Here is a 56,640-nt window from a genome sequence, read left to right as displayed (position 1 = left end):
GAGGCGGAAGCCACCGGGGGCGCTCGACCCAACGGGGAGGCCGGTTCCGAGGGGCGCGCGGCGGGTGCGGCACGCACCGGGATCGGCAGCGGCCCCGGAAAGCTGCTGGTCACGCTGTACGGGATCTTCACCGTCGGCGCCGCCTCCCGCTCCCTGGTCCAGCTGACGACGCGGTTCGACGAGGCCCCGCTGGCGTACGTGCTCTCCGCGATCGCGGCGCTGGTCTACGCGTTCATCACGCTCGCGCTGGTGCGCGGTGGCGAGGGCGCCCGCCGGGCCGCCCTCGCCTGCTGCTGCGTGGAGTTGCTCGGTGTGCTGGCGGTCGGCACCTGGACGCTGCTCGACCCCTCCGCCTTCCCGGACGCCACCGTCTGGTCCGACTACGGCATGGGATACCTGTTCATCCCGGTGCTGCTTCCGGTCACCGGGCTGCTCTGGCTGCGCGGGGGGCGCCGGGCGGCCTGAGCGTCCCGGCACGGGCGGACCCCACTGGCTCACCGCCGCCCTGCGACGGCACCGGGTGCCAGGCCGGGAGGCGGGACCGGGCGGCGCCCCGCCCGCGCCCCGATCCTCGCGAACCCCCGCGCTACCCGATCGAGCCGTTCCGCCCGAGCCGAGCCGTCCGCTCGGTCCGGTCCGCCTACGCCGCCGGTCAGGCGCTGGCGGCGTAGGGCGTGCCCAGCTCCTTCGCCATCGCGATCAGCGTCACCCGGCGGTCCTGGTCGGTGCCGACGGGGGTGTATCCCCGGCTGCGGTAGAGGCGCAGGTTGCCCGCGCTGCGCTCCCCGGTGAACAGCTGGACGCGGGTGACGGCGCGCTCCACGGCCAGCGTCTCCTCGATCCCGGTCAGCAACCGGCCGCCCAGGCCGTGTCCCTGGAGGCGGGGGTGGACGCAGAGCTTGCTGAGCACCGCCGTGCCCGTCGCGTCCACGGCGGCCCGTACGGAGCCGACGACCTCGGAGCCCAGGCGGGCCACCAGCACACAGCCACCGTCCAGTTCGTCGAGCAGCTCCCTGAGGGTCTGGGTCAGTGGCGCGATCGCGTAGTCGCCGTAGATCTCCGCCTCGCTCTGGAAGCAGAGGTACTGGAGCTTCAGGATCTGTTCGGCATCGTGCTCGGTCGCCGCAGAGATGGTCACGCTCATGCCCATGTGCGCATGCCTCCCCTATGTGTTCGTCCGGGCGCCCGGGTGGATGAGGGTGGGAGCGCGCGGACAGCCTGCCCTGGTGGGACCGGTCGCGTAGGCACCCTTCCCCGTGCACTGGGTGCCGCAACCCTGTCCCCCGCATTGTGCGCGGGCGGTTCGCGGGAGGGGAGGTGCCGAGGGGGGCCACCGCTGTGAGATTGCCAACGCGGCCCGTCCCGGCGGGGGTTCGGGCGGGCGTCAGCGGGACCGGCACCGGGGGGAGGTACGGCGCGGAGGGCGCCGTACCTCCCCGGGACGCTGGCGTCCCCTGAGCCCCACCCGCCCCACGGGCACCCACACCCCGGCGTCCGGAGGCGCGCGTGCCACTGACGTGCCGGGGTGCCGGGGTCTTCCGGGGCGCGGCCGGGGACGGGAGCGCGGAGTGCCGGGCGCTCAGCCCCGGGCGCGGAAGTCCGCGGCGGCGAGCAGCGCGGTGTCCGGCTGGTCGGCGAAGATGCCGTCGATCCCGGTCTCGAAGAACGCCTTGAGGACGCCGAACGCGTCGCCGTAGTCGCCGGGTTCGGTGCCGCGGCGGTAGTCCGTCGGCAGGAAGGTGTTCTCGTTCCGCATCGTGTACGGGTGGAGCACCAGGTCCTTCGCGTGCGCGTCGCGCACCAGGCTGGTCGGCTCCCCGAGGCGGCCGTCCGCGTCCCGCGGGATGACCAGGTCGAGCAGCGGGCCGATGCCCCGCGCGTAGCGGGCGATCTCCGCCAGGCCCTCGGGCGTGACCAGGTCCCGGACGGTGCGCGGGTCCCCGGAGTCGACGAAGTCCCAGGGGCGGCTGTCCAGCGCGCCGAGCAGCACCACACCGGGGCACTTCACCAGCCCGCTCAGCTTCTCGATGCTGCTGGGCTCGAAGGACTGGACGAAGTTGGGCGACTTCTTCTGGTGCCTGCCGAACTTCTTCAACGCGGCGGCCAGCGGCTTCTCCAGCTCCAGCCCCAACTTACGGAAGTAGGTGGGGTGTTTGGTCTCGATGTGCAGCCACACCGGGCGGCCCCGCGCCTCCCCCCGCTCCTCGGCCCACTCCAGGACCTCCTGGAAGGTCGGCACGCTCCAGCGGCCGTCGTAGAGGGTGTTGTGCTGGCGCTCCTCGGGGATGCGCTCCTTCGCCCGGAGCCCCCGCAGCTCCTCCAGGGTGAAGTCCTCGGTGAACCAGCCGGTCAGCTCGGTTCCGTCGATGCTCTTGGTGGTTTTCCGGTCCGCGAACTCCGTGTGGTCGGCGACGTCCGTGGTGGCGGTGATGTCGTTCTCGTGCCGGCAGACCAGGTGCCCGTCCTTGGTGGGGACCAGGTCCTGCTCGATGACGTCCGCGCCCATGTCCAGCGCGAGCTGGTACGCGCCCAGCGTGTGTTCCGGACGGTGGCCGCTGGCGCCACGGTGGGCCACCACGCACGGGACCGGGAGGGCCGCGTCCTTCCCCCCGGCCCGCCGCGCCGCCGGCTCCGCGGCCCGCGCCGATCCGGACACCGCGAGCCCTCCCGCGCTCGCGGCGCCCAGTACCGCCGCCGCGGAGAGCACCGCTCTCCGGCCCGGCTGCCGCTCCTGTCCCATGGGGCCTCCTCCGACTCGTCACGCTCCGACTCGTGCCACGCGCCCAACAGCGCCCGGCACACGACGCGTTGATCGTATGTGCGATTCGGGGGCCACCGGGAGACCCGGGAGGGGAGGTCCGTGGAACACCGCGTGTACCCGGGCCGAACGGCGCCCTCACGCGGGCTGACTCGCGCGTCGCGGTGTCGCTGTACCCGGAACCCGGAATAGGACCGGCGCACGGCGGCGAGTATCGTCCAGAACCGCGCGGTTCGCGCACGACCGACCGTCATCGACCGGAGGACCCGTTGTCCCGTTTCCTGCTGATCAAGGCACTGCTCGGCCCGCTTCTGCGTGTGCTGTTCCGTCCGCAGGTGGAGGGGGCGGAGCGGGTTCCCGGCACGGGGCCCGTCATCCTCGCGGGCAACCACCTCACCTTCATCGACTCGATGGTGCTGATGCTGGTCGCCCGCCGCCAGGTGTTCTTCATCGGCAAGGACGAGTACGTGACCGGCAAGAGCCTCAAGGGCCGCCTGATGGCGTGGTTCTTCACCGGCGTCGGCATGATCCCGGTGGACCGGGACGGCGGGCGCGGCGGGGTCGCGGCGCTGATGACCGGCCGCCGGGTGCTGGAGAACGGCGGAGCGTTCGGCATCTACCCGGAGGGCACCCGCTCCCCCGACGGGCGGCTGTACCGGGGCCGTACCGGCATCGCCCGGCTGACCCTGATGACCGGCGCCCCGGTGGTGCCCGTCGCGATGATCGGCACCGACGAGATCCAGCCGAACGGCAAGGGGATGGTCCGCCCCGCCCCCGGGCGGCGGATCACCGTGCGCTTCGGGGAGCCGCTGGACTTCTCCCGCTACGAGGGCATGGACCGCGACCGGTACGTGCTGCGCGCGGTGACCGACGAGGTGATGAGCGAGGTCATGCGGCTCTCCGGCCAGGAGTACGTGGACATGTACGCCACCAAGGCGAAGGCCGCCTGACCCCGGGGGCGAGCCGGTGGCCGCCCCCGGCTCACCCCTCCGGGACCTCGCCCAGCCGCTGGCCACGCAGCAGCCGCCAGGCCACCACCGCGGCGGTGAGCAGGACCACCGACCCGGCACCGGCCCCGGCCCGCAGCCCGGCGGTGAAGCTCTCCCGCGCGGCGCCCAGCAGCGCCTCCCCCTGTTCCGGCGGCAGGTGCCGCGCGGTCTCCACCGCCTCGCCGAGCGAGGCGCGGGCGCCCTCCGCCACCTCGGCCGGTACGCCGGGCGGGGTGGTGAACGAGCGGTAGAACCCGGTGACGACCGAGCCGAGCAGGGCGATCCCGAGCGCCGAACCCAGCTCGTAGGCCGTCTCGGAGACCGCCGACGCCGCTCCGGCCTGCTCCTTCGGGACGGTCGAGAGGATCACGTCGGCGGTGACGGTGAAGGCCAGCCCCGCACCGGCACCGAGCAGCAGCAGCAGCACGCTACCCAACAGCCAGTACTCGGTGGTCCCTTCGAGCCAGTAGCAGGTGCCGAGCGCCAGCCCGACGGCGCCGAGCCCGCCGGAGACGGCGGCCCGCACCGAGGTGCGGCGCGCGACGTACCCCGCGCAGAGCCCCGCGAACACCGCTCCGATGGCGGCCGGGATCTCCGCGACCCCGGCCTGGAAGGGGGCCCGCCCCTGCACCATCTGGAGGAACTGGGAGAGGAAGAAGATCAGCGCGGAGAGGCCGAGGATGGTCAGCAGGTCGGCGAGGACCGCCCCGGTGAACCCCCTGTTCCGGAAGAGCCGGATGTCGAGCAGCGGCGAGGAGAGCCGCGCCTGGCGCCGCACGAAGGCCGCCAGGGCGAGCAGTCCGGCCCCGCCGAGCAGTAGCGCGTCCCAGCGCGGGCCGTGGACGGCCGTCTCCTTGACCGCGTAGATGACCCCGATGACGCCGAGCATGGACAGCAGCACGCTGGGCACGTCCCACGGGCCGGGCGACGGGTTCCGCGACTCGGGCACCAGCCTGGCGCCGACGAGCACCAGCGCCGCCATCACCGGCAGGTTGATCAGGAAGACCGAGCCCCACCAGAAGTGCTCCAGCAGGAAGCCGCCGACCACCGGGCCGACGGCGGCGCCCGCCGAGGTCATCGCCCCCCAGACGCCGACCGCGAGGCTGCGCTCCCGGGGGTCGGGGAAGATGTTGCGGATCAGCGCCAGCGTGGAGGGCATCAGGGTCGCCCCGGCCGCGCCGAGCAGCGCCCGCCACAGGACCATCGCCTCCGCGCTGTGCGCGTACGCCGTCAGCGCGGAGACCACGCCGAACGCCGTCGCCCCGCAGAGCAGCAGCTTCTTGCGGCCGACGCGGTCGCCCAGGCTGCCCATGGAGACCAGCAGCCCGGCGAGGACGAAGGAGTAGACGTCCCCGATCCACAGCAGTTCGGTACTGGAGGGCCGTAGCTCCTCGCTGAGGAACGGCGTCGCCAGCCCCAGCACGGTGGCGTCCACCCCGACCAGCAGCACCGCCAGGACCAGCACCGCCAGCGCCAGCCAGCGGGACCGGGCTCCCGGCGCGGCCACCCGGCCGGGAGGTCGCGCGGACCGCGGCGTGCTCACCCGGTGGTCCGCCGGGCGCCGCCGAGCAACAGCTCCACGGTCATCCGCCGCGAGTCCCGGGCCGCGACGAGTCCGTCCTGCACCGCCCAGGCCGCCGCCGTGACCAGCGCGTACAGCGCCTCGGTCAGCCAGGCGGCGGTGAGGTCCACCCGGAAGACGCCCTCCTCCTGACCGCGCCGGAACAGAGCGTGCACCCGGGCGTCGATCCGGCGCCAGCCCTCGTTCAGCTCGCCGGGGGTGAAGAGCTGGTTCTCGGTGAGGAGGAACGCGAGGAACCCGGCGAGCGGTTCGGCCTCCGCGACCACCCGGCGCACGGCCTCCTCCGCGTCTCCCTCGTCGATCCGCGCCGCGTCGAGCGCGGCGTCCAGCTGCCGGATGGCGATCTCCTCCAGGGCCCGCACCAGGGCGTCCCGGCCCGCGAACTGGCGGTGCAGGGTGGCCCGGCTGATCCCGGCCGCCCGCGCGATCTCGTCCATCGACGACGCGGGCCTGCGGGTCAGCAGTTCGGCGGCACGGGCGAGCAGCCGCTCACGGTCCACGGTCATGAGACGAGGCTACCTCAGCTGAGACAGCACTGTTTCACCGTGGGAGGAAAACCCGAAAAGACTGGAATAACCCCAAAGGCCCGAATGATCAGCGGACTCGGAGGCCGGAGGACCGAACCCGGAGGCGTCCGGGACGATCCGGGGGGGACCAACTCGCCCGTGGGGGGGAAGCGGTTCGGCGGACCGGACGGGACGGACCGGCTGACGGGCCCGGCTCAGCTCCAGGGCATCCGCGAGCGGTGCTCCCAGTACGCCTCGGGTTCCTCCGCCAACTCCCCGAGCCGGGCGAGCTGTTCCGCGCCCAGCTCGACAACGGCCGCGTGGAGGTTGGAGTCGAGCTGCGCGGTGGTGGCCGCGCCGGAGAGGACCACGCCGGCCCACGGCTGCTGGAGCGCGTAGGCGAGCGCCACCGCGTCGCAGGGGGCGTCGAGTTCGCGGGCGATCTCCCGGAGCACGGCGGGCGCCCGGTCCTCCGCGAGCCGCCCGTTGGCCATGCCCTCCTTGACGATGACGGTGCGGCCCGCCGCGTGGGCCTCGGCGAACGCCCCGGCGGCGGAGGGCTCCAGCGGGTTGAACGTCCCCTGCACGGTGCGGAACAGCGGGACACCGTCCACGGTGATCTCCAACGCGGCCCGCACCGCGTCGGCCTGGCGCGGTCCGCTGGTGGAGAAGCCGAGAGTGACGCCCTCCGCGGCCAGCCGGGCCAGCCGCTCGTGCAGGGCGGTGTCGGTCAATACCGGGGCACCGGCGGTGACGGAGTGGATCTGGTACAGGTCCAGCGCGTCCCCGAGCAGTTCCGCGGTCTCGGCGCGCTGCCGTTCGAAGGTGCCGAGCGCGTGGTCCTTCACCTCGTGCACCTCGGCGTCGGGGCGCCACTCGGCGGTGTAGGTGTACCCCCACTTGCTGCCGACGACGAGGTCGTCCACCTCGGGGTGAGCGCGCAGCCAGGAGGCGAGGAACTCCTCGGCCCGGCCGTAGGAGCGGGCCGCGTCGACGTAGCGCACGCCCTGCGCGTAGGCCGCGTCGAGCAGTTCGTGGGTGCGCTGGCGCAACGCCTCCGGGGTGCGGTCGGCGGGCAGGTCCCGCGCCCGGCCGAGGGTGAGGTAGCCGGGGCGGCCGACCGCGGCGAGGCCCAGACCGAGGTGGGCGGTCGGGGTGGTGGCGGTGGCCAGGCGGTCGAACGGCATCGGTCTCCCCATACGGTCGGCTCCGGGACGCGGGCCGCACCACCGTAACCGGCCGGTTCCGGCCGCCGGACTCCGGCGTGCGGGCTGGTCACCGGCGGGCGCGCGCCCGGGGAGGCCGGGGGACGGACTCCCCGGGCGCCGGGCCCGGTGGGGTGGGTCAGCGGCGGGCGGCGGCCCAGGCGCGCTGCGTGGTGAGGTCGGCGGCGAACTCCGCGAGCTGGGTGGCGACGGCGGAGGGGGCGGTGCCACCCCGCCCGTCCCGGGCGGCCAGCGCGCCGGGCACGTTCAGCACGCTCCGCACCTCGGGGGTGAGGTGCGGGGAGATCTCCGCGAACCGGGCGTCGCTCAGCTCGTCCAGCTCGATGCCCTCCTGTTCGCAGACCCGCACACAGGCACCGGCGATCTCGTGTGCCTCACGGAACGGAACGCCCTGCTTGACCAGCCACTCGGCGACGTCGGTGGCCAGCGAGAAGCCGGCGGGCGCGAGGGTGGCCATCCGGTCCCCCCGGACCGTGAGCGTGGCCATCATCCCGGTGAACGCCGGGAGCAGCAGCTCCAGTTGGTCGATGGAGTCGAAGACCGGCTCCTTGTCCTCCTGGAGGTCGCGGTTGTAGGCCAGCGGCAGCGCCTTGAGGGTGGCCAGCAGCCCGGTGAGGTTCCCGATCAGCCGTCCGGACTTGCCGCGCGCCAGCTCCGCGATGTCCGGGTTCTTCTTCTGCGGCATGATCGAGGAGCCGGTGGAGAACGCGTCGTGCAGCGTGACGAAGGAGAACTCCCTGGTGTTCCAGAGGATCACCTCCTCGGCGATCCGCGAGAGGTCCACCCCGATCATCGCGGTGACGAACGCGAACTCGGCGACGAAGTCCCGGGAGGCCGTGCCGTCGATCGAGTTGGCGGCGCTGCCGCCCTCGAAGCCGAGGTCCTCGGCGACGGCGCGCGGATCGAGCCCGAGCGAGGAGCCCGCGAGCGCGCCCGAGCCGTAGGGCGAGACGGCGGTCCGCTCGTCCCACTGCCGCAGCCGTTCGGCGTTCCGGGACAGCGCCTGCGCGTGGGCGAGGACGTGGTGGGCGAAGAGCACCGGCTGGGCGTGCTGGAGGTGGGTGCGGCCGGGCATCGCCACATCGGGGTGCGCCTCGGCCAGCCCGACGAGCGCCTCCTGGAGGTCGAGCAGGAGCCCGCCCAGGGTCCGGGCGTGGTCGCGCAGGTACATCCGGAAGAGCGTGGCCACCTGGTCGTTCCGGGAGCGCCCGGCGCGCAGTTTGCCGCCCAGCTCGGCGCCGAGCCGCTCCAGCAGGCCCCGCTCCAGCGCGGTGTGCACGTCCTCGTCGGCCACCGTGCCGACGAACCGCCCGGCGGCGACGTCGGCCTCCAACTGGTCGAGTCCGGCGATCATCCGGGACAGCTCGTCCTCGGTGAGCAGCCCCGCCCGCCGCAGCGCCCGGGCGTGCGCGCGCGATCCGGCGATGTCGTACGGGGCGAGCCGCCAGTCGAAGTGGACCGAGGCGGACAGCCGTTCCAGGGCCTCGGCCGGGCCGTCCGCGAAGCGCCCGCCCCAGAGCCGGACTCCGGTGTCCTGGTCCGCGGGCTGTCCGGTCGGCTGGGCGCCGTTGCTCACTGGTGCTCCTCGTGAAGATCGCGTTACGGGTGACGGGAGGGGTGCGGAGGGACGGGAGTGGCGGGGCGGCGGTCGCGGGACCGCCGGGAGGACCGGGCCGAGGGGTCCACCCGGAGCGTGGGGCCGCGGGGACCGCCCGGAACGCCGGGGCCGCTACGGGAAGTTGCCCACGGGTCCGCCGGACAGCGTGGCGGGCGACGCCGTTCTCAGCGGCCGGACGCGGAGACTACCGTCCGGGCGGACGGGGCGGCGCACCGGCGGCCGGTACCGCGCGGGGCGCACCGGGGTGGACCGGGTGCTCAGCGGCGTGCGGGCGAGGGAGGCGGGGAGCGGCGGGGCACTGACGGGGTGGCGGCCCGGCGCCGTCCGGCGGACGCCGGACGGGCCGCTCGCGCCGGGCCGCTCGCGCCGGGCCGCTCGCGCCGGGCCGCGGGCGGTCAGCCCTGCTGGTCCCGCTTGGCCGCGATCTTCGCGGACATTCCGAAGATCTCGATGAAGCCCTTGGACATGGACTGGTCGAAGGTGTCACCGGTGTCGTAGGTGGCGAGGTGGAAGTCGTACAGCGACTTCTCGGACCGACGGCCCGTGACGACCGCCCGGCCGCCGTGCAGCGTCATCCGGATGTCGCCCGTGACGTGCTCGTTCGCCTCCTCCACGAAGCCGTCCAGCGCGCGCTTGAGCGGGGAGAACCAGAGGCCGTCGTAGACCAGTTCCGTCCAGCGCTGCTCGACCTGCCGCTTGTAGCGCGCGAGTTCCCGCTCGACGGTGACGTTCTCCAGCTCCTGGTGGGCGGTGATCAGCGCGATGCCGCCGGGCGACTCGTACACCTCGCGGGACTTGATGCCGACCAGCCGGTCCTCGACCATGTCGATCCGGCCGACGCCCTGCGCCCCGGCCCGCTCGTTCAGCTGCTGGATGGCCTGGAGGACGGTCACCGGGCGGCCGTCGATCGCCACCGGGACGCCCTTCTCGAAGGTGAGGACGACCTCGTCCGCCTCGCGGGAGACGGCCGGGTTCTGGGTGTACTCGTAGACGTCCTCGATGGGGCCGTTCCAGATGTCCTCCAGGAAGCCGGTCTCCACCGCCCGCCCGAAGACGTTCTGGTCGATGGAGTACGGCGACTTCTTGGTGGTCGCGATCGGGAGGCCCTTCTCCTCACAGAAGGCGATGGCCTTGTCCCGCGTCATCGCGTAGTCCCGGACGGGGGCGATGCACCGGAGGTCCGGGGCGAGGGAGGCGATCCCGGCCTCGAACCGTACCTGGTCGTTGCCCTTGCCGGTGCAGCCGTGCGCGACGGTGCCCGCGCCGTGCTTCCTGGCCGCCGCCGTCAGGTGCTTGACGATGGTGGGCCGGGAGAGCGCGGAGACCAGCGGATAGCGGTCCATGTACAGCGCGTTCGCCTTGATCGCGGGGAGGCAGTACTCCTCGGCGAACTCGTCCTTCGCGTCCACGACCTCGGCCTCGACCGCACCACAGGCGAGCGCGCGCTTACGGATGACGTCCAGGTCCTCTCCGCCCTGGCCGACATCGACGGCGACGGCGACGACCTCGGCCCCGGTCTCCTCGGCGATCCAGCCGATGCAGACGGAGGTGTCCAGGCCGCCGGAGTAGGCGAGTACGACGCGCTCGGTCACGGGGTTCTCCTTAGGATGCACGCGCTGACGGGTATAAGTATGCACTCCACCGTATGTTTCGTCAACGCGCTTCCGTGACCCCGAAACCGCCCCACACCCCCTGGCCGCCAGCCGAGCGCGACGGCCGCCCAGGGCCAGCTGGGCCGTGGGCCCCGGCCGCTCCCCCGCTCCCGCCTCAGCGACGCCGTCAACCGCCGACCACCCGGCGATCGCCGCCAACGGCGACCCCCCGACGACCGCCGCGACCGCGGCCCCCCGACGACCGCCGCGACCGCGGCTGTCATTCGCTGCCGCTAGCCGCGCAGTTCCTCCGCCAGCACACCGGTGTGCGCGTGCGCCAGGTCCTTCGTCGCGGTCAGCAGCGTCAGCGGCCCGCGACCGGCCTGTTCGCGCAGCTGCTCCAGCGCCTCCCGGCCCTCCGGCTCGGCCAGCTCCGCGCGGTAGCGGCGGGCGAACTCCTCGTAGCGGTCCGGGTCGTGGCCGTACCACTTACGCAGCTCGGTGGAGGGCGCGACCCGCTTGTCCCAGTCGTCCAGCTCGGCGTCGGCCTTCGCCAGTCCGCGCGGCCACACCCGGTCGACCAGCACCCTGGTGCCGTCCTCGGAGGGGTCGGCGGCCTCGTAGACCCGGCGCACCCGCACCGCGGGGGCCTTCCCCGAGGTGTGGCCACGACGGGCCCCCGCCGCTCCCCCGGTCTTCTTCGTCCTCGCGGTGTCACTCATACGTCCAGGGTGCGCGGCACGGCGCGGCTCCGCACCCGCGGACGCCGTACGTCACCCGGACCCGCCGAGACCAGCCGAGACCGGGGGCCGGGCCACCGGCGAACGGTGGCCCGGCCCCCGGCGGGACGGTGGGGTGCCTCAGCGCTCCTTCTGGGCGAGGCCGAGCAGATGGTCCGCGAGGGCCTGCCCGCCCTCCGGGTTCCGGCTGATGAGCAGCAGGGTGTCGTCCCCCGCGATGGTGCCGATGATCGCGTGCAGCTCCGCCGCGTCGATCGCGGAGGCCAGGAACTGCGCGGCGCCGGGCGGGGTGCGCAGCACGACGAGGTTGGCCGAGGCCTCGGCGGAGATCAGCAGCTCCCCGGCGAGCCGGGCCATCCGGCCCTCGCTCGCCGACTCACCGAGCGGCGCCTTGGGGGTACGGTCCCCACCCTCACTCGGCACGGCGTAGATCAACTCCCCTCCGGTGTTGCGGATCTTGACGGCACCCAGCTCGTCCAGATCGCGGGAGAGGGTGGCCTGGGTGACGGTGAGTCCGTCGTCGGCGAGGAGTTTGGCGAGCTGGCTCTGGGAGCGCACCGGTGCCCTGCCCAGGATGTCCACGATGCGCCGATGCCGGGCCGTCCGCGTCTGCGGGACGGCCTGGCCCCCCTGCTGCTCCTCGCTCATCTGCCCCGCTCTCCTCCGGCTCGGCGGCCCGCTTCCACTGCGTCGAGGATCGCGGGCAGCGCCTGGACGAGGGCGTCCACCTCATCCGGGCCGATGACCAGCGGCGGCGCCAGCCGCACCACGTCCGGCGCGACCGCGTTCACCAGGAACCCCGCGTCCTGAGCCGTGTCCCGCACCTGCGGTGCGACGGGCTCGGTGAGCACGATACCCAGCAGCAGCCCCGCCCCGCGCACCTGTGCGATCAACGGATGGCCGAGCGTCGCCACCGCGTCCCGCAGCCGCTCCCCGACCCGCCGGACGCGGTCGAGCGCGCCGTCCGCGGCGAGGGTGTCCAGTACCGCGAGTCCCGCGGCGCAGGACACCGGGTTACCGCCGAAGGTGGAGCCGTGCTGGCCGGGCTGGAACAGCTCGGCCGCCGGGCCGAACGCCAGGGTGGCGCCGAGCGGCAGGCCGCCGCCGAGCCCCTTGGCCAGGGTGACGATATCCGGCTCGATTCCGGCGGCCCGGCTGGCGAACCAGTGGCCGGTCCGGCCGATCCCGGTCTGGATCTCGTCGACGGCCAGCAGCGTCCCGGTGGCGCGGGTGATCTCGCGGGCCGCCGCCAGGTACCCCTCGGGGGCCGGGATGACGCCGTTCTCCCCCTGGATCGGCTCGACGATCACCAGCGCCGTCTCCTCGGTGACGGCGGCGCGCAGCGCCTCCGGGTCACCGTAGGGGACGTGGGTCACCTCGCCGGGCAGCGGGCGGAAGGGGTCCTGTTTGGCGGGCTGCCCGGTCAGCGCCAGCGCGCCCATGGTGCGGCCGTGGAAGCCGCCCTCGGTGGCCACCATGTGGCCCCGCCCGGTGAGCCGTCCCAGCTTCACCGCCGCCTCGACGGCCTCGGCGCCCGAGTTGCAGAAGTAGACGCGGCCGGGGCGCCCGTCCAGCTCCAGCAGCCGCTCGGCGAGGGCCACGGCGGGCTCGGAGACGAACAGGTTGGAGACGTGACCGAGGGTGGCGATCTGCTCGGATACCGCCCGGACCACCGCCGGATGGGCGGTGCCCAGCGCGTTGACCGCGATACCGCCGACGAAGTCCAGGTAGCGGCGGCCCTCCGCGTCCCACAGCGCGCAGCCCGCGCCGTGGGTCAGTGGCAGTCGGGGGGTGCCGTAGTTGTCCGCCAGCGCGGCCCGCCAGCGCGCGGTCAGCGCCGCGTTCGACGTGCTGGACGCACCGGCCGGGCCGGACACCCGCTGGCCGTGCCGGTCGTCCTGGCTGTGCTGGTTGGCGGGAGTCATGCCGTTCCCTCCGGGATGCGGGTCTCCCCCGGGGCCTGGTGGTCCGGGAGGACCATCGTGCCGATGCCCTCGTCCGTGAAGATCTCCAGCAGGATGGAGTGCGGCACCCGGCCGTCCAGTACGCGCGCCGTGCGCACCCCGTTCCGTACCGCGTGCAGACAGCCCTCCATCTTGGGCACCATCCCGCTGGCCAGCCCGGGCAGCATCGCCTCCAGCTGGCTCGCGGTCAGCTCACTGACGACCTCGTCGCTCCGCGGCCAGTCCGCGTACAGCCCCTCCACGTCGGTCAGCACCATCAGCGTCTCGGCGCCGAGGGCGGCGGCCAGCGCGGCGGCCGCGGTGTCGGCGTTGACGTTGTAGACGTGGTCGCCGGGTTCGTCCTCGTCCGCGCTGCGGGCGATGGAGGAGATCACGGGGATACGGCCGTCGTCCAGCAGCGCCCGGACCGCGCCGACGTCCATCCCGTCGACCTCGCCGACCCGGCCCAGGTCGAGCTGTTCGCCGTCGACCTCGGTGTACCGCTTGACGGCCGACATAGTGTGCGCGTCCTCGCCGGTCATACCGACCGCGAGCGGCCCGTGCTGGTTGAGCAGGTTGACCAGCTGCCGCTGCACCTGCCCGGCCAGCACCATCCGCACGACCTCCATCACCTCCGGCGTGGTGACCCGCAGCCCGCCCCGGAACTCCGACTCCAGGCCCAGCCGCTCCAGTTGGGCGCTGATCTGCGGTCCCCCGCCGTGCACGACGACGGGGCGCAGCCCGGCGTGCCGGAGGAAGACGACGTCCTGCGCGAAGGCCGCCTGGAGCTCCTCGTCCACCATGGCGTTGCCACCGAACTTGATGACCACCGTCCGGCCGTGGTGCCGGGTCAGCCAGGGAAGCGCCTCGATCAGCGTCCGGGCCTTGGGCAGCGCGGTGTGTTTCCGGGCGCTCATGAGCTGTACGCGCTGTTCTCGTGGACGTAATCGGCGGTGAGGTCGTTGGTCCACACGATCGCCGACTCGGCGCCCGCCGCGAGGTCCGCGGTGATCCGCACCTCCCGGTAGCGCATGTCGACCAGGTCCCGGTCCGCGCCCACGGAGCCGTTCTCGCAGACCCAGACGCCGTTGATCGCGACGTTCAGCCGGTCGGGCTCGAACCGCGCCGAGGTGGTGCCGATCGCGGACAGCACCCGCCCCCAGTTCGGATCCTCCCCGTGCACGGCACACTTGAGCAGGTTGTTGCGGGCGATGGAGCGTCCGACCTCGACCGCCTCGTCCTCGCTGGCGGCGCCCACCACCTCGATCCGGATGTCCTTGGAGGCGCCCTCGGCGTCCCGGATCAGCTGCTGGGCGAGGTCGTCGCAGACCGTCCGCACGGCCTCCAGGAACTCCTCCTCCCCGGGGGTGACACCGGAGGCGCCGGAGGCGAGCAGCAGCACCGTGTCGTTGGTGGACATGCAGCCGTCCGAGTCGATCCGGTCGAAGGTCGTACGGGTCGCGCCGCGCAGCGCCCGGTCCAGGGCGGGGCTGTCCAGGTCGGCGTCGGTGGTGAGCACCACGAGCATGGTGGCCAGGCCGGGCGCGAGCATGCCCGCGCCCTTGGCCATCCCGCCGACGGTCCACCCCGCGCCCTCCGCCACGGCGGTCTTGTGGACGGTGTCGGTGGTCTTGATGGCGATGGCCGCCCGCTCCCCGCCGTGCGGGGAGAGCGCCGCCGCGGCCTTGCCGATGCCGGGCAGCAGCCGGTCCATCGGCAGCCGGAGGCCGATCAGCCCGGTGGAGGCGACCGCGACCTCGGCGGCGTCCACCCCGAGGACCGAGGCCGTCTCCTCCGCGCTGGCGTGCGTGTCCTGGAAGCCGGGCGGTCCCGTACAGGCGTTGGCGCCACCGGAGTTGAGCAGGACGGCGGAGACCGTGCCGCCCTGGAGGACCTGCTCGGACCAGACGACCGGCGCGGCCTTGACCCGGTTGGCGGTGAAGACGCCCGCGGCGCTGCGCCGGGGCCCGGTGTTGACGACGAGGGCGAGGTCGAGTCCGCCGCCCTGCTCCGCTCCGGGGGACTTGATCCCGGCGGCTACCCCCGCCGCGGTGAATCCCCTGGCCGCTGTGGTGCTCACTGCGCCTCCTGTGTGGCCCCGCCGGTCGCCCGGCCCGAATCCCGGCACCGCCGGGAGCTGGTGTCGCTCATCGCACCGCTCACGGGGCGATCCCGACGGCCGACAGGCCGCTTCCCTCCGGGAGACCCAGCGCGATGTTCATGCTCTGCACCGCGCCGCCCGCGGTGCCCTTGGTCAGGTTGTCCACGGCGCTGACCACGATCAGCCGGCCGGCCGCGTCGTCCACCGCGAGCTGGAGCTGGACGCTGTTCGAGCCGTACACCGCGCCCGTCGAGGGCCACCGGCCCTCGGGGAGCAGGGTGACGAACCGCTCGTCCGCGTAGGCCCGTTCGTAGGCCGCGCGGAGGTGCTCCGGCGCGGCGTCCGGACGGACCCGGGCGCTGCACGTGGCGAGGATGCCCCGGGGCATCGGCGCGAGGGTGGGCGTGAAGGAGACGCTGACCGGCTCGCCCGCGGCGAGCGAGAGGTTCTGCGTCATCTCCGGGGTGTGCCGGTGCACGCCGCCCACGCCGTACGGGCTCATCGAGCCCATCACCTCGCTGCCCAGCAGGTGGGGCTTGGCCGCCTTCCCGGCGCCCGAGCTGCCGGACGCGGCGACGATCACCGCCTCCGGCTCCACCAGGCCCGCCGCGTAGGCGGGGACGAGGGCCAGCGACACGGCCGTGGGGTAGCAGCCGGGTACCGCGATCCGCCGCGCTCCGCGCAACTCGGCTCGCGCGCCCGGGAGTTCGGGCAGGCCGTAGGGCCAGGTGCCGGCGTGTGGGCTCCCGTAGAAGGCCGTCCAGTCGTCCGCGCTGGTCAGCCGGAAGTCGGCTCCGCAGTCGACCGCCAGCACCTCGTCCCCCAGCTCCGCGGCCACGGCGCCGGAGCGGCCGTGCGGCAGCGCGAGGAACACCACGTCGTGTCCGGCCAGCGCCTCGGGTGTCGTCTCCCGCAGGACGCGGTCGGCGAACGGCACCAGGTGCGGCTGGAGTTCGCCGAGAGGGCGCCCCGCGTTGGAGTCCCCGGTGAGGGCTCCGACCTCGACGTTCGGATGCGCGGCCAGCAGCCGCAGGATCTCGCCCCCGGCGTATCCGCTCGCTCCGGCCACCGCCACGCGCACTGCCATGGATGTCCTCCCTCGTGATGGCATGACTATACGTGCAGCAGTACACATATGCAATGCTGAGGTGAGCGAGGTACGGCGGGTGCCCGGGGGTGGGGCGGAGGGCCGCGCCGGGCCGTGGGCGCGGCGGGGCCCCAGCGTCACCGTTCAGGGGTGGTCATCCCATGGCGTCGAGCGCCGCCAGGACCCGGCGGGCGTCGGCGGCCTGCTCCGGCGCCGGGTCGTCGCGCAGGACCGCCGCGACCCGCGCGCGGGCCTCGTCCGCGCGCCCACGGTCGTGGTGGGCCCAGGCCGCGAGCAGCAGGTGGCGGTGTCGCCGGGCGGGGAGCGGGGCGGTGGCGGCGAGCGCCGCTTCCTCCTCGGCCACCTCCCGTGGCGACCACGCCCGGGACGCCGCTCCCGGAACCCGGCGCCGCAGCTCCACCGGGTCGAACAGCGCCCAGCCGTCGACCTCCACCGGACCGGGGCCGTCGGGTCGCCACCCCCGTGCCACGGCCGCGCGGAGCAGGGCGTGAACGGTGCCCGGCTCGTGCAGGTTCAGCGTCCTGTCCACGCCGGTCCCCACGGCACCGGACGGCATGTACCCGTCGGGGACGAGCCGGCCGGGGCCCTCGCGGAAGACGACGCGCAGCAGCCCTCGCACGCCGGACCGCCGAATGTCCAGACACTCGCGGCAGTCCTCGTAGCGGCCGTTCCCCAGATCGCGGTGGCGGTGGCCGACGGACCAGAGGAACGTCTCCCCCTCGACCACCAGCCGCCGGGCCTTCCTCGCACTCCGCGCCATCCCCCGATGCTAGGGGCGCCGCGCACCCCGGGACGTGGCCGCCCGTCCGGGCCGCCAGACCGGCGAGCGCGTGGGCCCGGCGGCACGGCGCCCCGGGCGGAGCCGGGCGCGGCACCCCGGGCCGGGCGCGGCACCCCGGGGTGACCCACCCGGTGGGACCCTCTCCGGCGACGGTCAACCGGTGGGCGGGCGGAGGCCGTTCAGCCCTCCAGCGTGAGGCTCCACTCCCCGGCCCGGCCGAGCAGCGTGACCACGCTGAGCGGCTGCGCGTCGATGTGCCAGTACGACTGGGGCGGCGCCTTCAGCGCGTAACACAGCGCCGCCCGGACGACCCCGGGCTCGGCGACCGCCACCACCCACTCCGGCTCCGGCCGGGTCTCCAGCCAGCCGCCGACCCGCCGGATGAAGTCGAGCAGCGACTCTCCGCCGTGCGGCGCCGCGCGGGGGTCGGCCAGCCAGGCGTCCACCCCGCGTGGCTCCCGCGCCGTCACCTCCGCCAGCGTCCGGCCGCGCCACCGTCCCATATCGCAGTCGCGCAGGGCGGGTTGGGGCAGCGGGGCCAGCCCGAGCGCCTCGGCCGTCTCCCGACAGCGGACGGACGGGGAGCAGTAGCGCAGCTCGGCGGCGGCGAGACCGGCGTAGGCGGCCTGGACCCTGCCCGCCTCCTGCCATCCCGCCATGTCCAGCGACCGGTCGTCATCGAACCGCACGTCGAGCAGCGAGGAGCTCCGGGCCGCCGCGACCAGCGTGAGGCGTAGATGCATTGGCCGATGGTAGGGCCGAAGGGCTCTCCTGTTCGATACCCCGGAACGAGCCGGGGCACTCCGCCACCGCGCGCGGCTCAGTCGCGGCCCCGGGCGTCCGGCGCGGGTGAGGCCCACTCCGGACGGTGCTCCATCCACCGCTCCGGGTCGGGCAGCAGGCGGAACCCGCGTCGCGCGTACACCTCGTGCGCGTCGTTGGTCGCCAGCGTCAGGCGGCGGACGCCCCACGGCTCCAGCAGCTCCTGGACCACGCCGACCAGCGCCGTGCCCACCCCCCGGCCCCGGGCCGGGCGGTCCACGTAGACGTCGCAGAGCCAGGCGAAGGTGGACCGGTCGGTCACCACCCGCGCGTACGCCACCTGCCGTCCCGAAGCCCGCGTGTACACCCCGATGTTGAGCGAGTGCTCGATGGCGCGCAGCTGGGCCTCCCGGGAGCGGCCGAGCGCCCAGTAGGCGTCGGTCGACAGCCAGTGGTGCACCCGGTCCACGTCCAGCCGCGCGGGGTCGGTCGAGCATTCGAGGTCCGGCGCGAGCGCCCCACCGGGGTCGCTGACGCCGTCGGCCGGGTCTGGGATCAGCGGGGTCATGGCCCGAGCCTGGCACAGCGGCCCGCCTCCCGGAACCGATCCGGGGAACCCGGCGAAACACCAGGTCGTACGGGGTTCTCCCGGGCCGGGAAGCCGGGCGGGAGGGCTCGGCCGACCGCCGCGCGGAGGACGCCCGGCGGGGTGTCGCCGTAGACTCGGACGCGGAACGGAGCCGCGAAGTGCTGACGGGAGGAGACTCCTGATGCGAGCGAAGAGGGGCGACCGGCTGGTGACACACGGCCGGGTCGTCGGCCAGGAAGACAGTTCCGCGGAGATCGTCGAGGTGCTCGGCGCCCAGGGTGAGCCGCCGTACCGGGTCCGCTATCAGGACGGCCACGAGGCCGTGACGTCCCCCGGCCCCGACTCCTACGTGCGGGGCGGGAAGCGGCGCCCCCGCCGGTGACCGGCGGCCCCGCCAGCCGCCGGCGGCGGGGCCGGACGGCGGGCGGGGCGGCGGGTCAGCGCGTGTAGTGGTCGCGGATGACGCGCGCCATCGCGCCCGTGGGGTCGGACGCCACCTCCTTCGCGGAGAAGAAGGCGTGCCCTCGCACCTCCGGCAGGCGCCGCGCGTGCCGGAGGTGGCGCGACAGTTCCGCCGGGTCCTGCCAGGGCTCGGGTTGCGCCGGGTCGATCGCCTTGTACAGCGCCTCTCCCAGGAAAAGCCGGGCGCGGGTCGGGCGTACCGCCTCGGCCCACCAGTCGGCGAGCACCGCGTAGTCCGCGTCGGCGAATCCGATGTGCCAGTACAGCTGCGGGAGGACGTAGTCGATCCAGCCGTTCCGCACCCAGCTCCGGGTGTCGGCGTAGAGGTCGTCGTAGGTCTGCACCCCGGCGCGGGTGCGCGAGCCGCGGGGGTCGGCGGCCTGGTTCCGCCACACCCCGAAGGGGCTCACGCCGAACCGGACCCAGGGTTTCACCGCGCGGACCCGGGCCGCCGTCTCCCGCACCAGGCTGTCGATGTTGTGCCGCCGCCAGGTGGCCAGGTCCTTGAAGCCGCCGCCGTACCGCCGGTAGGTGGCGTCGTCGTCGAAGATCTCGCCCAGCGCCGGGTACGGGTAGAAGTAGTCGTCCCAGTGGACGCCGTCGATGTCGTACCGGACCAGCGCGTCGAGCATCGCGTCCTGCACGAAGCGCCGGACCTCGGGCAGCCCCGGGTCGTAGTAGAGCGAACCGCCGTACGCCACGGCCCAGTCCGGGTTCCGCCGCACGGGGTGGTCGGGGTGCAGCTTCCCCGGGTCGTCGTGCTGCGCCACCCGGTACGGGTTGAACCAGGCCTCCACCTGAAGCCCCCGCCGGTGCGCCTCGCGGACCACGTACCCCAGCGGGTCCCAGCCGGGGTCGCGCCCCTGCTCGCCCGTCAGGCAGGCCGACCACGGCTCATGAGGCGAGGGCCACAGCGCGTCCGCCGTCGGACGGGCCTGGAAGTAGACGGTGTTGAGCCGCGACCGCTCCGCCGAGTCCAGCAGACCGCGCAGCTCCGCCCGCTGCCGTTCCGCGCTCAGTCCCGGCTCGCTCGGCCAGTCCCGGTTGGCGACGGTGGCGATCCACATGCCCCTCAGCTCGTCGGGCGACCGGCGCCAGACCCCGCTCTCCGTGGCGGGCGCGGTCCGCTCCCGCTCACCGCCGCCCGCGCTGGCCGCCAGCGCGGTGTCCCCGGCGGCCAGCGCGCCGACCGTCCCGGCCGCCACCGTGGTGAAGCCCCGCCTCGTCAGTTCTCGCATCCCCGCTCCTCGCCGCGCCGTTCTGCGTGTCCGCGTCATGTTCGACAGTGTCCGGTGTTCCGTGCCCACCTCGCGGCCCGATACTCCCCCACGGGCACGGCGGCCCGCGGTCACGGCACGAGACGCCCCGGCGGACCTCCCCGGACGGCGGGCGGGGCGGAGCGCCGCACGCCGGCGGAAGGCGGGCGTGCGGGGAGAGCACGGTCCGGCACGGGTGGCTGAGAACGCCGATACACCGGCGAATCCGCGGCCCGCGTCCGCTCCGCGGCGGGCCCGGCCGACCCGCCCGACGGGAACGCGCGGCCCGCGGGTAACGTCGGGCGGCGAAGCGGCTCGGTATCCGGCCCACCCCTCGACGAGGGCCACCGGCCCGGCGCCGTCCGCCGGACCCCACGGAACAGCGAAAGGCACGATGTGACCGACATCGAACGCGTCGGAGTGGTGGGCTGCGGCCAGATGGGCGCGGGGATCGCCGAGGTGTGCGCCCGCGCCGGACTGGACGTCCTGGTCGCGGAGACCAGCGGCGAGGCCCTGGAGCTGGGCCGCACCCGCCTGGTGAACTCCCTGGGCAAGGCCGCCGAACGGGGCAAGATCACCGAGTCGGAGCGGGACGCCACCCTGGAGCGGCTCGCCTTCACCACCGACCTGGGCGACCTGGCCGACCGGGACCTCGTCATCGAGGCGGTGATCGAGAGCGAGCAGGTCAAGACGGAGATCTTCCAGGTGCTGGACCAGGTCGTGACCCGGCCCGACGCGATCCTCGCCTCCAACACCTCCTCCATCCCGCTGGTGAAGCTGGCCGTCGCCACCTCCCGACCGGACCGGGTGATGGGCATCCACTTCTTCAACCCGGCCCCCGTCCAGCGGCTCGTCGAGCTGATCCCCGCGCTGACCACCTCCGAGGACACCGTGCGGCGCGCCGAGGCCGCCGTCAGCGGGACGCTGGGCAAGCACACCATCCGCGCCCAGGACCGCTCGGGCTTCGTCGTGAACGCGCTGCTCATCCCGTATCTGCTCTCCGCGGTGCGGATGTTCGAGTCGGGCATGGCGAACCGCGAGGACATCGACAACGGCATGGAGATGGGCTGCGCCCACCCGATGGGCCCGCTCCGGCTGGCGGACCTGATCGGCCTGGACACCGTCGCCTCGATCGCCGACTCGATGTACGACGAGTTCAAGGAGCCGCTGTACGCCGCTCCGGCGCTGCTCCAGCGCATGGTCGACGCCGGCCGGCTGGGCCGCAAGGCGGGCGCCGGCTTCTACTCGTACGGCTGACTTCCACTCCCGCGGCTGACTCCGGCCACGCCGCCACGTGGCGCCGTTCCAGGGCGAGTTCGCCCGGAACAGCGCCACGGCGGCGCCCGCCCGGCGGCCTGGGACGGGGCGGACCGGGACTCACGCGTCGTGCGGGGCCTGGTGGCGTTCGAGCAGCATCGGGAAGGTGCCCACGGCGTCCAGGGCCATGGAGAGTTCGGCGACGATCCGCGGGTTGTCCAGGGAACCCCGCAGGAACTCCTCCAGGCGGTGCATGCGGTAGCGGACCGTGTTCTGGTGGCAGTACAGGGCGCGGCCCGCCTCGGCTGCCGAGCCGTGGGCCTCCAGCCAGGCCCGGGCCGTCGCGAGCAGCGTGGTGCGGTCCTCCTCGGGCAGCGCGAGCACCCCGCCGAGGATGCGGTGCACGGCCCGCTGGGTGGTCTCCAGGTTGTTCATGACCAGTTCCGTCAGCGGCGCGTCGTCGAGCTGACGTACGTCGGCGGCGTCCGGGGGCAGTGACTCGGCGGCCACCCGCGCGTACCGCAGCGCGCGGCCGGTCTGGTCGAGCCGGTCGTACAGGGGGCTCACGCCCACCCGGCTCCGCGTGACCGCGCGTACCGCCTCCAGGACCCTGTCCACCGGCTGGCGTTGGGGGCAGGAGAGCACTCCCGTCTCGGACCCCCGCTGGGCGCGCCACGCCGAGGCCACGTCCAGGGCGCGGAGCCGCGCGTCCAGACCGGGCAGGGGCGGTTCGTCGGAGGTGAGTCCCACGGCCGTCACCACGAGGAAGGATCCCCGGAACGGGAAGTCGAGCATCCGCGCGAGTTCCCAGACGGTGTCGCTGCCGGAGGACGGTCCGTCGATCAGCTCGCCGACCAGGGCCGAGCGGCGCCGGTCCAGCTCCACCATCCGCTCCGCGCAGGTCCGGCGGTAGGAGTCGGTGAGCGCCGAGGAGTAGACGTCCGCGAGTTCCCAGATGTGCGAGGCCTCGTCCAGGAGGGCGGTGGGCGCCTCCCCGCCGTCCTTCCGTGCCTCGTCGAGGAGCCGCTCCCAGAAGTAGCGGAAGCACAGCCGGTAGGAGCGCAGGACCTCCGGCAACGGGGCGTCCTGCTGGGCGCGCAGTCGGCCGGTCTCGGTGGGACTGTCGAGGCTGATCGCGGGCGAGTCCGGGTCGGCCAGGTGGTTGATCGTGCCCAGGACGTTGCGGCACAGCGAGGCGTGCAGGTCCGCGGGGGTGACGACCATGGTCCGGTAGAACTCGATCTTCCCGTAGGTCAGTTCGACCATGCCGTCGGCGATCTCGTCGATCCGGTCCCGGAGCCTTCCGGCGAGTTCGGCCACCACGAGCCGGGAAGCTGTCGCATGCACGGGAGCGACCCTAGAACAGCTTCGGCCCCCATCCCACCGCGTTGGCCGAAGCCCCCGGAATCCGCCCCAACGACCGTGTCCCACAAGGTCGTTGTCGGCCAGGACAGAGGTTCCTGTCGCTGCCGACATGGCCCGCGGCCCGGCCACGCGACGAGGATCGTCACGTCGAGACCGATCCCGCGCTGTGTGAAGGTGGACTGACGTGAGCAACCTGGCCACTGTCCTGGTGGAAGCGGCCGAGCGGTACCCGCTGCGGCCCGCGGTACGGGCCGGCGGCACGGTACTGACGTACGCCGAACTCGACGAGCTGAGTGGCCGGGTGGCGGGTGGGCTGCTCGCGCACGGCGTGCGCGCCGGTGACCTGGTGGGGCTACGGCTGCCCGGGGGACCGGTCTTCCCCGTCGTCTGCTTCGGGATACTGCGCGTCGGCGCGATCGTCCTTCCCGCGCGGCCCCCGCGCCAGCCGTCCTCCCCCACGGCGGAGCGTCCGCCTACCGCCGTGGGGGGCGCCGCGCGTCTCGTCTTCGCCTCGCCCCAGGTAGGCCGGGACGGGCCTGGCCCCTCGGACGGTCCCCTGGTAGTCCCGGTCGGTCCCGACTTCCTCGACCAGGTCGCCCTCTGGCCCCGGCACTCACCGGTGGCGGACCGCGCTGACGACGACCCGGCGGTCCTGCTCGGCACAGCGGAGGCCCCGGACACCGCCGCGGCCACCGTCGTGGAGATGAGCACGGGCAGACCGGCCCCGGCCCCGGGGCACTCCGCCCTCACCCACGGCCGGCTCTGTGGAGACCCGGAGTTGACCGCCCGCGCCCTGGGAACCACGAGGTTCGAGCCCGGCCCCCCGCACGGGGTGAGCCTCTGGCGACAGGTACTCGCCGCCCTCAACGACGACTCCCCCGACGACGGCGAGCGGGCCGCGACCCTGGCGTTCGGCGCCGCCCACCTCGCCGCCCGGCGCAAGCCCGAGGGCCGTCCCCCCACACCGGATGACGTCATGGCCGTGGCGTTCGAGGAGTTCTCGCTGCTCATCGACGCCGACCAGGCCCGCGCCGCGCTCCGCTCCCTCACACCGCCGAACCGATGACGGCCCCGGGGCCCGGGACCCCGGGGTGACGCACCCGGCCTGTCGACCGGTGCCACGGTGATCGCGGAGTTCAGGGAGCCGCGGTACGCCGCTCCGGCGCCGCCCCGGCGCACGGTCGACGCCGGTCGGCGGGACCGCAGGGCGGGCGCCGGTTCCCAGCCGTACAGCTGGCCTTTCCGCATTCCCGCCCCGGCTCGCCGGGCGGCCCGTGGCCGCGCTCCCGGCGGACGGCGAACAGCGCGACGTCGTCGCTGAGTCGGCCGCCGGAGTGCCGCAGCAGCGCCGCGCGCACCCGGTGCACCACCTCGGCGGGGTGCGCGGGGTCCGGTGCTCGCCCCTCCCCGCTGTCGGCGGGGCCGGGCGCGAGCACCTCCCGGAGCGCACCGGCCAGGTCGAAGGCGCCACCGGCCGCGTCCCGCGCGTCCTCCGCGCCGTCGGTGTGCAGGAGGAGCACGTCGCCCGGCGGCAGCGGCAGGACAGACGGACGGGGCAGGGGCACCGGCAGCGGGAAGAGGCCGAGCGGGGGCAGCGGCTCGGCCTCCGCGACCGGACCGGCCCGCGCCGCCGCCGGAGCCAGGTGGTACGGCCAGGGGTGACCGCAGTTGAGGGCGGCGAAGGAACCGTCGGCGCGGGCCTCCAGCAGCAGCACCGTGACGAACTCCTCGGCCAGCGGCTCCACTCCGGCGTCCCGGCAGCCGGTGCCGCTCAGGTGCCGCTCCAGTCCGCGCTCCAGTCGGCGCAGCACCCCGGCGAGGTCCGGCTCGTCGTGCGCGGCCTCCCGGAAGGTGCCGAGCAGCGCGGCCACCGTGGCGACGGCGGGCAGACCGTGGCCCCGCACGTCGCCGATCACCAGCCGCAGTCCGTAGGCGGTGGGTACCGCGTCGTACAGGTCGCCGCCGAGCGCGGCGTGCCGGCTCGCGGAGAGGTGCCCGGCGGCGAGCGTGAACTCCCCCGCCCGGGCCGGAGGCGGGCGCAGCAGCGCCCGCTGGGTCACCGCCGCCACCTCGCGGACCCGTACGAGTTCGTGGGTGAGGCGGGCCCGGCGCCCCGCCGCGAGGTAGCCCGCGACCACCACGCTGAGGATCGCGAGGCAGGTACCGGCGCGGCTGCCGAGGTCCTCGTAGGCGCCGACGCCGCCGAGCGGGTACAGCGCGAACAGGGCGCAGGCCCCGCCCACCACCACGCCCCGGCGGTGCCCGGTACCGGCGCAGGCGATGGCCGGGGTCGCGGCGAGCAGCTGTATCAGCTGGGTGCCGGAGGGCGCGTAGCGCTCCCAGGCCAGCACCCCCACCACCCAGAGCGCGGGCGGTGCGCAGGTCACCAGGTTCAGCCCGGGGCCGCCCGCGCGCGGGGGCCGCGTGGAGCCGAGAAGGCGCGGGCCGCGCCGGGCACTTGGAGTTCGTCCCGCCACGGTGTGACGCCCTCCGGTGTCGCGTCCCCCGCTCGCTCGCACCACGGTCCTCCAGCCCTGTGAGCCGACCGCGAACGCTCCCCCCGCCGGGGCCCCTCGGTCAGGACGATGGTGCGCGATGCCCGGGGGCCCGGGGACGGGACTCCGGTGGAGGCTCACTCCAACGAGTGAGCCAACGCCGGTGGGGGTGTGCGCGCCTGTGCGAGCACACCCCCACGGGTCATACGCGGGCTAGGCGCGCAGCACCGCCCCGGTCCGCTCGACCGCCGAGGCGACCGCCGCGTCCCGCGCCCCGGAGGCCTCCTCCGCGGTCAGGGTGCGGTCGGTGGCCCGGAAGCGCAGCGCGTACGCCAGCGACTTCCGTCCGGCGCCGAGCTGTTCGCCGGTGAAGACGTCGAACAGCCGCAGCGACTCCAGGAGTTCACCCGCTCCGGCCCGCAGCGCGGCTTCCACCTCGGCTGCCGGTACGCCGCCGTCGACCACCAGCGCCACGTCCTGGGTGGCGACCGGGAAGGTGGACAGGTGCGGGGCCCGCACCGGTCCGGCGCCCGCGGCGCCCACCGCGTCCAGGTCCAGTTCCAGCGCGCTGGACCGGGCGGGCAGCCCGAAGCTCTGGACCACGCGCGGGTGCAGTTCGCCCGCGTACCCCACCGGCCGGGGGCCGTCCGGGGTGACGACCGAGAGCGCGGCGCACCGCCCGGGGTGCCACGGCGCCGACTCGGCGTTCTCCACGAGCAGTTCGGCACCGGCCTCGCGGGCGACGAGGCGGGCCGCCGCCACCGCGTCGGCCCAGCTCGCGGGGCGCCCGGCGCCCCACCAGCCCGCTGGCTCCCGCGATCCGGCGAGGACCGCGCCGAGGTGGCGCGGCTGGTCGGGCAACGCGGCGTCCAGCGCCGCGAGTTCCTGCCCGGTCGGGCGGGCGTTCACCCCGGGGCGCGGGGCGGCGCGTTCCGCGCCGGTGGGCAGGAAGACCAGTCCGGTCTCGAAGAGGGCCAGCCCCTCCTGCCCGTCCTGGCTGCCACGGCCCAGGTTGCGGCGGAGGGTGGCGAGCAGCCCGGGGAGCAGCGTGGTGCGCAGCGCGGGTTCCTCGTCGGAGAGCGGGTTGACGAGCCGGACCAGGCGCCGCCTCGGGTCATCCGCGGCGAGGCCGAGCTGGTCGAGGGCGGCGCTTCCGACGAACGGGTAGCTGAGAGCCTCGACGTAGCCCGCTCCGGCCAGCGCCCGGCCCACCCGGCGGTGCAGCCGCTGCCGCTCGGTGAGGCCACGGCCGGCGGGCGGCCTGGCCAGCGTCACCGGGAGGTTCTCGTACCCCTCCAGGCGGATGACCTCCTCCGCGAGGTCGTTCGGGTCGTGCAGGTCGGGCCGCCAGGACGGCACGGTCACGGTGAGCCGGTCCTGCCCGTACACGTCGCAGCCGACCTGCTGGAGGCGGCGGACGACGGTCTCCCGGCCGTAGCTGACCCCCGCGACACGGTCCGGGTGGTCCGCGTCGATCATCACGGTGCGCGGGCCGGAGGGGGCGGCGAACCGCGTGACCCCGGGGTCGGCGGTGCCGCCCGCGAGCAGCGCGAGCAGGTCGACGGTGCGCTGGGCGGCGGCCGCTCCCGCCTCCGGGTCGACGCCGCGCTCGAAGCGGCGGGACGCCTCGGAGGAGAGCCGGTGGCGGCGGGCGGCCCGGGCGATCGCGACCGCGTCGAAGTGCGCGGCCTCCACGATGACGTCGCGGGTTCCGCCGACCTCGCCGGTGGCCGGGTCGATCTCGGCCGCGGCGATCTCCGTCTCGGCCCCGCCCATCACCCCGGCGAGGCCGATCGGCCCGCGGTTGTCGGTGATGACCAGGTCCTCCGGGTCCAGCACACGGTCGGTGCCGTCCAGCGTGGTCAGCTTCTCCCCCGGCCGCGCGCGGCGGACGCCGATGGTGCCGTCCACCCGGGAGGCGTCGTAGGCGTGCAGCGGCTGGCCCAGCTCCAGCATGACGTAGTTGGTGATGTCCACCGCCAGCGAGACAGGACGCATCCCGGCCTTCTGGAGGCGGCGGCGCAGCCACACCGGGGAGGCGGCCTCCGGGCGGACGCCGGTGACCCGGCGCGCGGTGAAGCGGCCGCAGCCGCGCGGGTCCGCGACCTCGACGGCGGGGCCCTCCGCGTTCGGCGGGGGGACGTCCAGCAGGGCCGGGTCGCGCAGCGGCAGGCCGTAGGCGGTGGCCGTCTCGCGGGCGACGCCGCGCAGCGAGAGGCAGTAGCCGCGGTCCGGCGTGACGGCGATGTCCAGCACCTCGTCGACCAGTTCGAGCAGCTCGATGGCGTCGGTGCCCGCCTCGTGCTCGGGCGGCAGCACGATGATGCCGTCGTGGTCGTCGCCCATCTCCAGCTCGCGCTCCGAGCAGATCATGCCCTCGGAGACCCGACCGTAGGTGGTGCGCGCGGAGATGGCGAAGCCGCCGGGCAGCTCCGCGCCAGGCAGCGCGACGACGACCTTGTCGCCCACCCGGAAGTTCCGCGCCCCGCAGATGATGTTCTGCGGCTCGCCGGTGGGTTCGGCGCCGGGGCTGGTGCGCCCCCCGACGTCCACCTGGCAGTACCGGATCGGCTTCTTGAACTCCGTCAGCTCCTCGATGGCCAGGACCTTCCCCACCACGAGGGGGCCGGTCAGGTCGGTGCCGAGTCGTTCGACGGTCTCGACCTCAAGCCCGGCCGAGATCAGTTTGGTGGCGACGTCCCTGCCGGTGGCACCGGCCGGCAGGTCGACGTACTCCCGCAGCCAGGAAAGCGGCGCCCGCATCAGATCTCCATCCCGAAGGGCCGGGTGAACCGCGCGTCACCCTCGACCATGTCTCGCATGTCCTCGACGCTGTGCCGGAACATCAGCATCCGCTCGATCCCGAACCCGAAGGCGAAGCCGCTGTACCGCTCCGGGTCGACGCCGCAGGCGCGCAGCACCCGGGGGTTGACCATGCCGCAGCCGCCCAGCTCGATCCAGCCCTCGCTGGAGCAGGTGCGGCAGGGCCGCTCGGGGTTGTGGACGGAGTCGCCCCGGCAGACGAAGCAGACCATGTCCAGTTCGGCGGACGGCTCGGTGAAGGGGAAGTAGGAGGGCCGCAGCCGGGTGGCCAGCCCCTCCCCGAAGAGCGTCCGGACCATGTGGTCCAGCGTGCCGCGCAGGTCGGCCATGGTCAGACCCTCGTCGACGGCGAGGAGTTCCACCTGGCTGAAGACCGGGGTGTGGGTGGCGTCCAGCTCGTCCGTCCGGTAGACGCGGCCTGGGCAGATCACGTACACCGGCAGTTCGCGCTCCAGCAGGGAGCGGATCTGCACCGGGGAGGTGTGGGTGCGCAGCACCACGCCGCTCCCCGACTCCGGGTCCGCGCCGCCCTGTTCACCCGCCGGGCTCTCGACGAAGAAGGTGTCCTGCATGGTGCGGGCGGGGTGGTCCGGGCCGAGGTTGAGGGCGTCGAAGTTGAACCACTCCGCCTCCACCTCGGGTCCCTCGGCGACCTCGTACCCCATCGCCGTGAAGACGTCCTCGATGCGCTCGGAGAGCGTCGTCAGCGGGTGGCGGGCGCCCGCCGGGGTGCGGTCGTAGGGCAGCGTGACGTCCACGGCCTCCTCGACCAGCACCCGCTCGTCCCGCTCCCGCTCCAGCTCCTCCTGGCGGATCTTGAGCGCCTTGCCGACCGCGCCACGGGCCTGGCCGACGCGCTTGCCCGCCTCGGCCTTGGCGTGCGGCGGCAGCGCGCCGATCTCCCGGTTGGCCAGCGCCAGCGGGGACCGGTCCCCGGCGTGCGCCGACTTCACCTCGCGCAGCTCGTCGAGGTCCCCGGCGGCGGCTACGGCGGCGAGCGCCTGCTCCCGCGCGCGGTCGATCTCTTCCGGTTTCAGTGCCTCGACCTCGACAGGGTCGTACGACTTGTTCGGTGCCGACATCTCTTCCCGTGCTTCCGATTGGCTGGCTGCGCTGGCCCCGCGGCTCCCCCGGCGGTGCGTGCCGGGGACCGAGTCTACGGGGGGCGGCGCACTGGGACGTGCGCGGAGTGGCCCGCGCCCCTGGGGCGGCCCGTGAGCGGTACGGCGGTCTCAGACGAGGACGGCCGGGGTGCCCACGGGCAGGATAAATCGGAAACGGGCGCCACCCGCCGCCGAGCGGTCCACGGTGATCACGCCGCCGTGCGCCTCGACGATGCCCTTGACGATGTACAGGCCGAGCCCGGTGCCGCCGCGCTTGCTGCCGCGCCAGAAGCGCGTGAAGACGCGGGTCATCGACTCCTCGGGGATGCCGGGGCCCTCGTCGCTCACGGTGATCGCGGTTCCTTCGGTACGGGTACGGGTCGGCGCTGGCGCCACCTCGATGGTGACGGTTCCGGCGCCGTGCCGCACCGCGTTTTCCAGCAGGTTGCCCAGCACCTGGTCGATCTTGTCCGGGTCGGCCCAGAGCGGCGGCAGCGGACCGGCGACCCGGGTGACGAAGCGGCCGGGCCGCTCCCCGGCCGTGGTGTGCGCCTCGACGTGCCGCTCGACGGCCGCCACCACGTCGACCGGCTGGCGCCGCACCTCCAGCCGCCCGGAGTCGATCCGGGAGATGTCGAGCAGCTCCGCGATGAGCCGGGTGACGCGGTTGGCGTCCGCGTCGACCGTCTCCAGCATCAGCCGCTTCTGGTCGTCGGTGAACCGCTCCCACTTGCGCAGCAGGGTGGCGGTGAAGCCCTTGACCGAGGTCAGCGGCGAGCGCAGCTCGTGCGCGACGGTGGCGATCAGCTCGGCGTGGCTGCGCTCGGTGCGGCGGCGCGCCTCGGTGCCGCGCAGGGTGACCACCACACGGTGCACCGGCCCCCGGCGCACCGGGCGCACGTAGCGGGCGTGCACCAGCACCTCGCGTCCGCCGGGAAGCAGCAGGTTCCGCTCGGGCTGTCCGGTGCGGGTGGCGAGGCCGCCGTACGGGTCGGTCAGCCGCCACCAGCGGCGTCCCTCGACGTCCTCCAGTGGGAGCGCCCGCTCCAGGGGCAGGCCGAGCTGTTCCTCGGCGGGGCGCCCGGTGATGCGGGCCGCGGCGGCGTTGAAGCAGACGACCCGGCCGCCGCCGTCCGCGACGACGAGGCCGTCGGGGAGGTCGTCCGGGTGGAGTCCGGCCACGTCAGGTACGGCGGGAGGCGGCTTCGGGCAGGCGGGGGGCCGTTCCTCGGCTCCGGACGGCGCCGTGTCGGAAGCACTCTCCCGCACCCGTCCGCTCCCCGGCCTCCGCACGTCCATGCCCCTCGCATCCCCCTTGTCAGGCCGCGAGCCCTGGGCAGGTCACCCTACTAGTTCGCGGTACCGGACCGGCACCCTCCCGTGGCCCGCTGCGCACGCGCGGACGCGTACAGACAGACGGCCGCCGCCGTCGCGAGGTTGAGACTCTCCGCCCGGCCGTGCAGCGGGACGCGGACGACGGTGTCCGCGCGGTCGCGGGTCGCCTCCGGCAGGCCCCACGCCTCGTTGCCGAACACCCAGGCGGTCGGGCCGGCCATCCGCCCGGCGTTCAGCTCCTCGTCGAGGTCGGTGGCGCCCTGGCCGTCGGCGGCGACGACCCGGGCCCCGGCCGCGCGCAGGCCCGCGACCGCCCGCTCCACCGGTACGCCGACCACGACCGGCAGATGGAAGTGCGAACCGGCGGAGGCCCGGACGCACTTGGGGTTGTACAGGTCGACGGAGGCGTCGGTCAGCACGACCGCGTCGGCGCCCGCGGCGTCGGCGCAGCGCAGCACGGTTCCGGCGTTGCCCGGGTCGCGGACGTGCGCGAGCACCGCGACCAGCCGGGGCCCGGACGCCAGCACCTCGTCCAGGGGGACGTCGAGGAACCGGCAGAGCCCGACCACGCCGCTGGGGGTGACCGTGTCGGCCAGGTCCGCGATGATCTCGTCGGTCACGGTGAGCACTTGGGCGCCCGCGGCCCGCGCGGCGTGGTCGACGTCCGGGTGCCGCCGCACGGCCTCCGGCGTCATGTAGACCTCGACCAGGTGCTCCGCCGCCTCCCGGACGGCCTGCGGTCCCTCGGCGAGGAAGCGCCGCTCCCTGGCCCGGTGGGCGCGCCTGGCCAGTCGCCGGGCCGCGACGACGCGCGGTGACCGGAGTGAGGTCAGTTCGGGAACGGACATGGGATGGCTGCTCGCTTCCTGGGGGCGCGCGGGCCGCCTCGGGACGGCGGTGGGCGGCGTACGGCGGGCGGGGCCCGGGACGGCCGGGGCGGGATAACCGAAACGGCCGGAACGGGGCGGGAACGGGGCGGACCCGCAGACGCGAGCGCCTGCGGGTCCGGTGATCCGCGTGCACCGCCGCGGGCCCGCGCGGTGCGCGGCGCCCGCCCAACACGGTGACCGGGGTGAACCGGGGTGACCGGGGTGCGGTCAGGCGGCCTTCGGGGCGTTCACGTCACCGGGAAGCGCCTTCTGGGCGGCCTCGACCAGCGCCGTGAAGGCGGCGGAGTCGTTGACCGCCAGCTCGGCCAGCATCTTGCGGTCCACCTCGATCTCAGCGGCCTTGAGGCCCTGGATGAAGCGGTTGTAGGTCATGCCGTTGGCGCGGGCGGCGGCGTTGATCCGCTGGATCCACAGCTGCCGGAAGTCGCCCTTGCGCCGCTTACGGTCGTTGTAGTTGTAGACGTAGGAATGGGTGACCTGTTCCTTCGCCTTGCGGTACAGGCGCGAGCGCTGGCCGCGGTAGCCGCTGGCCTGCTCCAGGATCGCCCGGCGCTTCTTCTGCGCGTTCACTGCCCGCTTGACGCGTGCCACTTGTCAACTCCTTGTTGGCGAGGCTGGGTCGGGGTGCGCCCCAGCCCGGATCGAATGGGTCCCGGTCGAGCGGGGTGTTACTTGCCGAGAAGCTTCTTGACCTTCTTGGCGTCCGCCGGGGCCGTCTCGGTCTTGCCAGCAAGGCGGCGCGTCAGGGTGGACGGCTTGTGTTCGAGGTAGTGGCGGCGACCGGCGCGCTGGCGCATCACCTTGCCGGAGCCCGTGATCTTGAAGCGCTTGCGGGCACCACTGTGCGTCTTGTTCTTCGGCATGTCGCCGTTCTCTCCTCGTCGATGACGCCTCGGGCACCGCCGGTCAGGCGGTGTGCCGGAGCGCCAGCTTGGTTCGGTGGCAATGTCCGGGGCGGGCACCCCGGAGGGTTCACGCCTCAGCCGGTTCCTCGGTGGTCTCCTCGGCGGAGCTCTCCTCGGCGGAGCCAGGCTGGCGTCCGGCCTTGCGTGCGGCCTGCGCCTCGCGGGCTTCGGCCATCGCCTCGGTCTTCTTCTTGTGCGGACCGAGAACCATGATCATGTTCCGGCCGTCCTGCTTCGGGTTGGACTCCACGAAGCCCAGGTCGGCCACGTCGTCGGCGAGCCGCTGGAGGAGCCGGAAGCCCAGCTCGGGGCGCGACTGCTCACGGCCGCGGAACATGATCGTGATCTTGACCTTGTCCCCCTGCTTGAGGAACCGGACGACATGACCCTTCTTGGTGTCGTAGTCGTGCGGGTCGATCTTCGGCCGGAGCTTCATCTCCTTGATGACCGTGTGCGCCTGGTTCTTGCGCGCCTCACGGGCCTTCATGGCCGACTCGTACTTGAACTTTCCGTAGTCCATGAGCTTGCACACGGGCGGGCGGGCGTTCGCCGCCACCTCGACGAGGTCGAGGTCGTACTCCTGCGCAAGCTCCAGGGCCTTGGCAAGCGGCACGATGCCGACCTGCTCGCCACTGGGACCGACGAGTCGCACCTCGGGGACGCGAATCCGGTCGTTGATGCGGGGCTCGGCGCTGATGGGGCCTCCTCGGGTACACCGCACGGCGGTCTGGCGAACAGCCGTACTCTGGGTCTCTGTTGGGTGTGACATCCGTCCGAAGACGCAAAAACGCCCCGGACGGGACACAGGCGGGGCTCCTCACAGACCGGGAGCACCGCCGCGGTACACCGCGGGGCGCAGCCTGACCGATGACCCGCGGCCCGGAGGACCGCCAGGTGGGAGATCGGAGCCTCCACTTGTGGGCTGAAGCCTGTCCGCTCCGGTCCCGAAGGCGTGCCCGGAAGGCACGGCACCCGAGGGCGCGGGAGGACGGACGTCAGCCGGTCGACGACCAAGCATACCAGGACATGAGCTGCCGGGAGACGCCTCTCCCCGCCGTCCCGGGCCCGCGCGCGGGGCATAGGCTGGGGCGTATGAGCGATGGCACACCCCCCGGCGCCGCCGACCCGGACGACTCCGCGGCCACCCCGGGCTTCACCGACATGACCAGGGACATCGCGGATGTGCCCGCCGTCGAGGTGATCACCACGGTCGCGGTCCACCTGATGAGTTCCGCCGCCGTCAAGTGCGGCCTCGCGGAGGAGGGTGAGGAGGCCCGCGATCTGGACGAGGCGCGGAAACTGATCCACGCGCTCGCCGGGCTGGTCACCGCGAGCGCCACCGAGATCGGCACCTACCACGCCGCGCCGCTGCGGGACGGGCTCAAGTCGCTCCAGCTGGCCTTCCGGGAGGTCTCGGCCGTGCCGGACGAACCCGGCCAGGGTCCCGGCGAGAAGTTCACCGGCCCGGTCCTGCGCTGACCCCCGCCCGTCCGCGCCGGGCCACCTACCGCCACTGACCGGGGAGGGCCCGCTGGCCCACGGTCCCCCGGCCCGCTCCGGTGCCGCCGCGTCGCTGGTCACGCCGTGTCCGTGCTGGTCAGCGGAGTTCGGGCTCGCCCTGGACGCCGCCGCGCCGCTGGGGATGGGTGACGCGGTGGACGACGGCGGCGAGGGCGCCACCCAGCAGCGGCGCGACGATGAACAGCCAGAGCTGGGTCAGCGCGGCGCCGCCCGCGAACAGGGCCGGGGCGATCGATCGGGCCGGGTTGACGGACGTGCCGGTCAGCGGGATGCCGACGAGGTGGACGACGGCAAGGGCCATGCCGATGGGGAGCCCGTCGAACCCGTAGACGGCCACCTTGTGGGTCACCGACAGCACCACGTAGACGAACACCATGGTCAGCAGGATCTCGGCGACGAAGGCACCGCCCAGGTTGATCTGCACGGCCGAGCGGTTGCCGTAGCCGTTGCTCCCGAACGCCTCGCTGGTGACGATGCCGGGCACCTGTTTGGTCACCAGGAACAGCAGCGCGGCGCCGACGATGCCGCCGACGACCTGCGCGATCCAGTACCGCACCGCCGTCGGGAGGTCGAGGCGACCGGCGCAGTACATGCCCAGCGTCACCGCCGGGTTGATGTGGCTGCCGGAGAGCGGCCCGAGGGCGTACGCGAGCGCCAGCATGACGAACCCGAACGCGAGCGCGATGCCGAGGGTGCCGATGTACTCGCTGGAGAGCACCGCGGTGCCGACCGCGATGAACACCAGCAGCAGGGTGCCCAGGAACTCGGCGGCGAGCGGCTGGGGTTCGGCTTCGACGGTCTTCGCCGTCTCCACCGTCTTGGCCGGCATGAGGTCCTTGGCCGACATGGGCGTCCTCCCGGATCGGGTCAGGAATGACCTGTGTGTCCCGAGCCTCCTCGGGCCGGGAGGGGAGCGCACGCCGGGGCGCCGCAACCGGGTGAGCCGGGGGTGTCAGCCGGAGAGGGGACGCCGGTGGAGGGCGTCCGGCGGGAGGACGGTGCCGGGAGGCAGGACGGCGAGGTTCAGCCCGCGCACCAGCCGGGCGCGCAGCGTCTCGTCGGCGGCGAGGGCCCCGGCGATCCGCCGCGCCAGCTCCCCCACCGCCACCTCGGCGGTGGGCAGCAGCGCGAGGGTGCCGTCGCTGTCGGCGTCACCGGGCGTCAGCGTGGCGCCGAGCAGCGCCGGTTCGGTGGCCAGCACGGCGCGCAGCGCCTCGGCCACCTCCGGGTCGCCCAGCGGGTCGGCGGAGGTGCGGCCCTCCGCCAGCGCGCGCAGCGCCGGACCGGTGACCTCGTACGGCACCGGGCCCGCGAGGTCGAGGACGAGGGTGTCCGCCTCCTCCTGCGCGAGGGCGAGCAGCGCCTGCCGCAGCGGGACGGCGACGGGCCGGGCGTCCGCGCGCCAGCGGGCCAGCGTCGCGGTCGCGCTGAAGACGGGCAGGGCGCGGCGGCCACCGGGGGCGTTGAGCGTGGGCACGGCCATATCGCTGGACTTGTCCCGGCGGAGGCCGTCCTCGCCGGTGGTGGACTCCCCGAGCATCGCGACGACGGGCACCAGCAGCCGGGCCGTGGCGAGCGCGCCGAGCACCGCCGCGTCCGCGCCGGGCCGGGCCGGGTCGGCTCGCCACTCGGCGAGTGCCCGGGTGAGGGCCGGGTCGGCTGACCCGTCGTCGTCGGCGAAGGCGGGGGCCGGGATGTTCTTGAGCGCCACGGGTAGGAGCCTAGACCGTCGGGGTGGGGCGCCCTCCGGCAGGGCGGCGGGCCGTCCGGCCGGTGCGCCGGGCGGCCGGAGGCCCGTTCCCCGGGCACTTCCGGGAGGGACCGGGGAAGGGAGGGGCGGGGTGGACGAGGGGCGGTTGCGGGCGGCGGTGACGCCGGTACTCGGCGCGGGGCGGCTGTCGGTCGCCGTCTGGGCGCCGGGACGGGCCGCGCCGACGGGGTTCGGTGGCGGCGCGTTCGCGGCGGCGAGCGTCGTCAAGACCGGGATCCTGGCGGCGCTGCTGCTGTCCGCGCAGGACGCGGGGCGTCCGCTGGCGCCGGCGCGGCGGCGCCGCGCGGCGGCCATGATCGAGCGGAGCGACAACGCCGCGGCGACCGCGCTGTGGGCCGAGGTCGGCCACGCGCGGGGCTTCGGCGCGGCGCTGCGGCGGCTCGGCCTGCGGGAGACGGTGCCGGACGCGGCGGAGCGGTGGGGGCTGACCCACACCACGGCGCTGGACCAGGCGCGGCTGCTGCGCGCGGTCTTCACGGGGGCGTCCGGCCGCCCGTACGGGGATCCGTGCGGGCCGCCGCTACTGTCCCCGAGGTCCCGCGCGGTGCTCCGGCACCGGCTGGGCCGGGTGGTTCCGGAGCAGCGCTGGGGGGTGTCGGCCGCCTCCGACCCCGGAAGCCCGGTGGCGCTCAAGAACGGCTGGCTGCCGCGCGACCCGACGGGCCGCTGGGTGGTGAACAGCGCGGGACGGGTGGTGGTGGACGGCCGGGCGCTGCTGCTGGTCGTGCTGTCCGACGGGCACGCCTCCCGGGCGGCGGGCGTCGCCGCCGTCGAGCGCGCGGCCCGGGCGGCGGCGGGCGCGTTCAGCGCCGCGGCAGACGCACCAGCCGCCGCCGCAGCGCCGGAAGGTTCCGTAGGTCGCGGACGCTGACCCCGCGCCAGAGCGCCACCGCCCCGCCGATCAGCCCGAGGCCGGTGAGCGCGGCGACCGGCGCGACCCAGCCGGGGCTGGTCGCCGGGTCCCGTGGCCCGCCGCCGAAGTACCGTGCGGTGTGCGGCGGTTGACTGGGCTGCTGGCGACGGGGGGCGACGTTGGCGCCCATCGCGATGGCGGCGGCGGGGTCGACGACGCCGGTGCCGAGGGCGTCGCTGCGGCCCCCCTCCGGGGTGTTCCGCGCGGTGTCCGCGAGCAGCTCCTTGACCTGCGCGGGGCTGAGTTCGGGGTGCGCGGCGCGGACGAGCGCGGCGGCGCCGGAGACGAAGGCGGCGGCGGCGCTCGTGCCCCAGCCCTCGTAGTAGCGCCGGTCGGGGTCGGCGATGATGATGTCCTTGCCGGGCGCGGCGACCGTCGCGTACCAGCGGCGGGTGGAGAAGGCGGCGCGCGCGTCGTTGCGGTCCACGGCGGTCACCGCGATGACGCCGGGGTAGGCGGCGGGGTAGGAGACGTGGTCGCCCCGTTCGCCGCCGTTGCCCGCGGAGGCCACCACGACCGCCCCCTTGCGTTGCGCGTAGCGGACCGCGGCGTCCTCGGCGGGTTCGGGCTTCGCGGAGCGGCTGTCGTCGCCGAGCGACAGGTTGATGACGTCCGCGCCCTGGTCGGCGGCCCAGCGGATGCCGTCCGCCAGCGCGTCGCCGCGCTTCTTGCGGGCCTGCTTGCGGAGCGGGTCGGTGTCCTCCAGGAGCACCCGGACCGGGAGGAGGCGCGCCTCCGGCGCGACCCCGGTGACCCCGGAGCGTCCCTCCTCGCCGTGTCCGTGGCCCGCGATGATGCCCGCCATGGCGGTGCCGTGCCGGGCCCAGGCGCGGTCGCCGCGCTCGGCTCCCATCCGGACGAAGTCCCGTCCTCCCGCCGCGTTGCGGTGCAGGTCGGGGTGGCGGGTGTCGACCCCGGTGTCCAGGACGGCGACGGTGACGCCCTTGCCCTTCGTCGTCCGCCACGCCTCCTGCGCGTTGATCGCCTTCAGTCCCCAGAGGCGCTGCCGGAGGTCGCGGCCCTCGGCGTGCGCGGCGTCCGTCGTCGCCGGGACCAGCAGCAGCGAGGCGGTGAGGAGTACCGCGGCCCGCCGTGTCCGTGCGGGGAGGCGTGCGGCGCCCTCGGTCCGGTTCATCGCGCTTCCTCCGGTTCCGGGTCCCGCACCGCTTTCCGGAGGCCGCGCTCTATCCGGTCCGCGATGCCCTGGGTGTCGTGTCCGAGTCCCGCCTGGGCGGCGGCCGAGGACTCCCCCTTGTCGGTGGCCGCTCCGGCGGACTGGGGGTCGCCGACGGTGCGCCCGTCCGCGAAGCCGGTGACGGAGTAGACCACCAGCGGCAGGTCGGACAGCACCCGCACCGACCAGCTGGCGCGCTGGGCGTCGCCGAAGGAGGCGGCGACGCTGCCGCGCGCGGAGTAGGCGCGGGGCATCAGGTCGGTGCGCTCGGAGAGGTTCTCGACGGCGAACCGCTTACGCAGGGCGCGCATCTGGTCCTCGTCTCCCGTGGTGAACATCAGGCCGACGGTGGTGACACTGCTCGTCGTCTCGTCGGCGTAGGTGGCGCGTATCAGCCGTTCGCAGCCGACCGGGGAGAGCGCCTTGGTCAGCAGCGGGTCGAAGGCCTCCGCGCAGCCGCCGTCCGGGGCGACGGCCACCCGGCGCCAGCGGCGTTCGGCTCCGCCGGGCCCGGCCTTCCTGGCCTTGAGGGCGCGGGGGAACAGCTCGTCGACGGGGAGCTGGTGCCAGAGGCCGCGGGCCGCGTCGAAGTCACCGGCGACGCCCTCCTCACCCCCGTCGTCGAGCAGGGCCCCGGCACCGGCGCCGCCGAGCAGCCCGAAGCCGAGCACCAGGCAGACCGCGGAGGCCATGGTGCGGACGGTCCGGGTGTGCCCGCGCGGGGATCCGCCGGGCCGCCGGGCGAGGCCCCAGGGGCGGGACGCCGGGGACGCCGGGGACGCGGTGGCGTCGCTGGCACGTGGAGAGGTGTCACCGGGCGGAGCGGTACCGGCGGGGGCGGAGCCGAGGCGGTCCGCCGGGTCCGGTGGACCGGGTTCGCGGAGCGCCCGGGGGCGGTCGGGGACCTCCCGGGGCGAACGGGGCGGCTCCGGTGGGACGTTGGCCCGTTCCGGCCGGGGCGTCCGGGCGGGTTCCGGGGACGGTTCACCCCGCCGGGGGGTGGGGCCGGGGCCCCGCTCCGGCGGCTCCCCCGCGACGGACCCGGGCGGGGCGTCCGACGGCCGCGATCCGCGCGGTGGGCGGCGGGCACCCTTGGGCGCGGCCGGGTTCGCGGGCTCCCGGTTCGCGGGCTCCGGGTTCCCGGCGGCCGGGTTCGCGGGGCCCCTCCCGGCCGGGGAGTTCTTCCCGTCACCCGGGCGCTTTCCGGCCGGGGACCCCGGCGCGTCCGAGGGGGGCGGGGGGCCGCCGTCGGAGCGGCGGGTGGGCCCGTCGCCTCCGTCGACCGCCCGGGCCGCGGCGGCGCGGGGATCGGTGGCCCGTGGTTCGGTGGCCCGGGCGCCGCCCGGGGCGCGGGCGGCGGAGGGGCCGCGCGGATCGGAGGGGCGGGGGTCGGCGGCCGGACGGCGGTCGCGGGGGCCGGTGTCGGTCCCGCCACCCTGCCGCGTCCGGTCGCTCGGGGGCCCGGAGCCGGGGGCGCGGCGGGGGCGCGGCGCGGTCAGCGGTTTCCCGGTGGGTGGCGGCGGCTGCGCCGGTTTCTGCGGGAGGAGCGGCTGGCGGTCGCCGGGCGGGTTGTCCCCCGCCTTCCTGGGCTGCGGCATCTGCGCTGCGGTCTCGTCTTCCGGGAGGGGGCGCGCGCCGGGCTCCGCCGGGGTCTCCTCCTCGGCGGCCGGGGCCGGTTCCGCGGTGGGCCGGGGCGGGACGCCGGGGCGCGGGGGGACGGTGGGGCGGGGCGGACGCGACGGCCGGGAGGGGTGCCCGCGGTCGGCGTCAGTGCTCACTGCGAACCCCTCCCGCACGGCTCCCCCCGTACGAATGCCGTTCCGGGGCTCGCCGGTTCGTGTCGGAAAGCACACCACGGGCCGTCGTGACGCGGTGTGCTGCGTCACTCTACGGGGCGACCAGGGAGGGACGGCAAGCCGGAGTCGAGACGACCGGGGTGGGCTGTGCCGCTCCCCCGGGGTCTGGCAAGCTGCCCGTGTGTTCGATTCGTCTGCCGCCCTCGGGGCGGACCGTGCCCGGTACGACCGCGCGACCGCCGGTCTGGACGCCCCGCTCGCGCTGGTCGACCTGGCCGCCTTCGACGCCAACGCGGACGCCCTCGTCCGCCGGGCCGCGGGCAAGCCGATCCGGGTGGCGACCAAGTCGGTGCGCTGCCGGGCCCTGCTGGAACGGGTGCTGTCCCGGGACGGCTTCGAGGGAGTGCTGAGCTTCACGCTCGCCGAGTCCCTGTGGCTGGCCCGCTCCGGCGTCGGGGACGTGCTGCTGGCCTACCCCTCGGCCGACCGGGCGGGCTTCGCGGAGCTGGCGGCCGATCCCGGGCTGGCCGCCGCCGTGACCGTGATGGTCGACGACCCGGCACAGCTGGACCTGATCGACGCCGCACGGGCGGGCGGGCGCGAGGAGATCCGGGTCTGTCTCGAACTGGACACCTCCCTGCGGCTGCTGGGCGGACGCGTACGGATCGGCGCCCGGCGGTCCCCCCTGCACGCGCCCGCCGCGCTGGCCGAGCTGGCGCGGACGGTGGTGCGCCGGCCGGGCTTCCGGCTGGTCGGCATGATGGCGTACGAGGCGCACGTCGCGGGCGTCGGCGACGCGGTGCCGGGCAGCCCGCTGCGCTCCGGCGCGGTGCGGCTGATGCAGTCGGTGGCGCTGCGGGAGCTGGCCGTGCGGCGAGCCGCCGCCGTACGGGCGGTGCGGGCGGTGGCGCCGGGCCTGGACTTCGTGAACGGCGGCGGCACCGGCAGCGTCCACCGCACGACCGCCGAGGACGCGGTGACGGAGATCGCCGCGGGCTCCGGTCTCTACCAGCCCCGGCTGTTCGACCACTACCGCTCCGCCGTGGCCCGTCCGGCCGCGCTGTTCGCGCTGCCGGTGGTCCGCAGGCCGGGCGTGGGGGTGGTCACCGTGCTCGGGGGCGGCTACCCGGCCTCCGGGGTGTCCGGCGCCGACCGGCTGCCGCAGCCCTACCTTCCGGCCGGGCTGCGCTACGACCCCCAGGAGGGGCCGGGCGAGGTGCAGACGCCGCTGCTCGGCACGGCGGCGGACGACCTGCTGATCGGCGACCGGGTCTGGTTCCGGCACGCCAAGGCGGGCGAGTTGTGTGAGCGGTTCGCGCGGCTCCACCTCGTGGAGGGGGACCGGGTGACCGCCACCGTGCCGACGTACCGGGGCGAGGGCCACGCCTTCCTGTGACCGCCGCCTTCCTGTGACCGCAGAGTGCCCGGGGCTCCCGGGTCCTCCCGTCGCCGACGCCGCGTCAGGCGCCGTGCCGGACGCGGGCCGGGGGGCCGTCGCGGGGCGGGGGCACGGCGTGGACGCCGCCGCGTAACCGGTCCAGGTCCCGGGGCGGCGGCGCGTCCGGGTGCACGTCGAGTTCGGCGCGGAGCACCAGGACGCGACCGGAGCCGTCCGGGTGGTGGAAGGCCGTCGACTCGACGTAGCGGTCCGGAGCGGACCGCCGCTCGATCCGCCAGCGAAGCCGGTGCCCCACACCGCCCGCGACGGGTACCGGGCCCGCCGCGCGCACCGAGTGGCCGGTCATCGTGCCGCCGCCCGCCCGGGCGGCCCGCGCGGCGTGCGCCCGTACGTCCGCGGCGGCCACCTCGCGCGGGGCGCGGCCCGCCGCCGCGCTCCCGGGGTCGACGAGCAGCGCGGCGGCCCGGGCGCAGCCGGTGTCCCCGGTGGCGGTGCCCGCGTCCGGCCGGGTCACCGCTCCCCCGGTGGGACAGCGGTAGGGCGCGGCGCTGACCAGCGCCCCGTCCGCGCCCGGCGCGCGCTGCCAGCCCGCCAGCAGGGGGAGGCGCAGGCCGGTGGCGGGCAGCGCGCCGCCGTCCGGCGCGGGTGTGGCCCGGGGGTCCCGGCCGTCCGGCGCGGGGGGCGCCTCCGCTCCGGGGTCGTCGGGCCGCGGGTGGCCGTCGGGGCCGGTGGCGTCGGGTGCGTCCGGACCGTCGTGGCTCCACGGGTCGGCCCACGGGCCCCGGTCGTCCTCGGGGCGTTCCGTTCCCGGTCCCGGTGCGCGCGCGTCGTCCGCGCCCCCGTCCGTCCCGGCGACGAGCAGCACGGCCCCCACCACCAGCGCGACCGCCAGCACCACGACGCCGACCAGCCCGGCGACGAACGGCGCCCGCCCGACGCGGTGCCGGGGCGGCGGGGGGTACGGCACGGGCACGGCGTACGGCGCGGCGTACGGCGCCGCCGGGGACGAGGGACCCACGGCCGCCGCGTGCGGAGGGCCCGGAGGGTGTGTCCACGGTTCCGGGGCCGCCGCGGGGCCGGGCTCCGGGCGCGGGCCGGGGGCGCGGGTGGACGCGCTCCAGGACCCGCCGTCCCACCACCGCTCGCACGGTGGTGCCCCGGTCCGCCACGGATCCGGATACCAGCCCGGCGGGGTCGTCATGCTCACGGGCCGCAGCCTATGTCACCGGAACACCGGGGCACCGGCGGGCTGTTGGGGCCCGGAGCCCGGTGTCCCGTCCGCCGGGGCGCGGCTCGGGCTCCGTCAACCGGCGTGCTGCGTGGGTCCGTTCGGCGGACGCCGGGGCGACGGGGGCGCGGGGCGGCGGGGTTGGGGCCGCTCAGCGGGTGGGTCAGTCCTCCGGGTGGGCGGTGTCCCACTGGTCGGGGACGACCGAACCGTCCGCCCGGCGCAGTGGGCCGTGGTCGCCCCCGGCCCGGGTCCGGCCCGCGGTCGAGCAGGGGTAGGGGGTGGTGCGGCGCGGCAGCGGGTCGAGGAACATCGGGGTCACCGCCCAGCGTCCGTCGGCGTCGTCGTAGGCGCGGCACATCAACTCGGGCTGGTTCCGGTTGATCGCCAGGTGCGCGCCGGTCGCGTCGTTGACGAAGGTCACGTCGGTGTCCGCGTCCCCGGCGCCCAGCGCGATGCGCCGCTCCGGTGGCTGGCGCCGCCACGCCGCGCGGCCCCGCACCCCGAGGACACGTTCGTTGACGGCGCAGCGTTTGCCGTCCAGGTACGGGATGACCTCGCCGTGCCCGGTGGGTACGCCGCCACAGCCGTGGATGCCGGTGGTGATCCGGCCGTCGCGTAGCACGCTGCGGATGGCGAGGGTGTGCGCGCGGTCGATGCCCACGCCTGCCGCCCACGCCTCGGTGACCGGCTCCACCCCGGCGGAGACGACGTACACCGCGAACCCGGCCCGGCGGAGGGTCCAGATCAGGTCACGTTGCTGCGGGTAGTAGCGGCTGTAGGCGGGCAGGGTGTGGCCGCCGAGTGTGCGCTGGCTGCCGACCGGCAGGGCGAGCGCCTCGTCGCGGGCGCGGGCCGCGTACGCGCGCAGCTGGGCGGGGGTGCGTCCGGCGAAGAGCTGCGCCACCCAGGCGTAGCGGGGCATGGTGCGCCGGTGGTGCCACCGCCCGGCGAACGCGGCCTCGCCGCCCACGGTCCGGCCCTTCTCCCGGATCTCGATGATCTCCCCGGCGCAGACGCCACGGGTAGAGGTGGGCAGCGGACGGCGGGCGGGTCCCGCCCGGCAGGCGCGGGTGAGGGCGCGGGTGGCGGCCGGGGTGAGCCAGGGGCTGGTGGCCGCCCAGTCGGCGGGCCGCAGCAGTTTGTCGTGGCGGAGCGCCCAGGCGAGGGTCAGGTCGGTCGCGTCGTTCTTGACGACGGTGTTGTCCCAGTCGAAGGCGGCGACCGGCCGGTCGTCGGCGCGCCAGGCCGGAGAGCAGACGCCGCGTTCGTCGATGACGCGCTGGAGCCGGGCGCGGGCCTGCGCGGGCCAGGGCAGGTGGGCCGAGAGCCGGGGGCACTCGGCGCGGGCGGCGGGGGCGGAGCGGGGCACGGCGGGCGGGGCGGTGGCGAGGGTCGCGGCGGCGGCGACGGCCAGCCCCATCCCGGTGACGACGGTTGCGCTGAACACGGCGCCCTCCCGGAGGTCGGCGGACGGGCCGCGCGCACCCGCGCCGGTGGGTGCGGCGCGCGTACGCCTGGGACTACAGGGATCTGCACCGTAGGCGCGGGTGCGGGGCCCGCGCCCCCGGGGCGAGTCCATCCGTGCGACGCCCGCCCCGCTCGGACCCGGGGAGCGGCGCCGTCCGTCCCCGGTCAGCCCCGGTCAGTCCCCGTCGGTCCCGCTCAGTCCCGGCGGGCCCGAGCACGGCCGGGGTGCCGGGCGCGCGCCGGGTCGGGGGAGGTCAGAGGGGCGTGACGTAGGCGCCGGAGATACCGCCGTCGACGAGGAAGTCCGCCGCGTTGACGAAGGAGGCGTCGTCGCTGGCGAGGAAGGCGACCGCGGCGGCGATCTCCTCGGGCTCCGCGAACCTGCCGACCGGCACGTGCACCAGCCGCCGCTGGGCCCGCTCCGGGTCCTTCGCGAAAAGCTCCTTGAGCAGCGGGGTGTTGACCGGTCCGGGGCACAGCGCGTTGACCCGGATGCCCTCCCGGGCGAACTGCACGCCGAGTTCCCTCGACATCGCCAGCACCCCGCCCTTGGAGGCGGTGTAGCTGATCTGGGAGGTGGCGGCACCCAGTACGGCGACGAAGGAGGCGGTGTTGATGATGGAACCGCGCCCCCGCGCCCGCATGTAGGGCAGCGCCGCCTGGCAACAGAGGTACACCGAGGTGAGGTTGGTGCGCTGCACGCGTTCCCAGGCGTCCAGTCCGGTGGTGAGGATCGAGTCGTCGTCCGGTGGGGAGATGCCCGCGTTGTTGAACGCGACGTCGACCGAGCCGTAGACCGCGTGGGCCTCCGCGAACAGCGCCTCGACCTGTTCCCGGTCGGTCACGTCCGCGTGGACGTACCGGCCGCCGGTCAGCTCGGCCGCCGCCGCGCCGCGTTGGTCGTCCACGTCGGCGCAGACCACGTTCGCCCCCTCGGCGGCCAGCCGCCGGGCGGACGCCAGCCCGATCCCGCTGCCCGCGCCGGTGACCACGGCGGTGCGGCCGGTCAGCCGTCGGCACCGTGGGTCCTGGGGCGCTGTCCGCTCGGTCACTGCTGCTCCTCGGTGCTGATGAAGACGTTCTTGGTCTCGGTGAAGGCGGCGAGCGCGTCCGGTCCCAACTCCCGCCCCAGGCCGGACTGCTGGTAGCCGCCGAAGGGCGTGGCGTAGCGCACGGCGCTGTGCGAGTTGACGGAGAGGTTGCCCGCCCGCACCGCGCGGGAGACCCGCAGGGCGCGCGCCGTGTCCCTCGTCCAGAGCGAGGCGGCGAGACCGTACGGGGTGGCGTTGGCGAGGGTGACGGCCTCCGCCTCGTCCTCGAAGGGGAGGACGACGGCGACCGGCCCGAAGACCTCCTGCTCGGTGGCGGGTTCGCCGGGTCTGCCCTCCAGGACCGTCGCCGGGTACCAGAAGCCGGGGCCCTCCGGGGCGGTTCCGCGGATGAGGACCGGCGCGTCGGCCGGGACGAAGCCGCTGACCCGGTCGCGCTGCGCCCGGGAGATCAACGGGCCCATGGCGGTGGCCGGTTGGGCGGGGTCGCCCACGGAGACCGCCCGCACGGCGGGCTCCAGCAGCTCCAGGAACCGGTCGTACGCGGTGCGTTGCACCAGGATGCGGGAGCGGGCGCAGCAGTCCTGGCCGGTGTTGTCGAGGAAGGCGCCCGGGGCGGTGGCGGCGGCCCGCTCCAGGTCGGCGTCGGCGAAGACGATGTTCGGGCTCTTGCCGCCGAGTTCGAGGGTGACGCGCTTCACCGTGCCGGCGCACCTGGCCATGATCTCCCTGCCGACCGCGGTCGACCCGGTGAAGACCACCTTGGCCACTCCGGGGTGTTCCACCAGGGCGGCACCCGCCACCGGCCCCTCACCCGGCAGGACCTGGAACAGCCCCTCGGGCAGCTCCGCCTCGCGGGCGAGTCCGGCCAGCCGCAGGGCCGTCAGCGGGGTCTGCTCGGCCGGTTTGAGGATCACCGCGTTCCCGGCGGCGAGCGCGGGCGCGCTGCCCCACGCGGCCACCGGCATCGGGAAGTTCCACGGGGCGATGACGGCGACCACGCCGAGCGGTTCGGCGAAGGTGAGGTCGACGCCCCCGGCGACGGGGATCTGGGCACCGTTCAGCCGCTCCACCCCGCCCGCGCAGTAGTCCAGCAGGTCACGGACGTTGCCCGCCTCCCAGCGCGCGTTCGTCACCGGGTGCCCGGCCTCCCGCACCTCCAACCAGGCCAGTTCCTCGCGGTGTTCGTCGACGACGGTGGCGAACCGGCGTAGCAGCCGGGCCCGTTCGGCGGGTGCCAGCGCCGACCAGCGGGCCTGGGCGCCGTGTGCCCGGGCGACGGCCTCCTCCACGTCCCGCCGGGTGGCGGTGGGGACGGAGGCGATCACCTCCTCGGTCGCCGGGTTGACCACCTGGAGTTCGGATTCCACGGGGCTCCTCACATCCGCTCGAAGGAGCGGTACCGCTCCCAGTCCGTCACGGCGCTGTCGTAGGCGTCCAGTTCCACCCGGGCCATGGTGAGGTAGTGCGCGGCGACCTCCTCGCCGAACACCTCGCGGGGGAAGGCGCTCGCCTCCCAGAGTCCGGCCGCCTCCCGCAGGGTGCCGGGGACCCGCCGGGCGTCTCCCGCGTAGGCGTTCCCGGTGCACGCGGGCGGCGGCTCCAGCCGCTGGTCGACGCCGTACAGCCCGGCGGCGATCATCGCGGCCACCGCCAGGTAGGGGTTGACGTCCCCGCCGGGCACCCGGTTCTCCAGCCGGTGCGCGCGCCCCCGGCCCACCACGCGCAGGGCGCAGGTGCGGTTGTCGGGGCCCCAGGCCACGGCGGTCGGCGCGAAGCTGCCGGGGCGGAAGCGCTTGTAGGAGTTGATGTTCGGCGCGTACAGCAGGGTGAGTTCGGGCAGCACCGCGAGCTGCCCGGCCAGGAAGTGCCGCATGGTGGCGGACATGCCCCGGGGCGCCGACGCGTCGGCCAGCACCGGCTCGTCCGCCTCGTCCCGCAGGGACAGGTGGATGTGGCAGGAGTTGCCCTCGCGCTCGTCGTACTTGGCCATGAAGGTGAGCGCGCTGCCGTGCTGGGCGGCGATCTCCTTGGCGCCGGTCTTGTAGAGGGAGTGCTGGTCGCAGGTGGTCAGCGCGTCCGCGTACCGGAAGGTGATCTCGTGCTGGCCACGGTTGCACTCGCCCTTCGCGGACTCCACGGTCAGCCCGGCGCCCGCCATGCCGTTGCGGATGCGGCGCAGCAGCGGCTCCACCCGGGCTCCGCCGAGGATCGAGTAGTCGACGTTGTACCGGTTGGCGGGGGTCAGGCCCCGGTAGCCGGCGTCCCACGCCTGTTCGTAGGTGTCCTGGAAGAGCATGAACTCCAGCTCGGTGCCGACCTGGGCGCTCCAGCCGCGTTCGGCGAGCCGGTCCAGCTGGCGCCGGAGTATCTGGCGGGGGGAGGCGGCCACCGGCGAGCCGTCCAGCCAGGCGAGGTCGGCGAGCAGCAGCGCGGTGCCGTCCAGCCAGGGCAGGCGGCGCAGCGTGGCGGTGTCGCCGTGGATCGCGAAATCCCCGTAGCCGCGCTCCCAGGAGGACATCTCGTAGCCCGGGACGGTGTTCATCTCGGTATCGACGGCGAGCAGGTAGTCGCAGCCCTCGCTGCCGTGCTCCAGCACCTCGTCCAGGAAGTGCCCGGCGGCGAACCGCTTCCCCTGCAACCGCCCCTGCATGTCGGTGAACGCCAGGACGACGGTGTCGATCTCGCCCGCGCCGGCGAGCCGGCGCAGCGCGTCCACGGTGAGCGGTGGTGTGCGGTCTGCCACGGGGGCCTCCTGTCGATCCGCCGGAAGCCATAAGGTAGTTGCCGCAACCTTTTGTCGGAAGACGGCCGCGCGGTGGGCCGGTGGACGAGCCGGTCGGCATGTCGGCGCCGGGGAGGGCACGTTGGGGCAGACCCGGGGAGCGGAGGGGCACGACCGGCTGTCGGCGGTGCTGCGCCCGGTGCGGGCGGGCAACGGCTTCGAGGAGGCGCTGGAGCAGGTGCTGCGGATAGTCCGGCTCGGTATCGTGCCGGACGGTGGACGGCTCCCCCCGGAGCGGACGTTGTCGGGGCTGCTCGGGGTGAGCCGGGCCACCCTGCGGGACGTGCTGAGGGTCCTGACCGACCAGGGTCTGGTGGTGAGCAGGCGCGGGCGGTACGGCGGCACCTTCGTGCGGGAGGGCGCCGTCTGCCGGGAGTCCGCGGCGCCCGCCGAGGTGGACGTGCTGGACACCCTGCGGTTCCGCGAGGTGCTGGAGACCGGGGCCGCCGAACTCTGCGCGCTGCGGGGCCTGTCGGCGGCGGACACCGCGCGGCTGCGGAGTGCGCTGGAGGCCACCAGGGAGGCCGAACTCCCGGAGTACCGGCGCCACGACACCCTCCTCCACCTCACCCTGGTGGAGCTGGCCGGCTCCCCCTCACTGACCGCGCAGTACGCGGCGGTCCGCGCCACGCTCAACGAACTCCTCAACCGCATCCCGCTGTTGGTCCGCAACCTGGAGCACGCGCAGCACCAGCACACCGCGCTGGTGGGCGCGGTCCTCGCGGGGGACGCCGAGACGGCGCGCCGCACCGCCCGGGAGCACTGCGCGGGCACCGCGGCGCTGCTCCGTGGCTTCCTCAGCTGACCGCCGCTCCCGTGCCGCCCCGTCGCCGTCCGGCGCCCCGTTCCGCGCGCCCCGGTGGGGGCCGCCGCCCCAGGGCGGTACGTCGCCCCGGGCGCGGCGGTCCGCCCGGGGCCGTGCGTCGACGCAAAGGTGTCCGGGCATACCAATGGGGTGGCGGCGGTTCCCCGGCGGGCGCAGATGGGGCGTTCGCTGACCGAGGTGGCCGCCCGGGGCCCGGCGGGCCCTCGCCGCGGTCCGGTGGGCGGCGCGCACCGCCTGGCACCATCGCCCCGTGCCACCCGCACCGCCCGTCCCACCGTCGCGGCCGCTGTCCGACCACCCCGGCCCACCCCGACCGCCCTCGTGCCGCCGCCCCCACCACCGCCCCCGTACCGCGCCGTGTCCGGCCCCACCGCCGAGGCGCACGCGCCGCCCGAGGAGAGACATGGCCGTGTCCCGCCCGCTCATCGGTGTCAGCACCTATCTGGAGCCCTCCGTCCGCTGGGGCGTCTGGCACCGGGCCGCGGCGCTGCTGCCCGCCGGCTACCACCGGCTGACCCAGCGGGCCGGAGGGCTCGCGGTGCTGCTGCCCCCGGACGCGCCCGCCCGCGCCGCGGAGACCGTGGCGCGTCTCGACGGGCTGGTCACCGCGGGCGGCCCGGACCTCGCCCCGGACCGGTACGGCGCCGAGGCCGCCCCGGAGACGGGACCGCCGCAGCCCGAGCGCGACGCCTGGGAACTGGCCCTCACCGAGGCCGCGCTGGAGCGGGACCTGCCGCTGCTCGGCGTGTGCCGGGGGATGCAGACGCTGAACGTGGCGCTGGGTGGCGGTCTCGTCCAGCATCTGAGTGGCCACCGGGGCCCGGTGGACGGGGAGTTCACCGAGCACCGGGTGGTGCCCGTCCCCGGCACGCTCCTCGCCGAGGTGCTGCCCGACCCGGTCTCCGTGCCGACCTACCACCACCAGGCGGTCGGCGCGCTGGGCACGGGCCTGGTGGCCTCCGCGCACGCCGTGGACGGGACGGTGGAGGCGGTGGAACTGCCGCGTGACGCACGGCGGTTCGTGCTCGGTGTGCAGTGGCACCCGGAGGAGGGCGAGGACCCGCGGCTGCTGCGCGCCCTGGTGACGCGGGCCACAGGCGGCTGAGCCCGGCGGCCCCGGGGCGGACCCGCCCGCGTCGGCCCCGCCGTCCGGCACGAGGATGGGGGGATGGAGAGCCCCTTCACCCGCGATGCCCCGCCCCGGATCCGCCCGCGGCTCCCGTGGCCACGGGCGGCGGAACGAGCGCCGGGCGGCCGCGTCGGCGGGGGGCGGCTCGGCGAGCTGGGCCCGAACTGGTACGCGCCGGTGATGGGCACCTCGATCGTGCCGACCGCCGCCGCGGCCCTGCCGGTGTCCGCGCCGCGCGGCCCGCTGCTCGCCGTCTGGTCACTGGCGGCGCTCATGCTGGTGGCGGTGGTGGCGGCGCGGGCGGCGCACTGGGCCCGGTACCCCGCCCGGGCCCGCGCCCACCTGCTCGATCCGGCGGTCGCCCCGTTCTACGGCTGCGCCTCGATGGCCCCGCTCGCCGTCGGCGCGGGGGCGCTGGCGCTGGACGTGCCGGGGGCGCTGCCGATCGCGGTGGTCCTCGGGGCGGTCGGTACCGCGGTGGGGCTGGTGGCGGCAGGCGCGGTGCCGTACCTGATGGTGGTGCGGCACCGCGTCCCGCCGGGGAGCGCGACCCCGGTGTGGCTGCTGCCGGTCGTCGCGCCGATGGTGGCGGCGGCGCTGGCGCCGGAGCTGGCCCAGCGCCTGCCCGAGGGGCAGGCCCGGGGGACGCTGCTGCTGGCCGCGCTCGCGATGTTCGGGCTCAGCCTGCTGGCGACGCTGCTGATCCTGCCGCTGGTCTTCGCCCGGCTGGTGCACCACGGGCCGCTGCCCGGGCCGCTGACGCCCTCGCTGTTCCTGGTGCTCGGGCCGCTGGGCCAGTCCACCACCGCGCTGGCCGGGGTGGCCGGGGCGGCGGACGGCTCGCCCGGCGCGCCGAGCCCCTCGGCCGCCCAGTCCGCGGCGGTGCTGTACGGCGCGCCGGTGCTCGGATTCGCCCTGCTGTGGCTGGGGTTCGCCGGAGCGCTGGTCCTCCGCGCGGCCCGGTCCGGCATGGGCTTCGCGATGACCTGGTGGTCGTTCACCTTCCCCGTGGGCACCTGTGTGACCGGCTCCGCCGCGCTCTGGCGGCACACCGGCGCCGCGGTGTTCGGCTGGCTGTCCTGCGCCCTGTTCGCGCTGCTGCTCGCCGCCTGGGCGACGGTGCTGCCGCGCACCGCGTACCGGCTGTTCAGCGGAGCGCTGCCGCCAGCGCCGCGCCCAGCTCCCGTGGCGCCTCCACCAGTGAGGGGCCGTACCACGTCAGATGGCGCCCGCTGAGCAGCGCGGCGGGCAGGGCGGGGAAGCACTCGGGGCCGTCGTCCGGGGCGAAGCGGTACGGCTCGTCCGGCAGCACCACCAGGTCGGCCCGCTCCGGACGGCACAGTTCCGCCAGCGGGACGCGGGGGTAGCGCTCGGCGTGCCCGGCGTACACGTTGCGCACGCCGAGGTGGGTGAGGAGGGAACCGGCGAAGGTGTCGCGGCCCAGCACCATCCAGGGCCGCCGCCAGATCGGGACCACCGCCCGCGCGTCCAGCTCCCGCCGGGCGCCGTGCCACGCCTCCTCGGCCGCGTCGAGCCAGCCGGGCCGGGGCAGCCCGCAGCCCGCGGTCAGCACCCGGTGCAGTTCGCTGAACGCCTGTGCCAGCGTGCGCACTTCGGTGACCAGCAGGCTGAGCCCCGCCGAGCGCAGGGCGGCCAGGTCGGCCGGCCGGTTCTCCTCCTCGTTGGCGAGGACCAGGTCCGGCGCGAGCGCGACGATCCGCTCCAGGTCGGGGTTCTTGGTGCCACGCACCCGGGTCACCTCCAGCCCCGCCGGACGGTCACACCAGTCGGTGGCCCCGGTCAGCAGCGTGGGCTCGGTGGCCGCCACCGCCTCCGTCAGCGACGGGACGAGGGAGACCACCGAGCCCACGCGGGGAGCCCGGACGCCTGCGGGGGTACCGGTCGTTGTCATGACGGCACGGTACGTCCCCGCGCGCCGTCAGGCGCCGGACTCCCACGGCCAGCGTCCGGCCTTCCCCTCGGAGAGCAGCCGCACCATGGTGAAGAGCTTGTCCGAGAAGCCGCCGATCTCGAACCGGTCGGGCTGCCGCGGGTCGATCGAGGTGGGGCCGTAGCCGGTGGTGTTGACGCCGATCAGCGGCGTCCCGCGCGGCACGGTCTCCGAGACGGACTGCGTACGGCCCGACGGGAAGCCCGAACGCGCCGCGAAGGCCTGCATGTCCGAGATCACCACGACCCGGTCGTGCCCGGCGTAGCAGGCGCGGATCGCGTCGGCGGTGCGGGTGCCGTAGCCGACCTCCCCGATCCGGTCGCAGAACGCCTCGATGTCGCGCAGCACCGAGCCGCCCGGGGCCAGCGGCTGCCGGAACCAGCTGTCCGCGAAGCCGTACAGGTCGACCGCGCCGCTCCGGCGGGCCAGGACCGCCGCGAACAGCGCCGCCACGTCCGCGTGCCGCACCGTGGACCGGGCGGACAGTGTGCCCAGCATCGAGCCCGAGACGTCCGCGAGGACGAGCGTGCGGCCCGGCAGCCGGGGCACGTTGGCGGTGGAGGCGTTCAGCGCCCGCTCCAGCGCCGGAGCCCAGCGCGGTGAGGGCGCCGCCCGGTAGGCGGAGAGGAACCGGAGGGGGAACTGCCGGGACCGGGCGATCTCCTCCGGGTCGCCCAGCCGGTCGATGACCAGCTGGGCCGCCTCGTCGCTCACCCCGGCCTGGTCGAAGTTCCGCAGGTTCCGCAGCTGCGCCATGAGGCCCATCGACGGCAGCACCGCCTCCCACGCCTCCGCGTCCATCGGCCCCTGGAGCCACCCGGCGAGCGCCTCCCAGGTCATCCCGGCCCGCCGCAGCCGCTCGGCGGCGTCCGGCGCGCGCAGCAGCTCGCGACGCCGCTCCACCGGCAGCGCGCTCAGCTCGTCGCGCGCCCGCACGGTGGCCGGACGGGCCGGGTCGGTGGCCGTGTCCGGCCGGGAGTGACGCCGGTCCAGGGCGTGCCGGAACAGCGCGCCCTGCCAGGGCTTGGCCGGGTCCGGCGCGGGGTGGACCAGCTCCAGCACGTCGGCGAAGCGGAAGACCCGGTTCGGGGCGTCGTACTTCAGCAGCGCCCGCTCGGTGTAGAGGCGGCGGACCGCGTCGGCGAGGCCGCGCTTGACGGGCTTGGGGACGGCCCGGCCGTAGTGCGCCACCCAGTAGGCGAGCAGCTCGCCCGGCTCGTCGGCGCGCTGGCACGCGGCGTCGACGACCTGCCGGGTCAGCCCGTGCGCGCCCGCCTCCCGCCGCGCGTACGCGGTCTCGGCCGCGGCGACCAGGGCGGCCGTCCGCATCTGGGCCTCGCCACGGAGCCAGGCCACGAAGCGGCCGGTCCAGTCGCCGTCCTCCACCGCGACGGTGCGCACCAGGCGCGAGAAGCGGTCGTCGCGGTCCCCCGCCGTCTCGTAGAAGGTGCGCTCACCGACCATGTTCACCACGGCGAGCAGCACGAGTTCGGTCTTGGCGCCCCGCGCGTACCCCTTTCCGCCCGCGTGGGTGACGGTCAGCGCGTTGCGTGCGGGAATGGTGTTGAACTTTCCCATGACTCCCCCGAGTTCGTCTTTCCGGGGGACACGTACCGGCCCGCCGCGGGACGGGACACCGGCCCGCTGGCCGGTGCCGAGGGCGGGCGGCCGACACCTCCCGCCCTCCCCCCCGTCACGACCCGGCGGGCGGTGCGCGGGCGGGTCCGCCGCCGCGCGTGGGGCTGCGGGGAGCCGCCGCCACGCCGGGTCGCTAGCGTGCCGGACGTGCCTCCCGAGTTCTTCCCTGGCGACGGTGTCCCACCGTCCGGAAATCTCCGGACGGCGCGCGGATTCGAACCGTGAAGAGCCAGAAGTAACCGTCGCTCGCGCACCGGGAGGTGCGTCCGTTCACGTCGTCGAGCGTACGGAGCGGGTGTTGTCCGCGTCACCCGTATTTCCGTCCGCGCATTCCCGCGAACGGTACACACGGTCCTCGCGCACGGTGCGCCCCGCCCGCGCGGGCCCACGCGAAAGCCCCGCGCCAGCGCCCGGAGGGGGCACCGGCGCGGGGCTTCGCACCGCTGGGCGGGCGGAGTTCCGCGCGTGTGGCGGGACTCAGCCGCCGGTTCCGGCGGGCGTCCCCGAACCGGAGTCAGAACCGGAATCGGAACCGGAGTCAGCACCGGAGCCGGAACCGCGTCCGGTGGCCCGGCCCGCCGCCTGCTTCGCGGCCTCCCGGGGGTCCTTCTCCAGGGTGCCCTTCTCCAGGCCCTCCTCGATCGCGGCGACCGTCTCGTCGATCAGCTGGTCCTGCCGCTCGCGCTCCTGTGCCTCCAGCGCCGCGCGCCGCTCGGCGTAGAAGGCGCGGAGGGTGGCGGCGCACATCCCGATCATCACGATGCTGAAGGGGAAGGCGATGATGATCGCCGTCGTCTTCAGGGTGTTGAGCGAGGCGTCCCCGGTACCCGAGGCGAGCAGCAGCGCGGCCGCCGCGGCGCCCTCCAGAACGGACCAGAAGACCCGGCTCCAGACCGGCGGGTTCGGGTCGCCGCCGGACGAGAGCATGTCCACGACGTACGAACCGGAGTCCGAGGAGGTGACGAAGAACAGCACGATCAGCAGGATCGCCATACCGGCCACGAAGGTGCCGCCGGGCATCGTGTCCAGCAGCTGGAACAGCGCCCCGTCCGGGCTGACAGCGCCCTCCGAGTCCTTGAAGTCCTGCTCCCCGTTCCGGGCCTCGTCGAGGCCCGAGCCGCCGAGGGCCGCGAACCAGAAGAAGGTCAGCAGGGTGGGCACCAGCATGACGCCGCAGACGAACTCGCGCACCGTGCGGCCGCGCGAGATGCGCGCGATGAAGACGCCGACGAAGGGCGCCCAGGAGATCCACCAGCCCCAGTAGAAGACGGTCCAGCCGTTGACCCAGCTGGTGCCCTCCTCACCGGAGGCGGCGCCGGTGTCGAAGGACAGGCTCACGACGCTCTGCAGGTAGGCGCCGGTGTCCTGCACGAAGCCGTTGAAGATGAACAGCGTCGGGCCGGCGATCACCACGAAGAGCAGCAGCAGCCCGGCGAGGCCCATGTTGATGTTCGACAGCCACTTGATGCCCTTGCCGACGCCACTGACCACCGAGAACGTGGCCAGCGCGGTGATACCGGCGATCAGGACGACCAGCAGCGTCTTGCTGCTGGGGTCGTCTACCCAGTTCAGGAAGCCCATCCCGCTGGCCACCTGTTTGACGCCCAGGCCCAGGGAGGTGGCGACACCGAAGACGGTCCCGACGACCGCGATGGTGTCGATGACGTCTCCCCAGAGGCCCTTCACCTTGTCGCCGAAGAGCGGCTCCAGCGCCCAGCGGATGGAGACCGGGCGGCCCTTGCGGTGCACCGCGTAGGCGACGGCGAGGCCGACGACCACGTAGATCGCCCACGGGTGGATGCCCCAGTGCAGGAACGTCTGCACCATGGCGAACTCGGCGCGCTCGGCCTCGCCCTCACCCACGCCCGGCTTCGGGCCGTGGAAGAAGGACATCGGCTCGGCGACGCCCCAGAAGACCAGCCCGATGCCCATTCCGGCGGCGAACAGCATGGCCAGCCAGGAGCCGGTGCTGAACTCGGGCTTCTCGTGGTCCTTGCCGAGTTTGATGTTGCCGAACCGGCCCAGGCCCACCCAGAGCACGAAGATCACGAAGAGCGAGACGATCGCCATGTAGAACCAGCTGAGGTTCCCGACGATCTCCGCCTGGACCTTCTCCACGCCCTCGGCGGCGGTGTCCTGCCAGATGACGGCGAAGAGCACGAAGCCCAGGATGATCAGCCCGGACGGAACGAAGACCCGTGGCTCGACCGAGGCCCACAGCCCCGCCAGACCCCTGGGCGGGGGCGTTCGTCCGTCAGTCGGCGGATTCGCCTTTGGTTGCGCAGCCACGCATTCAGTCCTTCGCTTGTCGGGGTCACGGACATACCGGGCCTCTCAACCCGGCCTGGCCAGTCCGCCTGCCCGGCCATCCGGAAATCATTCATCACAAAATCATCACCAGACGACAACGGTGACCGAGACCTCTCCGGCGCCAACCAGCCACCCTTGTACCGGAGTTGAGCAGCACCCGGGGATCCGGCGGGCCCGGCGCCCACCCCCGCACGGAGCGGGCAGCACCCCGCCACAGCCCGGACGTCCCGGGCCGCGCGCCGGTGTCGGCGCGGTGCGCCATCATCGGGACGTGACTTCGACAACACGCGGCGGCCTGATGCTGCTGGACACCGCCTCCCTCTACTTCCGCGCCCACTTCGGCGTCCCCGAGTCCGTCCGGAGCCCGGACGGCACCCCGGTGAACGCCGTGCGCGGTCTGCTCGACTTCCTCGCCCGCCTGATCGCCGACCACCACCCCGCCGCGCTGGTGGCCTGCATGGACGCCGACTGGCGGCCCCGCTGGCGGGTCGACCTCATCCCCAGCTACAAGGCGCACCGGGTGGCCGAGGACGCCGCGGACCCCGCCGCCGGGCCGGACGCGGAGCAGGTGCCGGACACCCTCGCCCCGCAGGTCCCGGTGATCGAGCGGGTGCTGGACGCGGTCGGGATCGTCCGGCTGGGCGCCGAGGGCTTCGAGGCGGACGACGTGATCGGCACCCTCGCCACCCGCGCCAGCGAGCCGGTGGACATCGTCACCGGCGACCGCGACCTGCTCCAACTGGTGGACGACGCGCGGCGGGTGCGGGTCCTGTACCCGATCCGGGGGGTCGGGCAGCTCGCCGTCTACGACACGGAGGCGGTGCGCGCCAAGTACGGGGTGGACGGCCCCGGGTACGCCGACCTCGCCATCCTGCGCGGCGACCCGAGCGACGGCCTGCCCGGAGTGCCCGGTGTCGGCGAGAAGACGGCGGCGAAGCTGCTTGACGCCTGGGGGGACCTGGACGGCGTGCTGGCCGCCGCCGAGGACCCCGGCTCCGCGCTCACGAAGACCCAGCGCGCCCGGCTGACCGAGGCCCGCCCCTATCTGGGCGCGGCGCGCGAGGTGGTGCGGGTGGTCCGCGACCTGCCCCTCCCGGACGTCGACGCCGCACTGCCCGCGAGCCCACGCGACCCGGCCGCGCTCGCGGAGCTGGACGCCCGCTGGGGCCTGGGGGGATCCCTGCGGCGGCTCAGCTCCGCGCTGGGGCACGACCCCGCCAGCTGAGCGGGCGGCGTGCTAGGTTAGGAGCGTTAGGTTAGGCACACCTAACTTCGACTATCCGATGCCGAGTTCGCCGTTCCCCCGGGAGGCCACGATGGCGCAGCAGCCCACCCGCCGGACCGCCCAGCAGCACCACGGTGTGGTGCTGCGCACCGAGCGGCTCACCCCGCACCTCATACGGATCGTGCTCGGCGGCCCGGGGCTCGCGGACTTCCCCGACGGGGAGTACACCGACCGCTACGTCAAGCTGCTCTTCCCTCCAGCCGGCGTCG

General features: G+C 75.0%; 51 protein-coding genes and 1 pseudogene (1 of these 52 running past the window's edge). 13 read left to right on the top strand and 39 right to left on the bottom strand.

The genetic code is table 11. The features are described 5' to 3' along the window. Window positions 1-81: 81 nt before the first annotated feature. Window positions 82-465 carry a hypothetical protein gene (locus E0L36_RS07530; protein ID WP_180928669.1) on the top strand — a complete coding sequence of 128 codons (384 nt, stop codon included), beginning with the start codon at window positions 82-84 and terminating at the stop codon, window positions 463-465. 187 nt (window positions 466-652) lie between these two features. On the opposite strand, the gene E0L36_RS07525 is transcribed toward E0L36_RS07530, so the two are convergent. Together E0L36_RS07525 and E0L36_RS07520 are read right to left on the bottom strand one after the other, a co-directional pair. Then, the gene (locus tag E0L36_RS07525; RefSeq protein ID WP_180928026.1) at window positions 653-1,150 is read right to left on the bottom strand and encodes a GNAT family N-acetyltransferase; all 498 of its coding nucleotides are present in this window, start codon (window positions 1,148-1,150) and stop codon (window positions 653-655) included. 429 nt (window positions 1,151-1,579) lie between these two features. Beyond that, a complete protein-coding gene (locus E0L36_RS07520) occupies window positions 1,580-2,740 on the bottom strand; it encodes a glycerophosphodiester phosphodiesterase (RefSeq protein ID WP_180928025.1) in 1,161 nt (386 codons plus the stop codon). A gap of 287 nt (window positions 2,741-3,027) precedes the next feature. Between E0L36_RS07520 and E0L36_RS07515 the strand changes: the two genes are divergently transcribed. Further along, window positions 3,028-3,708 (top strand): 1-acyl-sn-glycerol-3-phosphate acyltransferase, encoded by a 681-nt coding sequence (locus E0L36_RS07515; protein WP_180928024.1) that lies wholly within the window; start codon window positions 3,028-3,030, stop codon window positions 3,706-3,708. A gap of 31 nt (window positions 3,709-3,739) precedes the next feature. On the opposite strand, the gene E0L36_RS07510 is transcribed toward E0L36_RS07515, so the two are convergent. The 14 genes from E0L36_RS07510 to E0L36_RS07445 form a co-directional block, all read right to left on the bottom strand. Next, window positions 3,740-5,290: an MFS transporter gene (locus E0L36_RS07510; RefSeq protein WP_308416665.1), complete on the bottom strand. Its 1,551-nt coding sequence runs from the start codon at window positions 5,288-5,290 to the stop codon at window positions 3,740-3,742. Further along, a complete protein-coding gene (locus tag E0L36_RS07505) occupies window positions 5,287-5,835 on the bottom strand; it encodes a TetR/AcrR family transcriptional regulator (RefSeq protein ID WP_180928023.1) in 549 nt (182 codons plus the stop codon). Before E0L36_RS07505 ends, E0L36_RS07510 begins: the two co-directional genes overlap by 4 nt. Window positions 5,836-6,050: 215 nt before the next feature. Next, on the bottom strand, window positions 6,051-7,022 hold the full coding sequence (locus E0L36_RS07500) for an aldo/keto reductase (protein WP_180928022.1): 972 nt from the start codon (window positions 7,020-7,022) through the stop codon (window positions 6,051-6,053). A gap of 157 nt (window positions 7,023-7,179) precedes the next feature. Continuing rightward, a complete protein-coding gene (gene argH / locus E0L36_RS07495; RefSeq protein ID WP_180928021.1) occupies window positions 7,180-8,637 on the bottom strand; it encodes an argininosuccinate lyase in 1,458 nt (485 codons plus the stop codon). Between the two features lie 437 nt (window positions 8,638-9,074). Further along, a complete protein-coding gene (locus tag E0L36_RS07490) occupies window positions 9,075-10,271 on the bottom strand; it encodes an argininosuccinate synthase (protein ID WP_180928020.1) in 1,197 nt (398 codons plus the stop codon). 293 nt (window positions 10,272-10,564) lie between these two features. Beyond that, complete coding sequence (locus E0L36_RS07485; protein WP_180928019.1) at window positions 10,565-10,993, bottom strand: DUF488 domain-containing protein; 429 nt, start codon at window positions 10,991-10,993, stop codon at window positions 10,565-10,567. Between the two features lie 138 nt (window positions 10,994-11,131). Further along, entirely contained in the window at window positions 11,132-11,659 is a 528-nt protein-coding gene (locus tag E0L36_RS07480) for an arginine repressor (RefSeq protein ID WP_180928018.1), read from the bottom strand. Beyond that, window positions 11,656-12,936, bottom strand: a complete 1,281-nt coding sequence (locus tag E0L36_RS07475; protein WP_180928017.1) for an acetylornithine transaminase — start codon at window positions 12,934-12,936, stop codon at window positions 11,656-11,658. Before E0L36_RS07475 ends, E0L36_RS07480 begins: the two co-directional genes overlap by 4 nt. After that, the gene (gene argB / locus E0L36_RS07470) at window positions 12,933-13,871 is read right to left on the bottom strand and encodes an acetylglutamate kinase (protein WP_180928016.1); all 939 of its coding nucleotides are present in this window, start codon (window positions 13,869-13,871) and stop codon (window positions 12,933-12,935) included. Before argB ends, E0L36_RS07475 begins: the two co-directional genes overlap by 4 nt. Further along, window positions 13,868-15,034 (bottom strand): bifunctional glutamate N-acetyltransferase/amino-acid acetyltransferase ArgJ, encoded by a 1,167-nt coding sequence (gene argJ / locus E0L36_RS07465; RefSeq protein WP_180928015.1) that lies wholly within the window; start codon window positions 15,032-15,034, stop codon window positions 13,868-13,870. Before argJ ends, argB begins: the two co-directional genes overlap by 4 nt. A 79-nt stretch (window positions 15,035-15,113) precedes the next feature. Continuing rightward, window positions 15,114-16,142 carry an N-acetyl-gamma-glutamyl-phosphate reductase gene (argC, locus tag E0L36_RS07460; protein WP_180928014.1) on the bottom strand — a complete coding sequence of 343 codons (1,029 nt, stop codon included), beginning with the start codon at window positions 16,140-16,142 and terminating at the stop codon, window positions 15,114-15,116. Between the two features lie 154 nt (window positions 16,143-16,296). Then, window positions 16,297-16,923: a tol-pal system YbgF family protein gene (locus E0L36_RS27475; RefSeq protein WP_258015932.1), complete on the bottom strand. Its 627-nt coding sequence runs from the start codon at window positions 16,921-16,923 to the stop codon at window positions 16,297-16,299. A 200-nt stretch (window positions 16,924-17,123) separates the two neighbouring features. Further along, the gene (locus tag E0L36_RS07450; RefSeq protein WP_180928013.1) at window positions 17,124-17,687 is read right to left on the bottom strand and encodes a histidine phosphatase family protein; all 564 of its coding nucleotides are present in this window, start codon (window positions 17,685-17,687) and stop codon (window positions 17,124-17,126) included. Window positions 17,688-17,764: 77 nt separating this feature from the next. Next, window positions 17,765-18,274, bottom strand: coding sequence for a GNAT family N-acetyltransferase (locus E0L36_RS07445; RefSeq protein ID WP_180928012.1), 510 nt, complete (start codon window positions 18,272-18,274; stop codon window positions 17,765-17,767). A gap of 202 nt (window positions 18,275-18,476) precedes the next feature. Here E0L36_RS07445 and E0L36_RS07440 point away from each other — a divergent pair, with 202 nt between their 5' ends. Beyond that, window positions 18,477-18,677: a DUF1918 domain-containing protein gene (locus E0L36_RS07440; RefSeq protein WP_180928011.1), complete on the top strand. Its 201-nt coding sequence runs from the start codon at window positions 18,477-18,479 to the stop codon at window positions 18,675-18,677. A gap of 55 nt (window positions 18,678-18,732) precedes the next feature. Here E0L36_RS07440 and E0L36_RS07435 read toward each other — a convergent pair whose 3' ends face one another. Continuing rightward, on the bottom strand, window positions 18,733-19,995 hold the full coding sequence (locus E0L36_RS07435) for a glycoside hydrolase family 10 protein (protein ID WP_180928010.1): 1,263 nt from the start codon (window positions 19,993-19,995) through the stop codon (window positions 18,733-18,735). A gap of 414 nt (window positions 19,996-20,409) precedes the next feature. On the opposite strand from E0L36_RS07435, the gene E0L36_RS07430 reads away from it, so the two are divergent. Beyond that, complete coding sequence (locus E0L36_RS07430) at window positions 20,410-21,270, top strand: 3-hydroxybutyryl-CoA dehydrogenase (protein WP_180928009.1); 861 nt, start codon at window positions 20,410-20,412, stop codon at window positions 21,268-21,270. 120 nt (window positions 21,271-21,390) lie between these two features. On the opposite strand, the gene E0L36_RS07425 is transcribed toward E0L36_RS07430, so the two are convergent. Continuing rightward, the gene (locus tag E0L36_RS07425; protein ID WP_308416664.1) at window positions 21,391-22,617 is read right to left on the bottom strand and encodes a helix-turn-helix domain-containing protein; all 1,227 of its coding nucleotides are present in this window, start codon (window positions 22,615-22,617) and stop codon (window positions 21,391-21,393) included. Window positions 22,618-22,819: 202 nt separating this feature from the next. Between E0L36_RS07425 and E0L36_RS07420 the strand changes: the two genes are divergently transcribed. Beyond that, window positions 22,820-23,701: an AMP-binding protein gene (locus tag E0L36_RS07420; RefSeq protein WP_180928008.1), complete on the top strand. Its 882-nt coding sequence runs from the start codon at window positions 22,820-22,822 to the stop codon at window positions 23,699-23,701. Between the two features lie 70 nt (window positions 23,702-23,771). Here the strand turns inward: E0L36_RS07420 and E0L36_RS07415 are convergent, their stop codons facing one another. From E0L36_RS07415 to infC, 8 genes are all read right to left on the bottom strand, one after another. Beyond that, window positions 23,772-25,022, bottom strand: a complete 1,251-nt coding sequence (locus tag E0L36_RS07415; protein WP_180928007.1) for a PP2C family protein-serine/threonine phosphatase — start codon at window positions 25,020-25,022, stop codon at window positions 23,772-23,774. 321 nt (window positions 25,023-25,343) lie between these two features. After that, window positions 25,344-27,893, bottom strand: a complete 2,550-nt coding sequence (pheT, locus tag E0L36_RS07410; RefSeq protein ID WP_180928006.1) for a phenylalanine--tRNA ligase subunit beta — start codon at window positions 27,891-27,893, stop codon at window positions 25,344-25,346. Then, entirely contained in the window at window positions 27,893-29,035 is a 1,143-nt protein-coding gene (gene pheS / locus E0L36_RS07405; protein WP_180928005.1) for a phenylalanine--tRNA ligase subunit alpha, read from the bottom strand. The genes pheT and pheS overlap by 1 nt, the downstream gene beginning before the upstream one ends. Window positions 29,036-29,185: 150 nt before the next feature. Continuing rightward, window positions 29,186-30,355 carry an ATP-binding protein gene (locus tag E0L36_RS07400; protein WP_180928004.1) on the bottom strand — a complete coding sequence of 390 codons (1,170 nt, stop codon included), beginning with the start codon at window positions 30,353-30,355 and terminating at the stop codon, window positions 29,186-29,188. Window positions 30,356-30,405: 50 nt separating this feature from the next. Beyond that, entirely contained in the window at window positions 30,406-31,239 is an 834-nt protein-coding gene (locus E0L36_RS07395; protein WP_180928003.1) for an RNA methyltransferase, read from the bottom strand. A 249-nt stretch (window positions 31,240-31,488) separates the two neighbouring features. Then, window positions 31,489-31,872 (bottom strand): 50S ribosomal protein L20, encoded by a 384-nt coding sequence (gene rplT, locus E0L36_RS07390; RefSeq protein ID WP_180928002.1) that lies wholly within the window; start codon window positions 31,870-31,872, stop codon window positions 31,489-31,491. Window positions 31,873-31,949: 77 nt separating this feature from the next. Then, window positions 31,950-32,144, bottom strand: a complete 195-nt coding sequence (gene rpmI, locus E0L36_RS07385; RefSeq protein ID WP_180928001.1) for a 50S ribosomal protein L35 — start codon at window positions 32,142-32,144, stop codon at window positions 31,950-31,952. Window positions 32,145-32,253: 109 nt separating this feature from the next. Beyond that, complete coding sequence (infC, locus tag E0L36_RS07380) at window positions 32,254-32,955, bottom strand: translation initiation factor IF-3 (protein ID WP_180928000.1); 702 nt, start codon at window positions 32,953-32,955, stop codon at window positions 32,254-32,256. Window positions 32,956-33,278: 323 nt separating this feature from the next. Between infC and E0L36_RS07375 the strand changes: the two genes are divergently transcribed. Further along, complete coding sequence (locus tag E0L36_RS07375) at window positions 33,279-33,665, top strand: DUF1844 domain-containing protein (RefSeq protein ID WP_180927999.1); 387 nt, start codon at window positions 33,279-33,281, stop codon at window positions 33,663-33,665. Window positions 33,666-33,783: 118 nt separating this feature from the next. On the opposite strand, the gene E0L36_RS07370 is transcribed toward E0L36_RS07375, so the two are convergent. Next, the gene (locus E0L36_RS07370; protein ID WP_180928666.1) at window positions 33,784-34,536 is read right to left on the bottom strand and encodes an aquaporin; all 753 of its coding nucleotides are present in this window, start codon (window positions 34,534-34,536) and stop codon (window positions 33,784-33,786) included. A 123-nt stretch (window positions 34,537-34,659) separates the two neighbouring features. Beyond that, window positions 34,660-35,418: an SseB family protein gene (locus E0L36_RS07365; RefSeq protein ID WP_180927998.1), complete on the bottom strand. Its 759-nt coding sequence runs from the start codon at window positions 35,416-35,418 to the stop codon at window positions 34,660-34,662. A 130-nt stretch (window positions 35,419-35,548) separates the two neighbouring features. On the opposite strand from E0L36_RS07365, the gene E0L36_RS07360 reads away from it, so the two are divergent. Next, entirely contained in the window at window positions 35,549-36,349 is an 801-nt protein-coding gene (locus tag E0L36_RS07360; protein ID WP_308416662.1) for a serine hydrolase, read from the top strand. On the opposite strand, the gene mycP is transcribed toward E0L36_RS07360, so the two are convergent. Together mycP and E0L36_RS07350 are read right to left on the bottom strand one after the other, a co-directional pair. Then, complete coding sequence (gene mycP / locus E0L36_RS07355) at window positions 36,282-37,526, bottom strand: type VII secretion-associated serine protease mycosin (RefSeq protein ID WP_180927996.1); 1,245 nt, start codon at window positions 37,524-37,526, stop codon at window positions 36,282-36,284. The genes E0L36_RS07360 and mycP overlap by 68 nt on opposite strands. Then, window positions 37,523-38,257 carry a hypothetical protein gene (locus E0L36_RS07350; protein WP_180927995.1) on the bottom strand — a complete coding sequence of 245 codons (735 nt, stop codon included), beginning with the start codon at window positions 38,255-38,257 and terminating at the stop codon, window positions 37,523-37,525. Before E0L36_RS07350 ends, mycP begins: the two co-directional genes overlap by 4 nt. A gap of 1,285 nt (window positions 38,258-39,542) precedes the next feature. Between E0L36_RS07350 and E0L36_RS07345 the strand changes: the two genes are divergently transcribed. Beyond that, the gene (locus tag E0L36_RS07345) at window positions 39,543-40,757 is read left to right on the top strand and encodes an amino acid deaminase/aldolase (protein ID WP_180927994.1); all 1,215 of its coding nucleotides are present in this window, start codon (window positions 39,543-39,545) and stop codon (window positions 40,755-40,757) included. Window positions 40,758-40,821: 64 nt separating this feature from the next. Here E0L36_RS07345 and E0L36_RS07340 read toward each other — a convergent pair whose 3' ends face one another. The 6 genes and pseudogenes from E0L36_RS07340 to E0L36_RS07320 form a co-directional block, all read right to left on the bottom strand. Beyond that, window positions 40,822-41,727, bottom strand: a complete 906-nt coding sequence (locus tag E0L36_RS07340; RefSeq protein ID WP_258015931.1) for a hypothetical protein — start codon at window positions 41,725-41,727, stop codon at window positions 40,822-40,824. A gap of 126 nt (window positions 41,728-41,853) precedes the next feature. Further along, window positions 41,854-41,961: pseudogene (locus E0L36_RS28460) on the bottom strand (DUF2510 domain-containing protein); the annotation flags it as partial. A 190-nt stretch (window positions 41,962-42,151) separates the two neighbouring features. Further along, complete coding sequence (locus E0L36_RS07335) at window positions 42,152-43,411, bottom strand: haloacid dehalogenase-like hydrolase (protein ID WP_180928665.1); 1,260 nt, start codon at window positions 43,409-43,411, stop codon at window positions 42,152-42,154. Between the two features lie 301 nt (window positions 43,412-43,712). Further along, a complete protein-coding gene (locus E0L36_RS07330; protein WP_180927992.1) occupies window positions 43,713-44,510 on the bottom strand; it encodes a 3-oxoacyl-ACP reductase in 798 nt (265 codons plus the stop codon). Then, window positions 44,507-45,877 carry an aldehyde dehydrogenase gene (locus tag E0L36_RS07325; protein ID WP_180927991.1) on the bottom strand — a complete coding sequence of 457 codons (1,371 nt, stop codon included), beginning with the start codon at window positions 45,875-45,877 and terminating at the stop codon, window positions 44,507-44,509. Before E0L36_RS07325 ends, E0L36_RS07330 begins: the two co-directional genes overlap by 4 nt. Window positions 45,878-45,885: 8 nt before the next feature. Continuing rightward, window positions 45,886-47,253: a glutamine synthetase family protein gene (locus tag E0L36_RS07320; RefSeq protein ID WP_180927990.1), complete on the bottom strand. Its 1,368-nt coding sequence runs from the start codon at window positions 47,251-47,253 to the stop codon at window positions 45,886-45,888. Window positions 47,254-47,374: 121 nt separating this feature from the next. On the opposite strand from E0L36_RS07320, the gene E0L36_RS07315 reads away from it, so the two are divergent. The 3 genes from E0L36_RS07315 to E0L36_RS07305 all read left to right on the top strand — a co-directional run bounded on the left by E0L36_RS07315 (window position 47,375) and on the right by E0L36_RS07305 (window position 50,483). After that, window positions 47,375-48,097, top strand: a complete 723-nt coding sequence (locus E0L36_RS07315; protein ID WP_258015930.1) for a FadR/GntR family transcriptional regulator — start codon at window positions 47,375-47,377, stop codon at window positions 48,095-48,097. Between the two features lie 424 nt (window positions 48,098-48,521). Further along, window positions 48,522-49,223: a gamma-glutamyl-gamma-aminobutyrate hydrolase family protein gene (locus E0L36_RS07310; protein ID WP_180927988.1), complete on the top strand. Its 702-nt coding sequence runs from the start codon at window positions 48,522-48,524 to the stop codon at window positions 49,221-49,223. A 63-nt stretch (window positions 49,224-49,286) separates the two neighbouring features. Further along, window positions 49,287-50,483 (top strand): C4-dicarboxylate ABC transporter, encoded by a 1,197-nt coding sequence (locus E0L36_RS07305; RefSeq protein WP_180927987.1) that lies wholly within the window; start codon window positions 49,287-49,289, stop codon window positions 50,481-50,483. Here the strand turns inward: E0L36_RS07305 and E0L36_RS07300 are convergent. The 3 genes from E0L36_RS07300 to E0L36_RS07290 all read right to left on the bottom strand — a co-directional run bounded on the left by E0L36_RS07300 (window position 50,395) and on the right by E0L36_RS07290 (window position 55,125). Next, complete coding sequence (locus E0L36_RS07300) at window positions 50,395-51,159, bottom strand: helical backbone metal receptor (protein WP_180927986.1); 765 nt, start codon at window positions 51,157-51,159, stop codon at window positions 50,395-50,397. The genes E0L36_RS07305 and E0L36_RS07300 overlap by 89 nt on opposite strands. A gap of 27 nt (window positions 51,160-51,186) precedes the next feature. Beyond that, on the bottom strand, window positions 51,187-52,776 hold the full coding sequence (locus E0L36_RS07295; RefSeq protein WP_180927985.1) for a TROVE domain-containing protein: 1,590 nt from the start codon (window positions 52,774-52,776) through the stop codon (window positions 51,187-51,189). 537 nt (window positions 52,777-53,313) lie between these two features. Then, window positions 53,314-55,125 carry a BCCT family transporter gene (locus E0L36_RS07290; protein WP_308416661.1) on the bottom strand — a complete coding sequence of 604 codons (1,812 nt, stop codon included), beginning with the start codon at window positions 55,123-55,125 and terminating at the stop codon, window positions 53,314-53,316. Between the two features lie 319 nt (window positions 55,126-55,444). On the opposite strand from E0L36_RS07290, the gene E0L36_RS07285 reads away from it, so the two are divergent. Both E0L36_RS07285 and E0L36_RS07280 read left to right on the top strand, forming a co-directional pair. Continuing rightward, a complete protein-coding gene (locus E0L36_RS07285) occupies window positions 55,445-56,371 on the top strand; it encodes a 5'-3' exonuclease (RefSeq protein ID WP_180928663.1) in 927 nt (308 codons plus the stop codon). A 91-nt stretch (window positions 56,372-56,462) separates the two neighbouring features. Continuing rightward, window positions 56,463-56,640 carry the start of a siderophore-interacting protein gene (locus E0L36_RS07280; RefSeq protein WP_180928662.1) on the top strand. 728 nt of this gene lie beyond the right edge of the window, so 178 of the gene's 906 nt are visible here — the first part of the coding sequence; its start codon is at window positions 56,463-56,465; the stop codon falls past the right edge of the window.

Source organism: Streptomyces sp. AJS327, from assembly GCF_013450295.1.
Taxonomy (GTDB): Bacteria; Actinomycetota; Actinomycetes; order Streptomycetales; family Streptomycetaceae; genus Streptomyces.
The sequence above is the reverse complement of the archived record's forward strand: the minus strand, read 5'-3'. Positions and strand labels throughout refer to the sequence as shown.

Coding starts and splice junctions, on each gene's coding strand:
- E0L36_RS07370 (WP_180928666.1), bottom strand. CDS start 34,536: ATGCCGGCCAAGACGGTGGAGACGGCGAAGACCGTCGAAGCCGAACCC.
- E0L36_RS07335 (WP_180928665.1), bottom strand. CDS start 43,411: ATGGGGCTGGCCGTCGCCGCCGCCGCGACCCTCGCCACCGCCCCGCCC.
- E0L36_RS07295 (WP_180927985.1), bottom strand. CDS start 52,776: ATGGGAAAGTTCAACACCATTCCCGCACGCAACGCGCTGACCGTCACC.
- E0L36_RS07475 (WP_180928017.1), bottom strand. CDS start 12,936: ATGACTCCCGCCAACCAGCACAGCCAGGACGACCGGCACGGCCAGCGG.
- argC (WP_180928014.1), bottom strand. CDS start 16,142: ATGGCAGTGCGCGTGGCGGTGGCCGGAGCGAGCGGATACGCCGGGGGC.
- E0L36_RS07445 (WP_180928012.1), bottom strand. CDS start 18,274: ATGACCCCGCTGATCCCAGACCCGGCCGACGGCGTCAGCGACCCCGGT.
- E0L36_RS07485 (WP_180928019.1), bottom strand. CDS start 10,993: ATGAGTGACACCGCGAGGACGAAGAAGACCGGGGGAGCGGCGGGGGCC.
- E0L36_RS07300 (WP_180927986.1), bottom strand. CDS start 51,159: ATGACAACGACCGGTACCCCCGCAGGCGTCCGGGCTCCCCGCGTGGGC.
- E0L36_RS07520 (WP_180928025.1), bottom strand. CDS start 2,740: ATGGGACAGGAGCGGCAGCCGGGCCGGAGAGCGGTGCTCTCCGCGGCG.
- E0L36_RS07500 (WP_180928022.1), bottom strand. CDS start 7,022: ATGCCGTTCGACCGCCTGGCCACCGCCACCACCCCGACCGCCCACCTC.
- E0L36_RS07350 (WP_180927995.1), bottom strand. CDS start 38,257: ATGGCCTCCGCGGTCTGCCTGGTGCTCGGCTTCGGGCTGCTCGGCGGC.
- pheT (WP_180928006.1), bottom strand. CDS start 27,893: ATGCGGGCGCCGCTTTCCTGGCTGCGGGAGTACGTCGACCTGCCGGCC.
- E0L36_RS07375 (WP_180927999.1), top strand. CDS start 33,279: ATGAGCGATGGCACACCCCCCGGCGCCGCCGACCCGGACGACTCCGCG.
- E0L36_RS07435 (WP_180928010.1), bottom strand. CDS start 19,995: ATGCGAGAACTGACGAGGCGGGGCTTCACCACGGTGGCGGCCGGGACG.
- E0L36_RS27475 (WP_258015932.1), bottom strand. CDS start 16,923: ATGGCGCGGAGTGCGAGGAAGGCCCGGCGGCTGGTGGTCGAGGGGGAG.
- E0L36_RS07525 (WP_180928026.1), bottom strand. CDS start 1,150: ATGGGCATGAGCGTGACCATCTCTGCGGCGACCGAGCACGATGCCGAA.
- E0L36_RS07480 (WP_180928018.1), bottom strand. CDS start 11,659: ATGAGCGAGGAGCAGCAGGGGGGCCAGGCCGTCCCGCAGACGCGGACG.
- mycP (WP_180927996.1), bottom strand. CDS start 37,526: ATGAACCGGACCGAGGGCGCCGCACGCCTCCCCGCACGGACACGGCGG.
- E0L36_RS07450 (WP_180928013.1), bottom strand. CDS start 17,687: ATGCATCTACGCCTCACGCTGGTCGCGGCGGCCCGGAGCTCCTCGCTG.
- pheS (WP_180928005.1), bottom strand. CDS start 29,035: ATGTCGGCACCGAACAAGTCGTACGACCCTGTCGAGGTCGAGGCACTG.
- infC (WP_180928000.1), bottom strand. CDS start 32,955: ATGTCACACCCAACAGAGACCCAGAGTACGGCTGTTCGCCAGACCGCC.
- E0L36_RS07395 (WP_180928003.1), bottom strand. CDS start 31,239: ATGTCCGTTCCCGAACTGACCTCACTCCGGTCACCGCGCGTCGTCGCG.
- E0L36_RS07400 (WP_180928004.1), bottom strand. CDS start 30,355: ATGGACGTGCGGAGGCCGGGGAGCGGACGGGTGCGGGAGAGTGCTTCC.
- argB (WP_180928016.1), bottom strand. CDS start 13,871: ATGAGCGCCCGGAAACACACCGCGCTGCCCAAGGCCCGGACGCTGATC.
- E0L36_RS07305 (WP_180927987.1), top strand. CDS start 49,287: ATGGAGAGCCCCTTCACCCGCGATGCCCCGCCCCGGATCCGCCCGCGG.
- E0L36_RS07440 (WP_180928011.1), top strand. CDS start 18,477: ATGCGAGCGAAGAGGGGCGACCGGCTGGTGACACACGGCCGGGTCGTC.
- rpmI (WP_180928001.1), bottom strand. CDS start 32,144: ATGCCGAAGAACAAGACGCACAGTGGTGCCCGCAAGCGCTTCAAGATC.
- E0L36_RS07310 (WP_180927988.1), top strand. CDS start 48,522: ATGGCCGTGTCCCGCCCGCTCATCGGTGTCAGCACCTATCTGGAGCCC.
- E0L36_RS07505 (WP_180928023.1), bottom strand. CDS start 5,835: ATGACCGTGGACCGTGAGCGGCTGCTCGCCCGTGCCGCCGAACTGCTG.
- E0L36_RS07285 (WP_180928663.1), top strand. CDS start 55,445: ATGCTGCTGGACACCGCCTCCCTCTACTTCCGCGCCCACTTCGGCGTC.